This window comes from Nonomuraea sp. NPDC049784, from assembly GCF_040659615.1.
Lineage (GTDB): Bacteria > Actinomycetota > Actinomycetes > Streptosporangiales > Streptosporangiaceae > Nonomuraea.
The window spans coordinates 1-45,390 of record NZ_JBFAMX010000025.1; the positions used below are offsets into that span (position 1 = coordinate 1).

Sequence of the window (45,390 nt, forward strand, 5' to 3'; positions counted from 1 at the left end):
GCCAGCGGGTGACCCCTGCACCACGGCGCGGGCCCCGCCCGGGTCCGCGCCGGCCCGACCCGCCACACCACGGGAGACCGGATGAGCATCGACCAGCAGGTCACCGACCCGCACATCACCCCCGAGACCGCCGCGCACGTCCTGTTCCACCTCGGCCGCGGCGGATGGCCCGGCTCCACCTTCGTGCAGAAGCTCCTCCAGGCGTTCGACGCCGCCGACGCACTCAACCGAGCCCGGCTGGCCGCCGGGTTCCCCGAGTACGCGGCCGCGTTCGAGCTGGCCAAGTCCACCGACACCGGCATCGCCCTCCTGCGGGCGCGAGCCGACGACGACCACTGACCAACCCTGACCAATGGAAGGCTGACATGAGTCGCCACACCATCCCCACCCCTCCCGGCTCGCCCGAGGGCCGCACCATCACAGTCGGTTGGGACGCACCCCTCGCGACGTTCTGGGCCACGGCGATCGACCCGGCCACCTCCGACGATGAGGAGGAGGCCGAGATCTTCTCTCTCGGAGACACCCCATGCGAGCTCCCCACCGTCGAATCCCTCGACACCGTGCTCCGCGCGCACGGCGTCGAGCTGCCGTTCCCGACCGCGGCCGCGATCGCCATGGACAAGGCGAACGAGGGCGAGAGCTTCGTGGGCAGGCCGGGCTACCAGATCATCACCGAGATGATGCGGTCGCACGTCCCCGCCGACCAGCAGGCGCGCATCGACGCCGCCCTCGAGGGCGGTGCGCAATGAACCGCCACGACAACTTCAAACTGCTGGTGTTCGGGGTTGCCATCCTCGGACTCGTCATCGCTGTCATCGTCGGCGTGGCCAAGCTCAACACCAGCCGCGTGGAGACGATCACCGTCAAGGACAAGGAGCGGGTCTGCGACAACTCCGAGTCGTGCCGCTACCTCATCTGGGACAAGGACGGCGACGTGTACGAGAACACCGACGCCTTCCTGTCCCTCAAGTTCAACAGCTCCGACATCTACGGCGAGCTGGAGGAAGGCCACACGTACCGCGTCAAGGTCAACGGCTGGCGCGTCCAGGTCACCTCGTCCTACCCGAACATCCTGGCCATCGAAGACGAGGTCACGAAGTGAAGATCGAGACCAAGGTCGAGCCGTACCAGAAGTACCTCGTGTTCGGCGTGGCCATCACCTTCGTCGGCGGGCTGATCGTCTTCGGAGGTTGGTGGGCGTTCGTCATCGCCGTCGTCTGCCTAGCCGCCGGGACCATGTTCGGCCTGGTCGTCGGTGTCGTCATGGCGCACCGCGACATCGAGGCTGAGATGACCGCGCTGCGCGCCCAGTACGACGCCGCCTCCGAGCTGGCGTACAAGCTGGCCGGGGAGTGCAACGCCCAGGCCGAGCGCGCCGAGTCGGCCGAGCGTGACCTGATCGCGACGGTCGCCGAGAAGACCTCGCTGCGCGCCCAGCTCGACGGGCTCCAGCCGGACGCCACGGCGTGACCGTGAAGGACATCCTGGCGGCGATCGGCGCGCTCAGCGTGCTGGCCGCCGCCGCGGTGGTCATCCTCGCAGTGATCAGCCACCGGGCTGATCGGAGACGCTCCCGAGGCGACCGAGACCACCGGGCCACCCGGCCGGCTGAGCAGGTCGCCAAGTGCCCCGCACAGTGGTCCGACTTCTGGCGCGACCACGACCTACACAAGACCCTCAGAACCCCGAAGGAATGGAAACCGTGATCCCCTTCCACGTGGTCGGCCTCGACCTTTCCCTCACCGCCACCGGCATGGCCAACGGCCTTGGCTGGTGTGAGAAGGTCGGCCGCGACGGCATCACCAACATGCCCCTGCGCACCAAGTACCGGACGCTCAACGACCTGGCCAGCCGCATCATCGTGATATCCAGCGCCGAGAAGGCTGATCTCGTCCTGGTCGAAAAGCTCGTCTTCAATCGGCAGGACGGCGGCCGCGGCGGCGCAGGTGAGCGCTCCTACCTCTACTACCGGACGATGGGCATCATCGCGGACGCCGGAGTGCCCATCGTCGAGGTCCCGCAAGGCACGCTGAAGACGTACGCGCTTGGCAAGGGCAGCGGCACCAAGGCCCAGGTCGTCGATTCGATCGCCCGCCGCCTGCCGATGTTCATCACGGGCGGCGACGACAACATGGCCGACGCCGCGACGCTCGCCGCACTGGGCGCCGACCACCTCGGCTACCCACTGGCCGACATGCCGAAGGCGCACCGGGCCGCGCTGGACAAGCTGACGTGGCCGGAGGCGACCCGGTGACGGTGACCCGCGACGCGGTCGCTCAAGCCCAGCTCCGTTACCAGCGCAACCGGAGCATCAAGCTGCGCGCCGGAACATGGCGCGGACTGGTGAACGCTGATGACGCCCGCAGGCACGTGCGGAACATACACCGGATGTGGCGGGTCAGCTACCGAGCCCTCGCCGAAGCGGTTGGGCTGCCGAAGTCCACCGTCTCCCACCTCATGGACGGGACGCCCGGCCGCGGGCTCAACCCTCCCGCGAAGATCAGCGCCCGCGTGTCTGACGCGATCCTCGGGTTCGTCGTGGACGACCTGCCCGACCATGTACGGATCAACGCGATCGGCTGCGTACGACGTCTACGGGCACTCGCGGTGGAGGGCTGGTCGATACGGGAGATCGCCGCCCGGGCGGACGTGGACGAGAAACACCTGCTGGTGGTCCGCGCCGGTGATCAGGCCACCATCCATGTAGGCATCGCGCGACGTGTCCACCACGTTGCGGACGAGCTGCACACCCTCGACCCGGCGGAGTACCTCCCGAAGCGCTCAGTTGGTGTCACTCGCTCACACGCGGCCGCCCAAGGGTGGCTCCCAGCAGCAGCGTGGGCGGACGCCATCGACGAGCCCGACGCGAAGCCGTGGACGATGGTCCGCTGCTCCTACCCGACCTGCATTCACGGGTCGAAGGACGAGCGGCTGCTGTGCGCCCGGCACCTCAAGAAGCTCCAGCAGAAGGGCACCCTCGAGGGACTGCGTGTCATGCGGAACCGCGAGGCCCTGATCGAGGACGCCCAGTTCATCCTCGCCACGGACCCGCCGATCAACCCGAAGACCAACGAGATCGACGGGGACCGACTCGCCGAACGGCTCGGCACGACGTGGCAAGCGCTGGAAGTGGCTCTACGACGCTCCCAGATCAACGTGGGCGAGCTGCGAGCATCCGCGTGACCACCAGCCAGTCGAAAGCGGAACCGCTATCAGGTGAGCAATGAGGAGACCAGTCATGACTGACACGGCAACCGACGTCATCTCCGACGCGCTGACGGCGGGCACGCCCACCGCCGACGACATCCTCGACGCGCTCGGCAACGCCGGATACCACGTCATCAAGCCCGAGACCGGGCCGGCCTGGATGCCGGTCACGTCGCGGAGCCTCGCCAAGGTCCAGCAGTGCGCGCAGCTGCTCAACGACGGCAACACGCTGCAGCAGGTCGCGGACGGCATGCGCGTGTCGCCGCGCCAGGTCGAACGGTACAGCGCGGCCGCCCGACACCTCGGCCTGATCGAGCAGAGGCGCTGATGGCACCCGCGTGGCACAAGCAGGCCGCCTGCAAAGACGAGGACTCGGCCCTGTTCTACGGGCCGGGCGAGGACGAACCCCGCGAGACGCCCAAGCAGAAGGAAACCCGCATCGAGCGGGCCAAGGAGATCTGCCGCCGCTGCCCCGTCCGGGACGAATGCCTGGACTTCAACTTGCAGGTCAGCGCAGCGCAGCACGGCGTCGCCGGAGGCCTCGACGAGGACGAACGCAAGTCCTACCGGCGCCGCCAGCAGCGCATATCAGCACGAGAAAGGAACGCGTCATGACCACCAGCGACGCCAGCGAGAAAGCGATACAGGAACTCGCCGCCCGCGCCTACGAACGCGACCACACCGACCCCGATGACCGGGCCAGTACGACCGACTTCGCGTTCGCGTTCGTCACCTGGCTCCGCGCCAACGGATGGGAGCACACCCCGCCGGCCGCCCCCCTCCCGCACCCCGCACCAGGGACCGGGCTGCGTGGCGCCGACCTCGTCCGCCACGTCCTCGCGCAGACCGCCAGCAAGGGAGACCAGTGATGGCCGCTGACCTGAACGACGACGACAAGGCGTTGGTGCCGTTCGACGAGTTCGGTAACCTCCTGCGCGCCGCGTGGACCCCGGAAGGGGAGATCGTGTGGCGCGCTCCGGAGCCGTTCACCGCGCGCCTGCAGCTGTCCCAGTTCGCCCGCGGCCGCGCCGCCGGATACGTGATGTGGCTCGACGACGAGAGCCACATGTTCCCCATGTCCATGACGGAGTTCGTTGAGACCGTCCGGACGGTCGGGGTCGAGCCCGGCGGCTACGCCGAAGCGGAGTGGATCGCGCACCGCCGCGGCGGCGCGTACGGCATCCAGCTGTATATGTCGCGTCGGGAGCGGCGCAGCGTGCGTCGTGGCCATGGCTGAGCAGGTGGTCGCGCAGCCGAACGGGTGCCGCTGGTGCGGCCTCGCGCAGCGGGACCACTTCCAGCGGTGGACTCCCGCAGCCGGCTGGCACGGCTGGACCCCGCCGACGCAAGAGCAGATCAAGCAGCGCATGAAGGGCCGCCGCACCTGGCGGGGCCAGAGCGCATCCCTCGTGATCATCGACGAGGCCATGAATTGGCCGCCATCGGAAGGACCGACTACCTGATGCCCGTCACCGAAGCCCCCTACGACGAGCAGGGCAACCTCATCCACTACCCGAAGACCCGCTACACCTACGCCAACGGCGTTCGTACCGAGATCCCGTACGACTGGCGGCTGAACGAGCCGTTCACCGCCACGTTGAAGGTGACGGGCTTCGAGCGCGGCCGGTCGGCGGCGCGCTTCTTCTGGGCCGACCAGGACGGCCACGAGTTCCCGATGTTCTTGAAGGACCTCGATCAGATGCTCATGACCGCCGACTTTACGCGTGGCACGGTCACCGGCCGGTGGGACGTGGCAAAGCGGGGCGAGAACTACGGGCTGCGCTACCTCGGGCCGGCTGACGACGCCGACCAGGCGCTGCTCGTGACTCGGGCCGAGCTCGTCCACGCGCTTGCCCAGATCGACATCCCCGAGATGCCGCTCCCGGCGGACGGCGTGATCACGCTGTCGGCCGAGTCGCTGGCTGACGCGCTCGTCGAGGCGCTGACCAGCGGGAAGAAGGTGCAGGTCTGATGGCCATCGGAGTGGACTTCGACGGCGTGATCCACGCCTACACGGTCGGCTGGCACGACGGCACGATCTACGACCGTCCGATCCAGGGCGCCCTCGAGGGGCTGCGCGCCCTGATGGAGCACCACCCGGTGTTCATCCACACCAGCCGCAACGCCCGGCAGGTGGCCGAGTGGCTGGCCGGGCACGGCTTCACGTGCTGCGTGGAAGGCACCATCCACGCGCCCATGACGTTCTGGAACGAGCGCGGGCAGCTGCTCGTTACGAACAGGAAGCTCCCGGCGACGGCGTACCTGGACGACCGGGCTGTCCGCTTCACCACCTGGGCGGAAGCGCTGGACAAGCTGCTGAACGGCGCCCGCCGAGACGCAGACCTGCGCGAAGCGTTCAACCGGATCGACGCGCGCCACCAGCCCACCACGACCGAGACGTGGATTCGCTGCCGCGACCATGCCAAGCAGTGGGTGGAGCCTCACCTGAGTCTGTGCCCCATGTGCGCGCCCAGGCCCATCACCGTATGCGCGAACGACGCCTGCCCCACCTGGCCGTGCGCGGACCACCTCGCGCTGCACGGTGAGACCGCCGACACCTGCACCCACAAGGGAGAAAGCCGATGACCACATGGGAGGCGCGCCGCAGGCAACAGCGGAGGTCGGAAGCGATCACGATCGTGACGCTCACCGCCATAGCGACACTCATCGTGGGCGGCGCGGTCGCGATAGGCCTGGCCCAGGACGACGAGGAGACCGTCACAGCCGACTGCGTGGACACCACGTCGATCGCCGCTGACGGCAGCTATCGGGCGGTGGACGACCGGTTCTGCGACGGCGGCTCCCACGCCACCTACATCTACGTGTACGGCGGCTCCTACTCCAGCGGCCGCGTCCACGGAGCCACCATCGTCCGCCCCAGCAACGTCGGAATCACCAGCCGCGGCGGCAAGGTGATCGTGCGCGGAGGCTTGGGCTCGCGCGGTGGGGGCGGCGGCTGATGCTCGAGCACCTGACCACGGGGGAGCGGACACACCTGCGCCACCTGCTCGCCCACATCCTCGACGACGAACGCATCACCCCGGGAGCCGCCGACTACATCCGGCAAGCCTTCCGGGACAAGCTCGAAGAACTCGCCCGGCCACGCCCCCTCACCCTGGTCTACACAGGGTGGCGGGGCGCCGCCCGTCACCGCGTCCGCGACGACCTGGAGGACGTACGGGCCCGCGCCGGCGGCCGCCTCCACGTGATCGTCGGCTACAACCCCGACACCGACGACCCGCCCGGCAGCGACCGGTGGACGTACGAGTGGGCGAACAACACGCCCGGCGTGACCGTCGAAACGCACCCCGCGCCGTGGGACGTCCCCGAACTGTCCCGGGCGGCCGGGCCGTACCGCAACGGCTACATGCTCGGCCTCGCCGTAGGCAGGCCCGGCGACTTCGGGGTCCTCGCCCACCTGAACCCCAAGAGCCGAGGCGCAGCAGGCACCGCAGCGTTCGCCGACTACATGCGCCTTCCCCTCTGGAGGAGACCCGCCACATGACCAGCAAGTCCGACGTCAAGAAACTCGTCGAAGCCGAGACCGAACGCCTGGGCTTCGACATGAAGCTCGCCAACGGCCGGTGGGAGATCACCAACCCCAAGAACGGCCGCACCGGCTCCATCCCGCTGCAGGCCATGGGCCGCGGCCTGGACAACTACAAGACCGAGATCCGCTCCCTGCTGCGTGACCACCCCGCCAAGCCCTCACCCATGGTCGCCGCCACCGACCACGCCACCGAGAAAGACGACAGCATGCCCCGTGACACCTGGTGGAGCGTTGAAGCGCTACTCGCCGCGGCCTACGCGAATGGACTCCGACCGTACGTGTCAGGCGGCATCCTCCACACCCCCGGCCCCGTCGAGGCCAAGCCGTACGCGGACATGCTGCACGCCCGCGAAACCGAAGTGATCCCCTACCTCACCAAATTCGCCACCACCACCGCCACCACTTCCGAAGGAGACACCGACGTGCCGACGATCGGCGAGACCACCAACGTCACCAGGACCAAGCCCCGCGACATCGCCGCCGACGCCGAAGCCCTGTGGGAGCTGCTCCGCGAAGAGGCCCGCAAGCAGGGCGACAAGCAGTTGACCAACGGCAACGTCCCCGGCGTCCAGTGGGTGGGCGCTCTCGCCGACATCATCAAGGCCGCATGCCCCGACTGGGACTCCGTGCACGAGAAGGACGTCCGGCAGTACCTCAACCGGACCGAGCACACCCGCTGCCACCGGCCCCGCGCCACCCCGCCCGTGTGGTGGATCGCGCTGCAGTGGAACAACGGCGGATTGACCGTCACCAAGACCACGCCCAAGCCCAAGCCGGATCCCCGGACCGTCGCGGCCGCGGTCAAGGCCAAGACGACAACACCCGCACCCGAACCCGCCGCGCCGGCCGCCACCGGCGGCGCCGCCCTGCAGGCCCTCATCGCGTTCGAACAGACCGTCCGCCAGGTCGAAGCCAAGCTGGACGAGGCGATCCGCGAACGGGATGAGGCCCGCGCCGAGCTGCAGAAGGTCCGCGCCGACCATGATGACCTCCTCATGGAACTGGAAGACGTCCGGGCCGAGCGGGACCAGGTAAAGTCCGAGCTCAGCGCCATCAACGCCCTGTTCGAGCGGCTCACCGGCGGCAAGAAGTGACGACCACGCCGTCCGGGAAGAGGCAGCGTGTTCCCCAGATCTGACCGAGGGCCATGCCGGGGCACGAAGGACAAGCTGCCGTGCGGGAAGGACGTCTGGTGGACCCGCACCGCCGCCGGCGTGGAGGTCCCCATAAATCTGGCCCCGCACCCGGATGGCAACACCGCCGTGTGGAGGGACGTCCACGGGGTTCTGCGGTCCCAGCGCATCACCCCTGACCTGCTGGCGCTAGTGCCTCACGCGAAGCGGATGACGCGGCACGTAGAAACCTGCACCGGAAAACCGCGCGTCCAAGCGCTGCCGCCGCGGCCGCCCAAGACGTCGCCGCCGGCTGGGCGCCTGTACGAACTGCTCGGTGTCGCCCGCACTGCTACCCAGGACGACATCAAGAGGGCGTACCGGCGGCTGGCGCGCCACCTCCACCCCGACGTCAACCCCGACCCGAAGGTACGGATCAGGTTCCAGGAGATCGGGGAGGCGTACCACGTCCTATCCGACCCCGGCCTGCGACAGCAGTACGACCTGACCGGGCGGCCGCCGAGAGCAAGATGACCGCTGATAGCGGTACCGCTTACGGTTGTGGGACGCCTCTTCCCTCGGTGGCTCCAGCTCCAACTGAACAACCAGCTCGCGAAGGAGAGGCGGCCCGTGCCGTGGGTTCGTGTAGATGACCAGTTCCCGGTCAACCGGAAGGTTCGGCGGCTGTCGGACAAGGCGTTCCGTTTGTACGTGTCCGCGCTGTGCTGGTGCAACGCCAACCTCACGGACGGCCGCATCGCCGAGTCGGAGATCACGTACGTGTCGGACGTGCGGAGCCCGAAACGGTACGCAAACGAGCTGGTTTGCGCTGGACTTTGGGAGCAAAACGACGCAGAAAACGGCGGCGGATGGACCGTCCACGACTACCTCGAATACCAGTCGTCCGCCGAGAAGATCAGAGCGGACCGCGAAGCGAAACGTGCACGTCAAGAGCGGTGGCTGGACAAGAAGCGCGCTGAACGAGACACCGGGGGAGACGCGTCTCAAGACGCGACCGACGACGCGTCGAAAGACGATGCCCCACTCCCATCCCACCCCATCCCAAAGACAAATACATCTAGTCAGTCATCTATCCCGCCGTACCAGGTCGGCCGATCAATCGACGACGACGATGATGATCTTCGTCAAGTGGATGAGATGGTCATGCGCCTACTCGCTCCGCTCGCAGCGCAGCCCATCACCGCCGACTACGCCGCCTGGGTGAGGAAGACGATCCTCGACAAAGGCCGAGGCCGGATCCAGAACAAGACCGCGTACGTCAAGCGGGCCCTGGAGAAAGACCCCCGCCCCTACCTACCGCAGGGGCAGACTGAGACACCCGCACCAGCGGCCGGCCGGTGCCCCACACACCACCAAGACCTGCCCTGCCGAGGCTGCGCAGCCGACGCCAAAGCAAGAAAGGATGAAGCATGACCACAGAAACGCCCTGCCTCTGCGACGGCGACGAAGGGTGGATCGCGCCCTGCCAGACCCACAAGCCCGCCGAATACCAGGCATGGCTCACCCAGCGAGCACCACGACTCGCCGCCGCAGAAGCCGCAGGCGACCCCTTCGTCAAGCAGCTCGAAGACGACCGGCCGCCCGCAGCCGACATCCCCGAATTCCAGCCCCTCCGCGCCGCGCTCACCCCAGCCGCCCGCGAAAACTTCGACCGCGATTGGGACCTGTACACCGACAGCGAGCCTTGGCCCGACGCCTACGAATTCGCGCTCACCGTCCGCGATACCTGGCCCCAGATGGTCCAGCCCGCCGAACGCGACGCACTGCGAACGCAGCTGGCCGACGCCATCCCAGACGGCGACGGCTACCCGTTCGGCGGCGACACCAGCGGATACGAAACCGACGCCTACGACGGGCAGATCAGCGACCCCGCCGAACTCCTCGACGAAGCCGACCAGGTCGCCGAACTCATCCAACGCGCCCAAGCCCTTGAGGTGATGCTGCGACAGCACGCCACGTTGGCGGATAACCCGACCCACTGACCAGCACAAACACCAGGGACGCCCGCGAGGTGAAGGCCTGAAACCACGCGGAAAGTAGCCCCAGAACAGCCAAAACGCCCCGGAAACCCATCAGCACGAGCCGAGCACACCTCCTCGTCGCTGATGGGTTTTCTCGTGCCTCCAAACGCACCATGAAGCATCTGACGCACCATGCGTGATGCGACGCACCGTCTAGGAAGCGCTGAGCTTAACGGAGAGACGCGCACAGGTGCAGACTGGTATGTAGGAGTACCCCCAGGAGATCAACCGCTCTACGTCGATCTCAGAGCGTTCTAGCGATGAAAGCAAGATCATCGAGAATCGGGGGCTGGGCAACTGGTCGCTCGCCGGTGAACCTGGCGAATTGGTGCCAATGCAGATGATCAGCCTGACTGACGACTTATCGAACACATACTCGATTTTTGCCTCGGCCAGCCCCTGTTCGATCCGAACATAAGTACGAAAACTGGCATGCCCTGACTCGGAATTATGCCTTTACCAGGCACAACATACGTAATCAGTCCGTTACCAGACCGCCGGAAAACCGTTACCAAATCTGGTGCACTTCATGTCTTGTTCGGTCTAGGTTTATCATCATGCAGACACGAACGAGCGAGCGAGCAGCGTGGATGGCCGCCGGTGCGGCCGCTGCGCTACTTGCCGCGTACACACTGACGGGAGGCGGCATGACCAGCGCTCATCTGGTCGCCGCCGATCCCGTCGCGACCGTGACCGTTAGCGGTCCGCCCGGACCTCCCGGCCCGCAAGGTGCCCCCGGTCCCCAGGGCGAGCCCGGACCGCAGGGCATGCCTGGCCCGACCGGTCCCCCCGGCCCGCAGGGCGCGCCCGGACCAAAGGGCGACGTCGGACCGGAGGGCGACGTTGGACCTCAGGGCATCCAAGGCGAGCCCGGACCGGCAGGAGTGAGCCCCGGACCCCAGGGCGAGCCCGGTCCGAAGGGCGACAAGGGCGACGCCGGACCTCAGGGCCCACAGGGCGAGCCCGGACCATCCGGACCGCCCGGACCCCAAGGCGAGCCCGGCAAGGACGGCAAGGACGGCGACAAGGGCGACGCCGGACCGTCCGGCAAGCCCGGCACCGATGGGAGCCAGGGACCGACAGGCCCCGCCGGTACCGGCGAACCCGGACCGATCGGTGCCGCAGGCCCCGCCGGTAGGGACGGCAGCCCAGGACCGTCCGGCAAGCCCGGTCCGACCGGTACTCCCGGACCCAAGGGCGACCAGGGCGAGCCTGGCCAGACCGGCGAGCCTGGCCAGATCGACGCGGCCAACACGTCCACCGAAACGCCCGCGCTGGTGTGGTGGATCTGGTGGGCCGTGATGCTCTCAGCCGCCGCCGTCTGTGTCGCTCTGCTGATCAAGCACCGACGCAGACAGCGCCGCCACGCTGATAGCGGACCCCCTACCAGCACCGTCGATAGCGAACCCGCTATCGACGACACGCAGCAGCTCTAACCCAACCGCCCGCCCGGACCGTCTGGGCGGGCACCCAACCCCGGAAAGGGCAGATCAATGCAGCTCAACACCAACCCCGCCGCACTGTTCGACGCGATCGAGTCGCTGAACGTCGCCTACCCGAAGACCTTCACCCGGATGGGCATCAGCCGCCCCATCGGCTTCGTCGTGCTGGGGCTGGCCGCTACCGGCCGCCTTGACGAGCTGGCCAAGTCCGAGAACGAGGGCAGCACGGCAGACCGGATCATCACCGGCGACGAGCTGAAGGACCTTCCCGCCGAGTGCATCGCCACGCGCGGCACCGGCAAGAGCGCGGTCAAGTTCTCCACGTTCGCGCTGGTCGGCATGCACGTCGGTGCGCAGGTTGGTTTCGGTACGGCGACCTTGACCGAGCTTGGCAAGGTCCCCGGCACGTCCGCCAGCCAGGTTCAGAAGCTGTTGGCCGAGCTTCCGAGCATGGCCGAGTACCGCAAGGAGATCGAGGCCCGCCGCAAGGCCGCAGCCAAGCGCGCCGCCGACGTGGCCGCCGTGCGGCTCGTGTGGAAGTTCGCCGAGAAGTTCAAGGCCCCGCACACGGCCGACACCTACGACGAGGTCATGGCGGACCGCGACCTGACATGGGAGCAGGTCAGCGAGATCATCGCGGCCCTCACCAAGGAGGGCGACGCCAAGACGGACGCGGAGGCCGCCGACGAGGCCGCCGACGCCGACGAGGTCAAGGCCGACGCCTAGCAGCACCCGGGGCCCCGTGACGCCACCACGGGGCCCCGGTCCCCACCCCGACCCCCACACCGACACCACAGACGCCGTAGGAGGCCCTAGCCATGATCCGCCGAGAGCAAGCCGAAGTCGCCCGTGACCACGCGCTGAGCGCGCGTAGGTCGGTTGCCGACCACGCGGTCAGGTGCCGTAAGTGCACCGACGAGCCGATCCCGTGCGAGCTGGGCAGCATGCTGCAGCGCGGCGCGGGCAAGATCTGCCGGGAGTCTGCCGACGCCCTAGCGGCCTACCTCCCGCAGGGTACGGAGGTCACCTATCAGGGCGACCGGCAGGACTACCGGGGGCGCGTGTTCACTGTCGCCGGACTGTCCCCCCGCAACCCGTGGAACGGCTACATCCTGCGGGGGCGCGACGTCCGCCCGTTCTTCGCCACGCTGCCGAGCGTGCAGCCGAGCAGCCGGGAGGCCCGGCAGCGTGAGCAGTTCGACACCGTCAAGCGCGCGGTTGAGCAGTGCTGTGCCGTGCTCGCGCAGCAGCGCGTCATGGTCGATGTGAAGGCGGAGCGAAGCGACATCGGCACCGTGCTTGTGACCTGGAGTAGCGCCGCGTTCATCGCTGCGGAGGGTCGCGCCGAGCAGGAGAGCGCCACGCAGGCTGGACAGTACATCGCCGCAGCGCTTTACCTCTTGCAGGCCCTACGCGCGCACACGATGCGGAAGGAGTGGCACGAGGTAGCGCGCGACGTGCACAGCGCGGGCAGGCTTGCCGAACGCGCGAAGGTTCGCGTGTAGCGCGACGCGCCGACCAGCGCCGGACCGCACACGCGGACCGGCGCTTTCGGCACCCCCCGGGGGGTATCCCGGTTCGGGGCCGGCCAGGGCTGCATGCGCCTCCGTACCTGCGCAAACGAGTTGATCTTGTAGTGTTGTGGGGATTCTTCGACCGGTCGGGGGTGCCATGTCTGGTCTTGCTTCTGGTGTGTCGGTGGTGCGGGGCGCTTGTGTTGGTCCGTGTAATGGCAGGTCGCGGCGTGCGTGGGCTGCTTTTGAGGCGGCGCGGGCGGAGCATGCGGATCTGGTGGATGAGTGGGTGAAGCGCGGCGAGGAGGGGGAGCCGCCGGAGGAGCCGGAGGTTCCGGAGGTGAGGTGGCGGCCGGGGGAGCCGTTGGTGTGCGGGACGTGCCGGGCGACGGTGCGGGCTGCGCTGTTGGAGGTGGACACGTTCGCTGCGCAGCTCGCCAGGGAGGTGGATGGGTTTCGTCCGCCGTCGAAGTGGTCGCGGGTGTCGGGGTCGCGGCCGAAGCCTGCAGTGTCTCCGGTGGGGGAGCTGCTGGAGAAGCTGACGGGCAGGCTGCTGGAATTCGAGGACGAGGCGCGCGATCTCCTGGGCGGGGCGGGGCGTCTGGTTGGCGCTCGGTCGGCGGTTGCTCGGTCACGGGCGGCGGCGTGGCTGGTGGAGCGTCTCGATTCGGTGTTGGCGCACGAGGACCTGGTGGGCCTGGTGGATTTCGCTTTGTCGTGGCGGATGCTGCTCGAACGGATGGTGGGGGATGAGCCGCCTGCGTGGACGCCGGCGCGCTGCCGGTGTGGTGAGCGGTCGTTCCGCTGGGACGTGAAAGCGGGCTTCTACGTGTGTGCCGCGTGTGGGGCGCACGTTTCGGAGGGGGAGGCGTCGGCGCGGGTGGAGGGGGAGGTGGAGCTCCGCGCGGTCGCGCGCTAAGTCAACCAGCTCCTGAAGAGTGGCGGCTGGCGGAGCCTCGCTCGTGCTCCACTGGTGAGATGGGGAACGCTCTAGCAAGTCTGATTGCGATCGCTGGCACGTTGTTAGGCGCTTCGGCCACCTATGTTTTCCAGCTACGTACCGCCCGGCAGGCAAGGCGGCATGCGTGGGAGGAGCGCTTGTGGCAGGAACGGCTAGCTACCTACGCCGCGTTCGCCGATGCCCTAACGGCGTATCGCTATAGTCAAAACGATCGGTGGCATCGGCACAGGGAGGATCCTGACGGGCCGACCGATGTGGCGGCACGTGATGTCTCGTTCGCGCGGCGAGCGAGCGCCAAGTCTGCGCTGTTCAGACTCCAGCTTGTCACGGCAGACTCGGCGCTGAATCACCTAGCCACCCAGGCGCTAGATGCCGCGTGGAAGATCTATTCCTCGGCAGATCATGCGGAGCTAAACGCTCGCCGTGACCAAGCACTCAGCGCTCTGGAAGAGTTCATGAATGCAGCCTCGCAACAGGTGCTAGAGGCGGTCGCGCGAGGGCAAGCCCAGCGTGCAAGCCTTTACCTCTCCCCGTGATGCTGCGAAGGGGAGGCATCGACCAGGACACGAGGGCTCCCCTTCCGTCCGCCGCTAATAGCGGTTCCGCTGTCGAATTGCGTCTGGGTGCGGGGTGTGTAACACTTTCGGGCGACGGAGAGACGTGTGCCCTCGGACTGATCATGGTTCGGGGGCTTTTGCTTTTCAGGGGGTGTTGATGTCCCCTGCGACGGCGAAGACCGCTGCTGTCCGGCTGGGCCGGGAGGCGGTGACGATCCGGCAGTGGGCGCGCCGATACGGCGTGCGGGTGCTGGGGAAGTCGGGCCGCGAGGTCGTGTACGACTTCGCCGACTTGGCGACGGTCGAGGGCTGTATCTGGCGGGGCGACGAAGTGCCCGAGACGCCGGAGGGCCGGGATGCGTTGCGGGCTCGGCTGGCGGCGGCTGCGTGAGAGCAATCAGACAGGGGTGGCTGTGATGGTTCGGAAGTATCAGCGGGTGGCGGGCGAGGAGCGCGAGGCGCTAAAGGCGGAGCTGAAGCGCCGATACCTGGACGGGGAGTCGATCCGGGGGCTGTCGATCTCGACGGGCCGCTCGTACGGGTTCGTTCACCGGCTGCTGGAGGAGGCGGGGGCGCCGCTGCGGCCGCGGGGCGGCAACCAGCGGCCGGCCCCCGCCGCTGGTTAGGGGACGAGCAGGTTGATGGCGACGCCGATCGGAATTGACACCAGGATGCCGAGACCGAAGAACATCCACTGTTGACGCCGCTCGGCGCGGATGGTGGCTTGAGTCTCGCCGACGAGGATCGTGCGAATCTTCTCCGCCTGGTCCTCGTCGATTTCCAGGAGTCGCTGCTGTTCTTCGGCCTGAGCGATAAGTCTTTCACGGGCGGCTTGTTGAGAGGCAAGGTCGCGCTGCAGGTCGGCCATGAGGGTGGCGGCTTCGGCGAACGCCTTGTTGACGAGCTCGATGCGGCGCTGGAGGGCTTCGCTGGAGACTTCCCCTGCTTGCGCGAGCCGTCGCTCTGTGTCGCGTCTCTCAATCAACATGGCGAAGACGATCAAAGGCAGGGCGAGCAGGACTGGGAGGAGAACCAGGTCCCACGGTGGCTTGCCGTTGACTTTAACGAGCGCCATGATCAGCCCAGCTCCCGTGAGGAGGAGGGTGGCGGTAGCGACGAGTCCAAAAGCGATGCGGTTGGGCCTCCGGGAGTTCACTCGCCTATTTGATCGTGGCGTGGTGAGCCTGTGTCGGCTTGTGATCAGATCGCTATCTGTCTTCCTGGACTCTTGCAATTGTGTCTCTTGGGCTGACAGTCATGATCGTTAATAGCGGAACATAATCCAAGTTATGTTCCGCTCTGTGTGGTACCGTCGCGAGTGATCCACTTCCCTCGCGAAAGGTGCTCTCATGAGCGACCACAGCAGCGACCGGCTCCACCCGGCCGCCGCGCCCGCCCCCATCTGTGCTCGACTGCTGCCCGTGCGGCCCACGGCCGAGGAGTTACCGCGGCACCTGGAGGCCAGCCCCGACTGGGTCCGGTCCACCGAGGACGACGAGCCGGGCCACCCATACGACATCTGGCGGTACCTCCACGTCGCGGGCATCCTGGCCGTCCTCATCAAGGTCCCCCACATCGACGCTGACCTCGACCCCCAGACGGAGAAGGTCCTCCTGACGGAGGCTGCGCACGCAGTCAACGCCGCGGCACTCGGTCTGTACCCCGGGACCAACAGCCCGGACGCGGTCGCGCGCCTGACGCGGCTTGCGCTGCTCACCGGGAATGGCACCAACCCGCCGATGGACTACCTACACAGCATCGCCGTGGGCGAAGCGAGTGAGGAGAGGTGACGGCCGAGCTGGTTGAGGCGCCGCGCGGCGACCTCGCGCTCCCTCTCGACCTCCCGCCGATCATCCTCGACCTGACGCGGGCGTGGCTGTGGTCGTTCGACTCGAAGAACACGCGCGAGGCGTACGAGCGGAACATCCGGCGGTGGTTCGCGTTCTGCGCGGAGACTGGCCTGGATCCGATGGCGGCACGTAAGCCGCACGGCGACGTGTTCTCGCGGTGGTTCCAGGAAACGGCCCGGCGGCCGCCGAAGCCGAAGACGGTCGCTCAGGTGCTGGCGTCGGTGTCGTCCTGGTACGACTACCTGCACGAGGCCGAGGCGATCGAGGCGAACCGTTTCAAGAAGACGAAGCGGCCGAAGATCCCGCGCAAGCACTCCGAGACGATCGCTCTGACCAAGGCGGATGCTCGGGCGTTGCTGCGCGCGGCCGACGCCGACCACGGGCGGGAGCGTCTGCGTACTGCGGCGCTGATCCGTCTGCTGCTGCAGGTGGGTGTCCGCATCTCGGAGGCGGTGAACGCGCAGATCGACGACCTGGCGTTCGCGCGCGGGTATCGGACGCTGCGCGTCACTGCGAAGGGTGAGAAGCCGCTGATCCGACGGTTGCCGGTGGAGACGACACACGCGCTGGACGCTTACCTGTTGGAGCGGGCGCGCCTCGAGGGAGTGGAACTGCGGGACCTGCGGGGCCCGCTGTTCGCGACCTCGTCGGGCCGGCCCTGGGACAGGTCGAAGGCGTTTGAGCTGGTGCAGCGGATCGCCCGGCAGGCCGGGATCGAATCGAAGGTGACGCCGCACACGCTGCGGCACACCTACGCGTCACTGGCCGAGGAGGCCGGGGCTACGATGCGGGAGATTCAGCTGGACTTGGGGCACGCGGACGTCTCGACGACGGAGATCTACGTGCATAGCCGGGATCGGCTGGAGAAGGACACGTCGCAGCTCGTGGCGTCCGTAATCGAATGACCGAGCACGTCTACACGAGAGGCGGGGCACCAGGCTCAGCCGCTGGCGGTACAGCAGGCGCCTGAGCGGTGGCGTAAGCCTTCTGAACGGCCTTGACGTCGGCGGCGGCCGACTCGCGGAGCACGAAAATCTTCACGAGCACCAGCAAGCTGGGGCCCATGAACGCCGCCGCGAGCCACGGCTGATTGTTGACCCCGAGCACCACAGCGCCCGCGAGCATGCCGACAGCCAGCACGAGACCTGTGATCAGGCCCGTCATCTGAAGACGGTGATTGCGGCGATCGGCTTTCTCCTGGGTCTCAGCGGCGAGCTGCGCCATGCGGTAGGCGTGCTCACGGGCAAGCTGCGGGTTGAGCGCCTTTAGCGCAGCAGAGAGATGCTCGGACGGAAGCTCTGCCCACCGCATGGCGATCTCCAGCCCAGTGAGGGGCTGCTGCTCCTGGTTAGGAATCATTCGGCAGCTCCCCCGCCTCCGTGAAGTAGTGGTGCGCGCTCGGTACGGAGATGATCAGGCGGCGGACCGAGCCGTCGGAAGAGCGCATCGAGTCCTTCGACGAGGTTGCTTGCCGCGCCAGGTGTGTGTTCGTCGGCGCTCACGTCGATCAGGTCGATTTCTGGGAGCGGTTGTTCGTCGCTCGCCCCAGGGTCCTCCTGGAAGAAGGCGTCGCACATTCTGCCGAGAGAGCGGGCATAGGTGACGTCGCTGTGGGACATCAGGGTGAAGTGCCAGCCCTTGGCGCCTTTGATTAGACGAAGGCCAAGCGCTTCCAGGTCGGTACCAGCGATGATCTTGAATGCAACAGGTGATGGAATCGCGCTAGGTGGATCGCGCAGAGCCGCCAGCAGGGCCTTCGCTGCATCGGGTGGAGACTCGGCCCGCCTTGGCGGCGAGAAGAGGCTCCGGATCCGTTGGGCGAGCCTTGTCAGCTTGCCTCGCCGCTGTGGCGGCAGGTCGTGTTCTCGCCGGTAGGGCACCTGGTGTCCTCTGTATCGACGGGTTGGATCAAGATTGGCAGACTAGCGTCCGGCACCGACAAATTTTGGCCATCTGGCTAGCGCGGAACGAGGGTTGCATCGGGCCATGGTTTCTGCAGCTGGAAGGTAGCGTGCCCAGGTTGAGATCGAGCGCATTGGACAAGTCGGCGTGGGTGCACCACTGCGGCGCGATCAACCTGGGCACGTGGGCTGCTCGGGCGGTGTGCGGCGGCTGCCGGTACTCGGTGGATCACGCCGAGGATGTCGAGCAGTACCGGCTTGCCCGGGTCTGGTGAATCTGCGCATTCGTCGCGTTTCTCGCGTTGGTGCGCATTCGGAACGCTGATCGCTCGCGATTCGCGCGTCTCAGTTGCACGCTGACGCGTCATCACGACCGTCCGAAGGTCATTGGATAGGTCCAAGGTTGATCTTGTTAGCGTCGATCTGGGACGTTTCCCCTGGTCAACGACATAACGACAAAAGCCAGAGCCGGTGAATCGCCACGAAGCGGGTCACCGGCTCTCACCGCTTGAGCCGGGGCACCTGCTTGTACCGATCGCGCAGCGCCTCGGCCGGGACCTGGCGCAGCTCGTCGGCGGGCACCCACTCCACGAACTTCTGATGCAAGGCCCCCGCCTCCGAGTGCGTGGTGACCACCCACGTCACCAGCCCCTCCCAAGCTTTCGGGCCGGCCTGCCGCCACGCGAGCAGGTAAACGCCCCGTTCGTGGACCTCGCCGGGAAGCACGTACGCGACCAGCGGCGGTATCGCGACCGGATACGCCCCCTCGTCGTAGGGGTTCGGCCTGCTCACGCGGCCGCGCACCTGATCGAATCGTCCACTCCGTCACCATAGCGAGGAGGGTCCTCGTGGCGCTGCGCCCTCCGTTCCAGTACTACGGCGCCAAAGGCAAGCTCGCTCCGTTCCTCGCGTCGCTGCTGCCCAAGCACGAGGTGTACTGCGAGCCGTTCGCCGGGTCCGCCGCGGTGTTCTTCGCCAAGGACCCCGCGAAGATCGAGACGATCAACGACATCAACGGCGACCTTGTCGCGTTCATGCGGACACTGCGCGACCAGCCCCGCGACCTGCAGCGCGCCATCCAGCTCACCCCGTACGCCCGCGCCGAACACAAGGCGGCGAAGCTCGGCGACACCAGCGCGTCCGACCTGGAGCGTGCGCGGCGGTGGTGGGTGCAGTGCACGCAGTCCCGGTCGGGTGAGGCGGGCGCGTCGTGGCGACGCCCGACGTCGAGGACGCGGGTCAACAACCCGATGACGGCGAAGCGGATGGGCGCCGCGCTGCGCTGGCACGCGAACCGGCTACGGGAGGCGTTCATCGAGCAGTGCGACGCCCTGGAGCTCGTCCAGCGGATGGACTCACCGGACACGGCGTTCTACCTTGACCCGCCGTACCTCCGCTCGACGCGGAACAGCGCCGGGTCGGGCCGGTACGTCAAGGAGATGGACGCCGACGACCAGCACCGCCAGCTGCTGGAGCTGCTGAACTCCTGCCGGGGCGCGATCGTGCTGTCCGGCTACCGGTCGGAGCTGTACGACGACCTCCTCAAGGGGTGGCGCCGGATCGACTACCGGGTGCGTCAGGCGTCGTCGGACATGCGCGCGCTGGCGGTCGAGTCGATCTGGGTCAACCACTGAGAATGAGAGGTCCTGACGGCCACTCTTCTGACTCGGTAGGTGGAGAAGATGTTGTCGTTTCCGATGTTCTCAAGGAGTCAATCTTGGACGACAGCTCTATCGACCTCATGGATGTACTCCTGCATGTACACCGAGACGGTCCGCCGCCGGAGTTCGGTTTTCTGTAGGAGGTCATCGACGTCGAGTCCATAGAACGTGCCGAACCGTTCGATTACCTTCCCGCAGGCTGTGAGGGCGGTGTCTACCGCCCCTCCCACGCTCAGCGGGTTTGGTGAAGCACGGAGACCAGAGACCGCCGTGGCTGAAGGAATCAGAACCTCAGACAGGTGCCAAGGCACGCTGTGAATTGCGCCGGATCCGATCTGATAGACGTTTGGCAGGTCGGGGAACAAGCGGGCAACCTCACTCGACCATTCGATCTTCGTAGGAACCTTCCTGCCGTCGCGCCATATCAAGTGGGCGACCGTCTTCTGATCACGGCCTAACCCTTCGGTGATGCCCGCCTCAGAAATGAGCTTCAACGCATCGTCGAGGCGCTCGTTCGCTGCCTGTTGGGCCTGCGCGACGTATGGCAGATTGGCCGGCAGCGCATCGCAGCCCTTCTTGTCCTGCTCCGCGTCATAGCGGTGTCCCACCGCCGCACGGAGAAGACGGGTCACCGTGTCGGCGCTCGGGTCATACCACCGGCACGCGGTGGCAGCGGCCTCGGCGACGACCCGCACGACGGAGTTGTGCGAGAACAGCGGCAACCTGTCCTCCTCCATGTCAATGGTGCGCCGCAACGCGTTGACATGGTCGAGCATGTTGGCGATAGCCAACTCGGCGGCGTGAGCGCCGACCTGCCGCAGCCTCATGAGGGCTGGCTGGCATCTCTGCCGCTCCTGTCCGATCACCAGGAGATCATCGTGGCTGGGGGTGCCCTTCTTCGGGACTCGGAGCTGTGTGCCCAGGAAGAAGGGATGATTCGCCTCGTGCTGCTGACGGAGAACGCGGGCGACCTGACGCATCAGCCTCCGGCAGGCTTCCACATACGGCGGCTCCGTCTGGATTTGGATCTGGATCTCCAGGAATTCCTCAGCAGTCGTCAAGGTGCACCTTCCGTGCATGCAGCGACCCGTGTTTATCAGGGATAGTCTCCCGCGCGACGATACGTGATGCGAACGAATTATCACGATCCGCACCATGCCGCAAAACGTTACCTATAAGGTAATCACGGCAACTAGTGCACGTCAGACGCTCCTATGTCGCGCATTCACAGCAACCGCTCGGTCTGCGATCTTAATTCTCTTCCAATCCCGGAGGTGTCGTGCCTGCCATCGTCTCCCAGGCGTACCGGATGGTCCCGGTGGGCGATCTCGAACCGCACCCGGAGAACCCTCACCGGGGCGACGTGGACGTGATTGCCGAGTCGATCGCGAAGAACGGCTTCTACGGAACCGTCATGGTGCAGAAGTCGCGGATGCGGATCATCGCCGGTGAGCATCGCTGGCGCGGCGCGAAGAAGCGCGGCCTGGCCGAGGTGCCCGCCCTGGTGATCGACGTGGACGACGACACCGCCACGAGGATCATGCTGGCGGACAACCGTACCGCCGAGTTCGGCGCGTACGACGACCAGGTGCTTGCCGGGCTGCTGCGCGGCCTCGACGACCTCGACGGCACCGGCTGGTCCGACGACGACCTGAACGACCTGCTCGCCGACATCGATAGCGGTATCGAAATCGTCGAGGACGCCCCGGCCAGTCGCCGGCCCGCCGCGGCGGCCGACGAGGACGAGGGCGACGACCGGCAGGAGCGGGCGCGGCCGCGCATCGACCTCGACGACGACGAGGACGACCTGGGCGACGACGGCGACGAAGACGACGCGCCACCGCCCCGACCGAAGGCCGGCCTGACGGCTGACCTGCTCATCACGCTGACCGCCGCCGAGCACGACGAGGTGAACGCCCTGCTCGGCCGAATCCGAGCCCGCGACGGCAACGCCAGCACCGCACAGATCGTCCTGGCCGCGCTGCGCGCGTACGCCGACTAGCAGACCGGGAGTTCCCCTCATGGTTGTCAGCAAGGCGCGGCAGGTGGAGATCTCCCAGCGCCGCTACCAGGCGGTGCAGATGCGCATCGCCGGGGTGTCGCCCACGGTCATCGCTGAGCGGTTGGGCTACGCGGGCGCGGCGTCGGTGTCGAAGGACATCGACCGGGCGCTGCAGAAGGCCGCCAAGCAGGAGCAGATGGCCAGCGAGCAGCTGTTGAAGCTGGAGATCGACCGGCTCGACCGCATCATGGCGAGCCTGTGGCCGAAGGTCATCAAGGGTGAGGTTCAGGCGTGCGAGACGGCGCTGAAGTGCATCAACCGGCGCTCCAGCCTCCTTGGCCTGGACTTGATCAACCGCAATGGCCTGGCGGACGGCGACATGGCGTCGCTGCTGGGGAACATGCTGATCCAGCTCCAGCAGAGGCACGCCGTACCGGACCCCGACACCGACTCGATCCTCGAGGGCGAAGTCCTCGGCGAGATTGAATCGGGTGACGACGACCTGTGAGCACGCCAGCGGCGAGCCCGCTCACGCTGTCGCCCAAGCAGGAGCGCAGCATCGCGGAGAGCACGGCACGTCTGAACATCTGGAGCGGGGCGATCCGGTCGGGCAAGACGATCGCCAGCCTGCTGCGGTGGCTGATCTACATCGCGCAGGCGCCGCGCGGCGGGTCGCTGGTGATCGTTGGCAAGACGTCGGACACGATCGCAAGAAATGTGTTCGACCCGCTGACGGACCCGGCGATCACGGGGCCGGTCGCGCGGCGGATCATCTACACCCGTGGCGCTCCGACCGCGAACATCCTGGGCCGCCGGGTTGAGATCATCTCGTCGAACGACGCCCGGTCGGAGAACCGGTTGCGAGGCATGACCTGTGCCGGGGCGTACGTGGACGAGGCGACGCTGATCGAGCGCGAGTTCTGGGACCAGCTGCTCGCTCGTCTGTCGGTGAAGGACGCGAAGCTGTTCGCGACCACGAATCCCGACGCGCCTAACCATTGGCTGAAGCGGCAGTTTCTCGACCGTAAGCACGCGCTCGACCTGCGGCACTGGCACTTCACCTTGGACGACAACACGGCGTTGGACCCGGCGTACGTCAAGGCGCTCAAGGCCGAGTACACCGGCCTTTGGTACAAGCGGTTTATCCAGGGCCTGTGGGTCATGGCCGAGGGCGCCATTTACGACATGTACGACCCAGACCGGCACGTCGTGGACGAGCTGCCGCCGATGGAGCGGTGGCTGTCGGTGGGTGTGGACTACGGCACGGTCAACCCGTTCGACGCGATCCTCGTGGGCGTGTCCACCCCAGACGACAAGGGGCAGCGCCGCATCTACCTCGCGTCGGAGTTCCGGTGGGACTCCCGTAAGGAGCGGCGGCAACTCACCGACGCCGAGTACTCGCAGAAGCTGACCGACTGGCTGGACAACGTGCCTGGCACCTACGGCCCTGGCACTCACGGGGTGCGGCCGCAGTGGGTGGTGGTGGACCCGTCCGCCGCGTCGTTCATCACGCAGCTGCTGCGCGATGGGTTCACGCCGACGATGGGTGACAACTCCGTCAACGACGGCATCCGCACGGTGTCGAACCTGCTTGCGGCTGACCATCTGCGGGTGCACCGGTCGGTGTCCGGGTTCCTCGACGAGGTCGGGTCGTACGCCTGGGACGACAAGAAAGCGGAACGAGGCGAGGACGCGCCCGTGAAGGTGGACGACCACGCTTTGGACGCCGTCAGGTATGCCTTGCACACCACTCAGGCGGCTTGGCTGCCCATGCTGCAGCCGGCCTTCTGATAGCGCAACCGCTATTAAATCTATGAACGCGCACCCCCAATCTGTGGCGGGCTGAGGGGTGCGCCCGCTCCGCACGTCCACCCACGTGCGTCGAGCCGATGCGGTTCCCGGCCGCCGCCGTTGAGGGGCGGCGGCGGCCGGGAACCGTCGCCAACGCCACGTCTTGCAACACAAGCGAACGTCAGGGCCATCCGCAGCGGGTGGCCCTTCTGCTGTCCGGGAGGGCACACGATGCGGGAAAACGGGCGACTGATCGAGGGCCGTCACCTGGGCGCCGGCGCGGACCGCCACGACGCCGCGCGGTGGCGTTGCCACTGGAAGCTGGAGAAGTTCTACGGCGACGACACCGGTCCGGCCACGAAGCCGTTCGAGGTGATCGAGCACGAGGGCAACATGCTCATGTACGGCGGGGTGTCCTCGCTGTGGCACCGCCTCATCGGCGGCACCACCGTCACCGCATTCGACGCGGCCAACGCGCGGATCGGTGTGGGCGACGGAACCGCCGCGGCGGACGCCCTGCAGACCGATCTGCAGGGCACGAACAAGCTCCGCAAGGCGATGGACGCCACTTACCCGCAGCACGCGGACGGCGTCGTCGCCTCCGCCAGCACGGTGACGTTCCGGGCGACGTTCTCGACCGCTGAGGCGAACTTCACCTGGAACGAGTGGGGCATCTTCAACGCCGCCACGGGCGGCCGGATGCTGAACCGCAAGGTCGAGGCCCTTGGGGCGAAGACCAGCGCGGCGAGCTGGGTCTTCACGGTCCAGCTCTCCCTGGTCTGAGCCACAACGTGACTGCCTGAGGGGGAGGGGGCCGCGCCGTGGCGACCATCCTGGAGGACTTCGAGGACGCAACCCTCAACCTCGTGATTACGGGGACCTGGGCGCGGTCCAGCGACTTCGCGGCTTTCGGCACGTGGTCGCTGAAAAGCGCAGCGATCGGCAATAACGGCACAACGGACGCGATAGTCACCATCCCGGCCCAGGCGACCTCGCTGAGCTTCTACTACAAGGTCTCCTCAGAGACGACGTACGACAAGTTCACCGTCCTGATCGACGGCGTGGACCAGGCGATCACGCCTAACTCGGGCGAGGTCGCCTGGCTTCAGAAGACGCTCAACGTCACTGGCAAGTCGCAGGTGACCTTCCGGTACAGCAAGGACGTCTCCGACCTCGCCGGGCTGGACGCGGCCTGGGTGGACCAGATCACGTTCACTACCCCGGCGACGGACAAGAGCTCCACCGACAATGGCACGCTGGCCACCGAGACGGCCAACGTCGCCCAGGTGCCGGAGGTCTCCAAGTCCAGCAGCGACATCGGGCAGCTGGTCGAGGCCAGATGGGCGGGCGAAGCGCAGACCCCAGCAACGCCACCATCGGTCAGGTCTACGTCAACGATGTCGTCCGGCTCGTCGAGCTACACCATCAACACGCCTGCCGGTGTCGTCACCAATGACGTCCTGATCGGTATCCAGGCTGCGGACCGCGGGACCACCGCGACCATGACGACTCCGACCGGCGGAACGACCTGGGAGCTGCTTGACTCGCTGGACGCGGTCACCCAAGCGGGGGTCACGCAGGTTATCCGGGTGTGGTGGAAACGCGCCGGGGCGGCCGAGCCTGGCACGTACACGTTTAAGCAGCAAGGCGCCTCGGACGGCGTGTGCCTGATCGTCGCGGTCAAGGACGCCTCACTCACAGCGGTCCCGAAGATCGCGCGGTTGGTGGCGGACATCGGCGTCAACGTCACCACGCCGGGCATCACTCCGTCGTCGAATGGTGACCTGGAGATCAGGATCGCTGCAGGCTACCCGGCAGGTAGCGCCGTCACGTTCACCGCGCCGGCCGGGCTCACTCCGCTGACCCAGCTCCAGTCGCGGACCTACACTGCGGTGGCGGCTGCGGCGCGCGCCTTGCAGTCAGACGCGGACACCGGTCCGGCGGACTTCGTGCCCTCGTACAGCCCGCTGGAGTGGCGGGCTGGCTACACCGTGGCCATTGCTCCGGCGTTGACGGGTCCGCCGCAGGAGCCGAAGGCGGCGTCAGACTCGGCCACGCTGGTCGAGTCTGCCACGGCCGCCGTCCTGCCGGACGGGACGCCCGTGTCGGCCAGCGACACCGCGGCGCTGACCGAGACGGCAGCGGCCGCCGCCGACGTCATCGTGTCGGATGCGGCCGCTCTGGGCGAGGCTGCGGCGATCGACGCTGGGCCGGGCAGCGCGGACCAGGCGGCGCTGGCCGAAGCGACGACGCTGGAGATTGGCTGGAAGAGCTACGACCAGGCCACCTTCGCCGACACCGTCCAGGTGGACGCGCAGACGGCGGCCGCCGACACTGGCGCGCTGGTCGAATCGTCGGCCATCGACGAGACGGTCGGTCCTGTCTCCTCCGACGCCGCAGTGCTGGCGGAAGCTGCCGCGGTGGAGTCGCAGTCAGCGGCCGCCGACAGCGGAACGCTGGGCGAGCTGGTCGAGGTGGCGGTCCTCAAGGACGCCGGCGACTCCGGGCAGCTCGTCGAGTCGGTCCTGATCGATCTGGCGTCGTCCGACAGCGCGGCACTCGCAGAGGCCGTGCAGGTCGAGGCGTCCATCGCTGCCGACGACAGCTCGGCCATCGCCGACCAAGCCGTGGTGGAAGAGCCGCGGTTCGCGACCGACAGCGGCGCGCTGGTCGAAACGGCCACGGTGGCGAACCTCGGCCGGGAGGTCATTGGGCTGGGCCCGATGTACCGCCGCTGGTCGGCTGGTTCGCCGTACCGCAGACACTCCGCTGGTGAGCCGCGCCGCGCATGGGGTGCTGGGTCGCCGCGAACGTAGGGAGCACCGTCCCATGGAACCGATTTCCTCCCTTTCGAGGGAGTTTGTGTACATCCCCGTTGAGGGCCCGTCCGGTGGTGAGGCCGTCGAGGTCGCTTTCACCAATGAGGACGGCAAGCCTGCCGAGACGGACTGGCGTGCCGCGATGTGGGACACCGTCACTGCCACGGGGGCCGACGCGAAGATCCTCGTCGGTCCCGGTGAGGGCGCCGTGACGCTGCCCGAAGGAACCTACCGGGCGTGGGTCCGGGTGACCTCTTCCGTCGAGCAGCCAGTCCTTCCGGGCGGGCTTGTCCCTGTCATCTGAGGAGAGCTGATGCTTCGCATCCCTGCCACCGGCGACATCGTCCGCTACCGAGGCAAGCAGGGCCTGCACGCCGTGCGCGCGGCGATCGTCACGGCGGACGTGACGACGCTGGACCCGGAGGGCGTGAAGGTCGGCGCGGTGCCCGCGCTCGACGACTCGCTCCACGTGCACCTGTGGGTGTTCACGCCGGGCCAGCTCGGCGGCTTCCACGAGTACAACGTCGCGCCGGGCGACGCGCCGGGCACCTGGCACTGGCCGGTGACCAGCGGATGACGCAGCAGACGATCACCTGGCGACAAGCAGCAGCCCACGCCGCCGCAGTCATGGAGCGCGCCGACGTCGAGCCCAACCCGTCCATGGTCGAGGCCAAGGTCTCCATCGCCGCGGGCTGGACGCAGCTGGCCGCCACCTTGTCGGAGATCGAACAAACGTGAACAGGAGGGTGGCCGATGCCGCTTCCCGAGCTTAATCAGGAGTGGCCGCCGCCTGCGATCCGACAGGAGATGCGGCTCTACGACACGCACGGCGCCTGGTACGCGGGCGACCCGGATCGGTTGGCCGACGTGTACGGCGGCAGCAAGCCAGCCCCGATGGTGGGGACGGACCCGAAGGGATGGGACCGGCCGATCACCCGCGCGGGTGGCTACTTCGGCCGGTTGGTCCGCTACTTCTGGGGGACGCCGACGCCGGCCGCGCAGTCGCGGGCGACGAAGCTGCATGTCCCGATGGCCGCTGACATCGCCGCCACTTCGGCAGATCTGCTGTTCTCGGAGCCGCCCACGCTGAAGGTCAAGGGCAAGAAGTCTCAGGCACGGCTGGACTCGGTGATGCACGAGGCCGGGGTGTACGGCACCCTGCTGGAGGGTGCCGAGCTGGCCGCCGCCTACGGCGGCGTCTACTTGAGGGTCGGCTGGGACACCACGATGGCCGACTACCCGGTGGTGGACGCGCTGCCGCCGGACGCCGCAGTCCCGGAGTTCCACAATGGCCGGCTGGCGGCGGTCACGTTCTGGAAGGTCGTGCACGAGGACGACCGATCGGGCGAGGTGTGGCGGCACCTTGAGAGGCATGAGACGGGCCGCGTCTTCCATGGCTTGTACGTGGGCGATGAGGACCACCTGGGCAAGATGGTGCCGTTGGAGGAGCACCCGGCCACGGCCGAGTTCGCGGCGCTGGTGGACGAGGACGGCGGGTTCGACAGCGGCTTCGAGCGGGGCCTGCTCGTCGATTACGTCCCGAACATGCGGCCGCACCGGCTGATCCGGGGTACGGCGATCGGCCGAAGCGACTATCAGGGCGTCGAGCCGCTGATGGACGCCCTGGACGAGACGTGGACGTCGTGGATGCGGGACCTGCGGCTGGCGAAGGCGCGGATCATCGTCCCGGAGGTGTACCTGACGACGACCGGCCGCGGGCAGGCCGCGTCGTGGGATCCCGACCGGGAGATCTACAGTCCGCTGGGCGGCATGCTGCCGACGCCGAACAACCCCGGCAGCATGATCACCCTGTCGCAGTTCGCGATCCGGGTGCAGGAGCACGCGGAGACGGCGAAGCACCTGGTGGAGCAGATCGTGCGGGGCGCCGGGTACTCGGTGCAGTCGTTCGGTGAGGGCGGCGACGGGCAGGCTCGCACGGCGACCGAGATCCACATGCAGAAGCACCGGTCGTACTCGACGCGCGGCCGGAAGGTCGGCTACTGGACGCCGCGGCTTGCGTGGCTGTCGGAGGCCATGCTGGCCGTGGATCACGCGGTGTTCGGGACGAAGGTCGTGGCCGAGCGTGCGATGGTCGAGTGGCCGGACGGCGTCATGCCGGACCCGGAATCGACGGGCCGCACCTTGGACATGCTGAACCGGGCGCAGGCGGTGTCCCTGGACACGAAGATCCGGTGGGTTCACCCCGACTGGGATGAGAACCAGGTGCAGGCCGAGAAGACGCGGCTGCGTGACGAGCTCGGGCTGAACGTGCCCGACCCGGCCACCTTGGATGAGACGTTCGTCCCTGACCTCGGCGAGGACTGATGGCCATCACTCCAGCCGGGGCGATCGAGGCCGGGCTGGAGCAGGCGCGGCGGGTCGCGGCCATGTACGCCGACGCTGAAGCGGCGCTGCTGGAGCGGATCGCCGTGCGGGTCGGCAAGGACCTCGACAACGACGACGGCGACGACTGGGCGGCCAAGCGGCTCGGCGAGGTGACTCAGCTGCGCAAGGAAGCCGAGTCGATCGTCCGCCGTCTGGAGTCGGTCGCGAAGAAGGCTGCGCAGGCGGCGGTGCTGGACACGTGGGCCGAAGGCATGGACGCCGCGGTACGCGGCGCGGTGCTGCAGGTCGCTGACGCGAAGCTGCGTAAGCGGCTGGAGCGGGTGCTGCAGGACTCCAAGAACCTCGGCGCGAAGCGGGGCATCAACGCCGGTCAGGGTGTTGCCGAGCTGGCTGCCCAGGCGGTCAGCATGGTCACGTCGGTGCACGAGGGGGCGCTGCGCGCGATGGACGACATCTACCGCAACGTCGTCGCCGAGACGGCTGGTCGGGTGCTGGTCGGCGCGGAGACTCGGCGGGAGGCTGCGCAGCGGGCTCTCGACCGGCTCACCGCGCAGGGCATCACGGGGTTCACCGATTCGGCCAACCCGCCCCGGACGTGGAACATGGCCAGCTACGTCGAGATGGCCATGAGGACGGCGACTGCACGGGCCGCGGTGGATGGGCACCTGTCCACACTCCAAGAGGCAGGGATCGGCCTGGTCAGCGTGTCGCGGCTGCCGTACACATGCGACCGGTGCGCCCGCTGGGAAGGCAAGGTCCTGGCGCTGGCTGGCTCGGCCGGGACGCGTGTGGAGGAGAACCCGGCGACCGGTGTGCAGGTGTTCGTGGAGGTCGCGGGGACGGTCGCGGAGGCCCGCCTGGCGGGCCTGATGCACCCGAACTGTGGGCACAACCTGAACGCCTACCTTCCGGGGGTGTCCAGGCCGGCGCCGGTCGTGCAGACGAAGACGATGTACAAGGACGCGCAGCGGCAACGCTACCTGGAGCGGAAGGTCCGGGAGAACAAGCGGCGCGCTGCGGTGGCGCTCGACGACGGGGCACGCGCGAAGGCGGATGCGAAGGCGGCCGACTACCAGCGGCAGCTCAAGGACCTGACGAAGGCGACGGGGCTGCGGCGCAAGACCGGCCGGGAAAAGGCCGATGCCCCGCCGAAGGACCTGGAGGCGCTGACCGATCGTGAGCTCGCCGAGCAGGCCAGCAGGTTCGGCCACGACGAGCAGGCCATGAAGCGGCTCGAACAGGAGACCAAGCGCCGCGATGCGGAGGCGGAGGCGGCGCAGAAGGCCGCCGGTCCGGCCGCGCAGGATGACCCGATCGCCGCCCTGCACGAGTACAACGACATGGGCGACCTGACGGACGACCACCTGATGGCGCTGATGGACCGGTACCGCGACGACGACGAGGGCATGGCCCGGGTGCTCGACGAGCTGGACCGAATCGAGCGGCAGACCCGCCAGCGCGAGGACTGGTCGTGGAACTGGCGAGAAGAAGAGACCGAAGCCGACCGGCAGATCTCGGACCTCATCGCGTCGGGCCGCTACTCCTACATGGAGGCGTACGCCGAGGTTCACGGGCTGGACCCGGCGGACCTGGACCGTCAGGAGCGGCGGGCGCTGCTGGAGTCGGAACGCCGTCTTGGCGAGGACATCGACCAGACGGTGCACCGCCTGTACGCGCAGCAGCTCGACCAGTGGTACGAGCAGGCCGAGGTGGCGACGAACGGGTTCATGCTGAACGCCGAGGGACGGGCGGCCGGGATCAATGAGCGGTCACTGTTCTCCGGGCCGGCCTCGAGGGCGCGTAAGTACGCCAGCGAGGAGCTGCTGCGCTGGTGGGCGGACAACCAGCGGCTGACGCTGACAGAGTTCCGCGCGCAGTGGCTGAACCGGGACTCCGACAAGAAGGCGGCCGCGCAGATCCGCTCAGGCGGCGCCGGTAGGGAGTTCGGCGTATGACCATCTCGGAGACCGACCGCAGGGCGGCCGTGACCTTCGGCCGTCTGGCCGGCGAGCGCGGCATGCCGGTGACCACCTGTCCGTATCCGGTGCAGGGCGATGACCGGCAGCGTGCGCTGCGGCTGCTGTGGATGCGCACGTACGTGCGGCACAGCTCGGGCGCGTAGTCGCCCTTCTTCACGGGCCTGCCTGGCGCGGGCCTTTCCCATGTCCCGACGAACACGCTCCAGGAGGGCGATCTCGTCATGCTCGAAAACACCCTGCCGAACACGCCGGGCGCGCTGATCGGCTACCGCAAGAACGGAACCCCGATCCACCTGATCGCCGGTGGAGCGCCGGACGACGCGAGCGGCGAAGGTCAGCCGCAGGAGGAGGGGCAGAACCCTCCCGCGCAGGCCGAGACCACGCCGCCCGAGCCGCCCGCGGCCGACGACACGGCGGTCAACCCGGACGCCAAGCGCGTGGACCGGCTTCCTTCGTGGGCGCAGAAGCTCATCAAGGACACCCGCGCCGAGGCGGCCGACTGGCGGTCCAAGCTGAAGGATGCGCAGAAGGCCGCCGACGAGGCGACCGCCAAGCAGGGGCCGTCGCAGGAGGAGATCACCGAGCAGGTGAAGACGGACTTCGCCCAGCAGATCGCCAAGGCCTTGGGCCTGGCGGGCGAGGAGGAGAAGCCGATCGACCCGCAGCAGGTGATCGAGACGCTGACGGCCGAGCGGGACACCACGGCCAAGGAGCGCGACGCGGAGAAGGAGCGGCACCGCCGCGCCCTGATCGAGCTCGCGGTTCACCGCGCCAGTCAGAAGGTCGGCGCGGACCCGGACGCCCTGCTCGACAGCAGGTCGTTCCTGAAGGTGGTCCGGGACCTGGACCCGGACGCCGAGGAATTCTCCACGACGCTGACGGAGACGATTCAGACGGCGGTGGAGAACAACCCGAAGTTCAAGGCGGCCACGCAGGCCGGGCCGCCGGCGCGCTCGGGAGGTGAGTTCACCGGCGGGCCTGGTGGACGTGCGCCGAGTTCCGAGCCCTCCATCGACGAGTTCCGCGCCAGACGTAAGAAGCGCGCCTCGTCCTAGCAGTCGATAGCGGGACCGCTATTGGCCCTTTTCAAGGAGTGAAAGGCCCGAATGGCTAACACCTTTCTGACCCCGTCGATCATCGCCAAGCAGGCGCTCGCGACCCTGTACGAGACCTGCGTCATGGCGCAGCTGGTCCACCGCGACTATGAGCAGGAGTTCGTGTCCCGCGTCGGCGACACGATCAGCGTGCGCAAGCCCGCGGTGTTCACGGCGAACGAGTTCAACCGCGCGACCGGCATCCAGATCCAGAACGCGTCCGAGGGCAGCGTGCCGATCACGCTGAACCACTTCGCGGACGTGAGCTTCGCGGTCACCGCCGAGGAGCTGACGCTGGAGATCGAGGACTTCGGCACACAGCTGCTCAACCCCGCGATGGAGGCCATCTCGCAGAAGATCGACCGGGACATCCTGTCGCTGCGTAACGACATCGTGCAGCGCGTGGGCGTGCCCAACACGACGGTCCCGGGCGTCACCGGCAAGGTGATCCACCCGTACGACGACCCGAAGACGGCGATCGACGCGCGCAGGGTCTTGAACCAGAGGAACGTCCCGGCGGCGGACCGGTACCTGGTGGTCGGCCCGGAGATCGAGGCGCTGTGGCTGTCGGACCCGCTGTTCCACCAGGCCGACACTCGTGGCGACACGGACGGTCTCCGCGAGGCTTCGCTTGGTCGCAGGGTGTTCGGGCACGACGCCTTCCAGACCCAGAACATCGAGGGCCCGACCGGCACGCCGACCACGGGCCAGCCGAACACCGAGATCGGCGTGGCGTTCCACAAGACGGCGTTCGCCCTGGTGACGCGCCCCTTGGTCCTCCCGCAGGGTGCCGCCAACGCGGCCGTCGAGTCGTACAAGGGGTTCGGCGTCAGGGTGGTCATGGACTACGACATCAAGGCCAAGCAGGACGTGGTGTCAGTGGACTGCCTCTACGGCGTCAAGACGCTCGACCCCGACCGGGCCGTGCTGATCCACGGGGTTGCGGCGTGACCTGGGTCCGATTCGGAAACACGATCATCCCCCTGACCGCAGTCGTCAGGATCGAGATCAAGGGGACGGCGGGCGCGTTCTACGTGGAGGTCGTCTGCAACGACGCCAACATCAGGACGTCGTACCCGGGGGTCACCTACCAGACGCCGACCGTTCCGACCAAAGCGGAAGCCGAGCTCACTGCGCTTCAGATCGCACACGGCCTCTACTGGGAGGGCGCGTGACGTTCGTCTACCGCAACTCCAACACCGGCCAGGTGGTCCCGCTCGAACAGCGTGACCCCTGGCTGGACATGTTGGACAACTGGCAGATCATCAGCGGGCCATCTGAGCCCACCGACGACGCATCCGGTCCGGCTTCGGCAGGGCCGGACCGCCCGTCCGAGCACGACACCAAGGCCGCGTGGATCACCTACGCGGTCTCCCGCGGCATGTCCGAGAGCGACGCCAAGTCGCTGTCAAAGGCCGCCCTTATCGAGGAGTTCGGGGAGGACCTAGATGGCGAGGACTGACCTGGACGTCCAGCCCATGCCGCGCAACGGGAAGGCGCTCGGCGCCGGCCTGGTCGCGGCCAGCGTGGACGGGAACGCCTTCGACCACACCGAGCGGCGGATGCTGCTGATCAAGAACAGCAACGGCGCGCCGGCGACGGCGACGGTGCAGATCCCCGCGACCGTCGAGGGCCAGGACGTGGTGGACCGACCGGTCACCGTCCCGGCCAACGAGTCGCTGCTGCTGCCGCCGTTCTCGGCGGTGTACCGGCAGGCCAACGGCAAGGTGTACATCGACTACACGGACCCGGCCGGGCTGACGGTCGGCGTGCTCGAACTGCCGGTGTAGCCATGGCGTACGCGACCGGTGCCGACTACACGGCATATACAGGCCAGACCGCGCCGGACGACATCGAGCGGCGGCTGGAGCGCGCGTCGGAGCGGGTAGACGAGCTGCTGTTCGCCTCGATCTACCCGACCGACGATGCGGGCATGCCGACGCGCCCCGAGGACGCCGACGCGATGAAGCGGGCGACCTGCGCGCAGGCCGCTTGGACGATCGCCGTGGGCGATGAGTTCGGCGTCGCGGCCGCGTTCAAGTCCGTCAGCATCGGCTCGGTCCGCCTCGACCGCGGCGGCTCCGGGGACGGGCCGCCCGCGCGGTACGCCCCCGACGCTTCGTCGATCCTGCAGCGTGCCGGGCTGCTGCCCGGCTACATCCTCGACGGGAGCGTGTGGTGATGCTGCCGGAATGGCTGCTGCGCCACAAGGCGACCATCGAACCGTTTAAGGGCGACGGCGCGTACGGGCCCGTGTTCGGGCCGGCGTTCGAGTCCCGGTGCCTGGTGGACGACGAGCGGCGCCTGGTGCGTGACGCGCAGGGCGCCGAGGTCGTCTCCGACACGACCGTGTTCTTCCCTCCGGGCACGATCTGCCCGGAGGGGAGCAGGGTCACCGTCAACGGGCGGCAGACAACCGTCATCACGTCTTTCTCCCGCGACGCCGGGGGACTGCCGACGCCGGACCATGTTGAGGTGGTGTGCCGCTGATGGCCAACGCCAAGTTCAACGCGAAGGTCAACGCTGAGGAGTTCACCGCCGAGTACAGGCGCGCTGCTGGGTGGGGTCTGCGCCTCGCGACGGAGCACGTGCTGGCGGTGTCGAACCAGCGGGTGCCGCACGACGAGGGCGTATTGGAGCGGTCGGGCGCGGCCGTCGTGGACGAGGCCGACCTGCGCGGCATCGTCTCCTATGACACGCCCTACTCGGTCGTGCAGCACGAGAACCTCGACTACAACCACAAGCCGGGCCGGACGGCGAAGTTCTTGGAGCTCGCGGTCCGCGAGGAGGCCGAGGTGGTCAAACTTATGATCGCCAAGCAGCTCCGGCAGGTGCTCAAGTGAGCTGGACTCGTGACCTGCTGACCGGGTTCGCGGTCCTGCTCGGCGAGGCCGGCGTGGCTACGTGGAACCCGAACGGCATCTACGCCGACACCCAGATCGCGCTGACGATCGGCGGTTTGCCGACGTCGCCCGACACGGCTATCGCGCTGCAGGTGTACGGCGTGGGCCAGGGCGGCGACGACGTCGAACAGCCAGACTCCAGCGTCCAGATGCAGGCCCGGTTCCGGGCCAAGACGGACCCGCGGGTCGTGGATGACCTGGCGGACGGCGTGTTCGATGTGATCCATGGCCTGGCGAATGTGACGCTCTCGACGGGCGTGCTCGTGCTGCTCGCGCGGCGCACGCTGGTCGCTCCGCTCGGCCGCGACAGCTCGGGCCGATGGGAGCGGGCGGACTCGTTCGACCTGATGGCTCACCGGCCGTCGCCGCACCGCGACGTGTGACCTGACCCTTCCCTTGCCGATAGCGGTTCCGCTGTCGGCTTCTCGGCATGCCCACCAAAGGAGTGATCATGGGGCTGCGTTCCCTTCTCGCTAAGGACTGGAAGCTCGACGTCGGCACTGGGCCCGACCTGGAGAACCCGACGTGGATCCCGGTGAAGGGCCTGACGTCCTTCCAGGAGACCACCGACGACAACACGGAGGACGACGGCGACTTCGACGACGAGGAGGGCTGGGGCTCCTCCGTCGTGACCGGCCGTACCTGGCAGATCGAGGCTGAGGGCCGCCGCAAGCGGACCGACGCCGCGGTATTCACCGCAGACCCGGGCCAGGAGGCCATCCGACAGGCGGCGCGGAAGGTCGGTTTCGGCGCGAACATCCCCGTGCGGTGGTACCGACGCGATGGGGCGCCGGACGCCTACAAGGGCGTCTGCACCGTCAGCGAGTTCACCAAGGGCGGCTCGGTCACCGACCTGGAGCCGTTCAACTTCACCCTGCTCGGCCAGGGCGCGCCCGTCGAGATCGAGAACCCGGTGACCGCCCCGTGACCCAGTTCCAGGACCTCGACGACTTCTTCGACGACTCGCTGTCGCTGCCGGTCGGCGGCAAGACGTACCGCATCCCCGCGCCCGACGCGGAGGTCGGACTGCTGTGCCAGCGGCTCATGCACGCCAGCATCGCGGCCGAGCAGGGCCAGTCGGTGGACGACCCGAAGCTCAACGAGCTGGCCGCCGTCGTGCTCAACGACGACGAGGAGGCCGACCTGTATCAGCGGGTCCTCGGGCCGGTGTTCGACGAGCTGCGCGCGGACGGCGTGTCGTGGCCGAAGATCCAGCACGTCGGCGGGACCGCAGTGGTGTGGGTCGCGGCCGGTAAGGAGGCCGCGGCCAAGGTCTGGGCTGCGGGCGGCGTGGGGGAAGCCCCGGCCCCGAATCGGGCGACTCGTCGGGCGACAGCAGCGGCGGCGAAATCGACCCGGTCTCGGGGATCCGCGACTACTACGACACGGACGACGGCCTCTCGGTCTCGAAAGGCCGCACCGTCTCGTGGCAAGACATCCTGAGCCGTTGGGCGCTGGTCGAGGCCGACCTGCATGAGGTGTTCGGCATCGACCTCGGCGAGCCCGGCGTGCTGCGCGGCAAGTCGTGGCGGTGGCTGCGGACGCGGTTGCATGGGCTCCTGACGTGTGACTCGCGCATCGCCCGCGCGCTGGACCCGGGCGAGGGCAAGCAGTGACGCCGCGAGTCCTCGCCCAGCTTCCCGCCGCTGGCTTCACCCCATCCGATACTCCAGGAGGTGAATCCCGGTGGCGCTGAACGTCGGCGAACTGTTCGCCACCATCGACGTGAAGGACCGGGGGACGACTGCGGTCCGCCGGTTCATGACCTTTATGCGGGATGCCGCGAAGAAGCTCGACATCGACGTTGGCGGGCTCGCCATGTCGGCCGGGTCGATGGGTGTCCAGTTCACCGGCGCGGCGCTCAAGGCGGCCACCCTGGCGGCCTCGATGGCGGCGGCCGCGCAGACCGCGGTCGGTTTCGCTGCGGCACTGGCCCCGGCTGGAGGCATTGTCGCGGCTCTGCCGGGCGCGGTAGCGCTCGGCGCCGGAGCGATGGCAACGCTCAAGGTTGCCCTGCTCGGGGTCGGCGACGCCTTCAAGTCGGCTCTCGGTGACGATCCGAAGAAGTACGAGGAGTCGCTTGCCGGGCTGTCCCCGGCCGCGCAGGCCGCCGCGCATGAGCTGCGCTCGGTCAAGCCCGCGATCGACGGGCTCAAGAGCGCCGTACAAGACGCCTTCTTCGCTGCACTCGCTGGCCAGATCCGGGCGGTCGCGGCCGCCGTGGTCGGCCTGCTCCGGTCTGGCATGCAGGGCGTCGCGAGGGAGTTCGGTCTTGCTGGCGTGGAAGTGGCGCGGTTCGCCTCCTCGTCGGCGACGGTGTCCGCGCTGTCGTCGATTTTCGCTTCCCTGCGATCGGCGGTCGCCGCGATGCAGCCAGCGATCCAGCCGGTGCTGGCCGGGTTCCGCGACATCGCCGTGGTCGGTGCGCAGTTCTCGTCCGGGCTCGCGCCAGGGATCGCATCCGTGGCGCAGCGGTTCGGCGAATTCCTTTCCAAGGCCGCTAATAGCGGTACCGCTCTCAGCTGGATGCAGGGCGCGCTCGACGTTTTCAAGCAGCTCGGGCAGGTCGGCGGCGACGTGGTCGGCATCGTCAAGTCGGTCTTCTCGGCGATGTCCACCGGCGGGTCGAACGCGCTGGGCGTGCTCGGCCAGCTCCTGAGCCAGCTCAACGCGTTCCTCGCGAGTGCCGAGGGTCAGAAGGCGCTCGTCGCGATTTTCACGTCGTTGTCGCAGGTCAGCGGCGCTTTGATGCCGATATTCCAGGCGCTGGGCGGTGCCGTGGCGCAGATCGCGCCACATATCGCGTCCATCGCGGTCGCCCTGGGTCCTGGGCTGGCCGCTGCGGTGCAGGCGCTTGGGCCTGCCCTGGCGGCGCTTGGGCCTGGGCTGACTGTGGTCGCGGAGATGCTGGCCCGCGCGTTCGCGTCGCCGGAGTTGCATGCCGGGCTGCTCATGCTGGGTCAAGGGCTGTCGGCTGCGCTGACCGCCGTAGCGCCTCTGCTGCCGATCGTGGCGCAGCTCGCCGGGATCCTGGGCCAGGTCTTGGGCGTTGCGTTGAGTAATCTCTCGGCTGCGCTCGGTCCTGTGATCGGCGCGCTGGCGGATGCCCTGCAACCTGCCCTTATGGCCGTTTCGGGCGCTTTGTCCCAACTTGGACCACTGATGCAGCCCGTGTACGCCGCCTTCGGCCAGATCGCGGCTGCGGTCGTGCAGGAGGTCCTGCCGCCGTTCCTGCAGCTGGTCCCGAGTCTGCTGCAAGGTCTGGTTCCTGCCTTTGTCGAACTAGCTAGGGCGATGCTGCCCGTTCTTCCGATTTTGACCGATTTGGCGGTCATGATCATCCAGCAGGTTCTCCCTTCTCTGATCCCGATCCTGCCCATGCTGGTGCAGCTGGGTGCCGGGTTTGCCCAGTTCGGCGTCAAGGTGGCCGAGGTCGTCGCCAAGATCAAGCCGATCATCGAGGCCGGTGTCGCGGTCTTCCAGTGGATGTACAACGTGTTGATTGGGCACAGCATCATCCCCGACATGGTCAACGGGATCGGCCGGTGGATCGGGACGACCTTGGTCGGCTTCTTCCGCGACCTGCCAGGCCGGATCAAGTCCGCCATGTCCAACATAGGTCCGATCATGGCGGGCATCGCGACGGACGTCGTGGCTGGCTTCTGGAATCGGCTCCAGTCGCTGGCAGGCACCCTGTACAACAACGTCCACAACTTCTTCGCCAACATCGTCAAGAGCGCCAAGGACGCCCTCGGCATCAAGTCGCCATCGAAGGTGTTCGCCCAGATCGGCCAGTTCATGATGCAGGGCATGTCGATCGGCCTCGATAAGAGCGCCGGGCTCGTCGTCTCCTCGCTGAAGCGCGTGGCCACGCTCGCGTCGAAGACGGCGATGCCGGACCTATCGGTGCCCGGTGTGACCGTACCGGACGGGCTCGGCGGCGGCCGCGCTCTCTCGCGGACGTTGGTGAACGTGACCAACCACTACCCGCAGGCCGAACCCACCAGCGTGACCGTGAACCGGTCGCTCCAGTACGTCGGCGCGATGGGGGTGATCTGAGGTGCCGAGCTACTCACTCGACGGAGTGCCGCTCGACCACCCGGCCGGCTGCTGGCGGACCAAGAAAGGCACGCAGCGCAGGCCGCTGCCCGGCGCGCGGGCCGTCAAGGTCAGCGTGCCAGGCAGGCACGGTGACATCCCGGTCGTCGGGCTCGACCTGGAGACCACCACGTTCGGCCTGACCTTCAAGGTCACCTCGGCCACCCCATCCGGGGCGGACGGCGGCTACGAGCAGATGGAACGCAACCTCGAAGCCCTGTCGGCGCTTCTGGGTGTGCGGCATCGGCTGATGAAGCTGCGCTACCAGGCGGGGACGATCGTCCGCGTTGCGGACGTCACGATCACCGCGACATCCGAACCAGAGGTCAACACCGGCGCCGCGACGGCCCGCATCACAGCGGTCGTCGAGGTGCCGGGCGTGCTGTGGCGAGACGAGACCGAATCGACCTGGGCGGGCGCACCGAACCAGCTCGCCCAGGCAGTGACCACGCTCGCGGGCTCGACCGGGCCCATCACGGACGCACTGCTGCGCTTCACCGGCCCGGCGGTGCAGCCGTCCATCGGGGACGTGGCCACAGGCGGGTGGGTGCTGCGCGCGGGCGGTCTGCTGGCGGGGGAGCGGCTGCTGATCGACTGCGGCCGCATGCAGGCCGCGAAGGTCACCACGGACACGTGGGACCTGGCCGCCGGGACGGACGTGACGGGGGAGATCGACGCGATCGGTCCCGGCTCGCAGTTCCGGTGGCTGCACCTGACGCCCGCCGTCGCAGTGGGTGATCCGTTCAGCCGCGCGGTGCTGGTGTCGACGGCTGCGACGGGCACGGATGCCGCGTCGAAGGTGGAGATCCGAGCTCGACGCGCCTACCTCTAGATCTCTTCAGGACACCGCCGTCCTGTCCAGCTAATCGGATTGCCTACATGTATGGCTTGTCGGGGGCGATGATGAGGCGCTTATTGCCGCCGCCGGTGCTGGAGCCAGGTACGGGCGGGGCGAAGTCGTAGACGCCGGTACTGGTGTACTTGACCTGGTCGTTCGGCTGCCAGTAATCCTGAAAAATGTAGTAGAGATGGAATTTATGTGGGCGGCAAGGTTCACTAGGTGGGCAGGTAAGGCCCTCCTTATAAACTCTGATGCTCTTCCCTATCTCGTCTGAGTTGCCGACCCAGGGAACCCGTATGTCGCTTGTTTTTGTGCTATGGGCGTCGATTGGGCCGAACCAGGAGTTATTTTCTGCGATATAAAGCGATACTGGATAGTCCATTGCGTTCTGCACTTCCGTGATGACGGTGACATTCGCCCTGGCCATGGTCGCGGATTTGGTGCCGTGCAGGAATCCGGGCGTTGCGGCGTCGGCGGACGGGAGGGCGGTGAACGCGCCGCCAACCGTAAGGGCTCCTGCTATGGCGGCTGAGAGGGCACGGGAGACTCGCATCGCGATCCTTACTTCCGATTCATGCAATCTCTACGGAGAGTAAAGCAATGGATACGTAGAGTCAATACGTGTTGGTCCCGGGAACCCCTGCGACGCCCGAAGGCGGCTTGAGGCTCCACGGGATGCGCCTTAATCGGCTCTCGCCCTGCTCTGTGCGGCGGCGGCTGTCAACCACTCCGCGAGGCGGTCGGCGCCGTCGGCGTCGAGCTCCGGAGGCCACACGGCCGGAAGCATGATGATGCGGCCGCGCGGAGTCACATGGACGTCGATCGGGGGCCGTGAGGTGGGAGCGATCACGATGGCTCCCATTGTCGTGGATGGGGAGGTCGTCCCGTGACCTTCGATCTACGGCTCGGTGGCATATGCGTCGTGCTGATGGTGGGACTGGTGTCAGTCGTGCTGGTCCGGCTCGTTGAAGCCCGCGACGACTTGGCTCTGCTGGGCCGACTCGTTGGTGCCCATGGTGGCCCATACCGCGGTCGTCGCCGCCACCAGGCTTGTAATCGACAGGGTCAGCGCGGCGGCTACACCACACATTGTCCTACGCATATGCAACCCTTCGCCGATCTTCTGACAGTGACTGGATCTTTACACCGCCTAAAGTCTCGGGCAAGGGGGGTCGGTGTTCGATCTTCGGCTCGTGGCCCACGCGCCGTTCGGCGGCCGGCTCAGCGTGCTCCCGCACCCACTGTCGGTGGAGGTCGGCTGGCCGCTCAACGACGTACCGAGCTTGAAGCTCGCCTACACCACCACGGCGACCGGCGCGGCGCTGCTCGACCAGCCGTGTGAGATCGCCGTCGAGTGGAGCACGGACGGCACCACCTGGACCGAGGCGCCGGACTCGCGGTTCCTCCGCATCAAGCGCCGCGGTGACGGCTCCGACCCGACCGGGCTGGCCCAGTTCGAGCTGCCGGGCTTCGTGTGGATGCTCCGCAAGATCGTGCTCTACCCGGGGCCCGCGCCGCTGGTGGACGGCAAGCGCGCGTTCCTGTCCGCGACGGCCGGGGCGATCCTGCAGACGTTCATCGCCGAGGCCAAGGGACGCGGCGCGGTGCCCGGCCTGAACTGGGACTTCACGCCCACCGCTGACAGCGCGGGCCAGACGTGGAACAAGGTCCTCACCATCTACTACCAGCCCGGCATGGACGCGCTGACGGCGCTGATCAACCTGGCCGAGCAGGGCGTGTGCGACTTCCGCATGTCCAGCCGCACAGTGCAGGTGTTCAACGCCGACACGGCGATGAACCGCGACCTGGCGTCCGGGCCGGGCCCGGTGGACCTGCGGTACGGCCGCGACATCGCCGAAGCGCCCGACGACGGCACGTTGGAGGACGTCGCCTCGTCGGTGCTGGTCGTCGGCGACAACGGGCTCGTCAAGACGTTCACCAACGCCGCCGCGGTGCAGCCGTGGGGGCCGTGGGAGCAGTACGTCGGCGCTGGCGGCGTGTCGGACGAGGGAACCGCGACGCTTCTCGCGGACTCGGCGCTGGAGCGGGCCGGGGCCGAGCGGGTGCAGCGGACGCGCGGCGTCGTGGTGTACGGCGCGCGCTGGTTGCCGCTGAAGGATTACCGGCCCGGAGATCGGGTGCGCGCACCGGGCGACGGTGGCGCGCTGGAGTCGCTGCGGGTCCGCCAGGTGACGTTGGCCCGCAACTCCACGGGCGTGCTCGGCGGGGCGCTGGTGCTGCATGACCGGTTCCTTGAGCGGGACATCCGCCTGGCCCGCCGCACGGCGGGGATCGTGGGCGGCAGCACGGCGGACGCGGGGTCCGGGGCGCGACCGGCCCCGGAAGCTCCGGAGCCGCGCACCCCAGCGGCCCCGGCTGGGCTCATTGTGGACCCGCAGGCGTACATCGACGAGCATGGCCTGCCGCACGGGCAGGTGACGGTCACGTGGGGCGCCGTCACGCAGGACGTGAGCGGGGTCGCGCTGAACGTCGGCGGCTACGAGCTGTTCATGCGGGTGAACGAGGCGGGCGCGCCATGGTTCCTCGTCGCCTCCACCGAAGCCGACGACACTACGGCGACGTACTCGCCGCTCGTCATCGGCGAGTCGTACGCCTTCAAGGTGCGGGCGGTCAACCTCGGCAAGGCGGGCCCGTTCTCCAGTCAGGTAGCGGTGACGATCCCTGACGACACCGACGCGCCGCCCGTGCCGACCGCGCCCCAGCTCTCGACGCGGCTCGGCGTGGTCCGGGTCACCTGGGACGGACACGGCGTCGGCTCGGTGCCGATGCCGTCCGACTTCCTGCACGTCCGGGTGTGGATGCAGGACCCGCTCGCGCCCGGCTGGTCGGAGATCGGTGTCCTGGGCGAGGCCGGGTCGCTGCTCGTGCCGGGCCTCCCGTACGACGCGGACCGGCAGTTCCGGTTCACCGCCCGCGACCGGTCGGGCAACGAGTCGTCCCCGTCCACGTTGGCGACGATCGCCGCGGTGCAGCTGGTGACCGGCGACGCCGCGAACGAGTCGATCACGACGGGCGCGCTCGTGGCCAACGCCGTCACCGCCGACAAGCTGGCCGCCGGGGCGATTGAGGCCGAGCACATCACGGCCGGCGCGGTGGTAGCCGACAAGCTCGCCGCGGTGCTGACGCTGTCCACGCGGGTCGTCGCGGGCAGCGCGTCCGGGGCGCGGGTCGAGCTCAACTCGACCGGCCTGGTGGCGTTCAACGGGAGCGGACAGCAGACGGTCAGCATCGCCGCGGCGTCCGGCGCGGTGTCCATCGTGGGGCAGTTCGCGTCGGGTGTGACTGGGGCGCGGGTCGTGGTCAACCCGGCGGGCGCGACCAACCCGGAGATCCGGTTCATCCCGGGTAGTGGGATCAACCAGTCGCGGATCTACAGCGACGGTTCCCGCTTCACGGGTGAGGCGACGCTGGTCATGGAGTCGGGCACCAACCAGGGCAACACCGCGATGTGCCGACTGACGCACGCGGCCGGCTTCTGGCAGGCGGCGATCCTGAACCCGTCGAATGGTGAGCAGCGCGGCGGCGCGGTGTCGGCGGTGGAGAATCAGGCGTCGATCGGGTGGATACATCCGACGCAGCAGGACCAGGCCCTCGTGTTCGCCCCGTCCGGGACGTTTCATCAGGGCACGTGGCAGTACGGGAGCGACTCGGGTTTGATCATGATTTCGGTCACGGTGTCGAAGGGCGCCAGCTACTACCAGGTGGTGCTTGGCTACTCCTTCCCTACGGTGCCGAAGATCGTGTTCACGGCCGAGCAGGTCAACACGATGATGCTGTGGTCCCGAACCAACAGCGACGCCTTTTTTCACGACCCGGCGGCGGGTTCGAGCCCGCCAGCTCGGACGTTCCACGTATGGGCCTGGAGGTGACCCCATGCCAGACGACTGGCAGGTCACGGAAGTGACCGACACCGCCGACGACTCCGGGCAGGTCGAGGCGTGGGAGATCACGCTGACCCGACCGGGTGATGGGGTCACCGTGGCGGTGTTCCTGCCGAAGATGGCGATCGAGTCCACCGCCGTGGCGTGCGGACTGACCTCGACGGATGAGGCGATCGACGTGCTGATGCACCGCGCCGTCCACCCGATCTACGAGCCAAACCTTGCCGAGACCAACCCGTGGCAGCTCAGCGGCGAGCAGGCCCGCGCCGCGGTGCTGGAGCGGGTCGAGCAGTGCAAACGCGACCATGCGACGGTCGCGACAGCCGTACCGAAGGGACGTATAGCGGCCGCCCGCGCGGCCGCCGACGTGCTCGCCCCGCTGCGCTCGCACACGCGAATCGACCCGGTGAAGTCCGCGGCCGCCCGGCTTGAGCATCAGCGTGCGCTCCTGAAGGCGGGGACGTGATGCAGCACCTGGTCGTCGAGCCCGGCCGCATCATCGCCGCGCTGCTACGCCGCATCGATGAGCTGGCCTACGACAACGCCGTGCTGTCGGCGGCGGTGGACCAGCTGCACGACGAGATCAACGAACTGAGGGGGACCAACGGTGCAGGTGATCGTCCCGGGTAAGCCCGCCAAGTTCGCGCTCCGGCTGGTGACGTACGCCCCGAACGGGCCGCGTCTGGGTGTGCTGCCTCAGCACCTCGGTTTCGAGGTCGGCCTGCCGCTGAACGACGTGCCGGGCCTCACGGTGATCTACCCGGACGGCGGGCTGAACGCGAACCTGATCGCAGGGCACTGCGAGGTCGCGGTGGAGTACGCGGCCGCCGGTGGCGGCTGGGTCGAGCCGCCGAACGCGAGGTTCCTCCGGATCAAGCGGAGCGGGGACAGCACGCTCCGCACCTCACGGTCGTACGACCTGCCTGGCTGGGCTTGGATGCTGCGGAAGGTCGTGCTGTACCCCAACGGCGAGATGGTGGACGGCAAGCGCCAGTTCGGCGCGGTCAGCGCGGGCGCGATCCTTGCGACGTTCATCCAGGAGGGGAAGGCGCGCGGCGCGTTGCCCGGCCTGGGCTTCGACTTCTCGACCAGCCACGACAGCGCGGGCGACCCGTGGTCCAAGACGCTGACGCTGTCGATCGAGCCCGGTAAGGATCTGCTCGCCGTCCTGATCAATCTGGGTGAGCAGGGCGTCATCGACTGGCGGATGCAGGGCCGCACGCTGCAGGCGTTCAACCCGGACACGGTACTCGGCGCTGACCGGGCCTCCGGTGCGTCGCCGGTGGATCTGCGGCTCGGCCGCGACATCACCGAAGCTCCGGACACGGGCACGCTTGAGGACGCCGTGTCGGCCATTCTGATCGGCGGCGAGGCCGGCCTGTCGGTGGAGGTGACCAACCCCAGCGCCGTCGCGCCGTGGGGGCGGTGGGAGACCTACCAGTCGCAGAGCGGTGTTACGGACCAGGGTACGGCGAGGCTGCTGGGGCAGAACGCGTTGGAGCGGGTCGCCCGGGAGCGGGTGCAGGTGACCCGCGGGCTGATGTTCGACGCGGCGCGGTGGCTGCCGTTGCAGCACTACCAGCCGGGGGACTATCTGCTCGCGCCGGGCGATGGCGGGGTCATGGAGTCGCTTCGGCTGCGGCAGATCACCTTGTCGGTGGACAAGGACGGCCAGACGGGCGGCAACGTCGTCCTCAATGACCGGTTCCTGGAGCGGGAGATCCGGCTGGCCCGGCAGGCCGCGGGGATCCTCGACGGCGGCGTGTCGTCGGGCGGATCCGGGGGCGAGCCCGCCCCGGAGAGCAACGACCGGGTCCC

Annotated in this window: 65 protein-coding genes and 1 pseudogene; 59 read left to right on the top strand and 7 right to left on the bottom strand. The window is 68.0% G+C overall.

Features of this window, described 5'->3' with window-relative positions; genetic code table 11:
• Positions 1-81: 81 nt before the first annotated feature.
• From AB0J09_RS09045 to AB0J09_RS09170, 26 genes are all read left to right on the top strand, one after another.
• Positions 82-339 carry a hypothetical protein gene (locus AB0J09_RS09045; protein WP_360687512.1) on the top strand — a complete coding sequence of 86 codons (258 nt, stop codon included), beginning with the start codon at positions 82-84 and terminating at the stop codon, positions 337-339.
• A gap of 26 nt (positions 340-365) precedes the next feature.
• Positions 366-749, top strand: coding sequence for a hypothetical protein (locus AB0J09_RS09050; RefSeq protein WP_360687515.1), 384 nt, complete (start codon positions 366-368; stop codon positions 747-749).
• Positions 746-1,102: a hypothetical protein gene (locus AB0J09_RS09055; protein WP_360687518.1), complete on the top strand. Its 357-nt coding sequence runs from the start codon at positions 746-748 to the stop codon at positions 1,100-1,102. Before AB0J09_RS09050 ends, AB0J09_RS09055 begins: the two co-directional genes overlap by 4 nt.
• Entirely contained in the window at positions 1,099-1,470 is a 372-nt protein-coding gene (locus tag AB0J09_RS09060) for a hypothetical protein (RefSeq protein ID WP_360687521.1), read from the top strand. The genes AB0J09_RS09055 and AB0J09_RS09060 overlap by 4 nt, the downstream gene beginning before the upstream one ends.
• Entirely contained in the window at positions 1,467-1,706 is a 240-nt protein-coding gene (locus tag AB0J09_RS09065) for a hypothetical protein (protein WP_360687524.1), read from the top strand. The genes AB0J09_RS09060 and AB0J09_RS09065 overlap by 4 nt, the downstream gene beginning before the upstream one ends.
• Positions 1,703-2,254: a hypothetical protein gene (locus AB0J09_RS09070; RefSeq protein ID WP_360687527.1), complete on the top strand. Its 552-nt coding sequence runs from the start codon at positions 1,703-1,705 to the stop codon at positions 2,252-2,254. The genes AB0J09_RS09065 and AB0J09_RS09070 overlap by 4 nt, the downstream gene beginning before the upstream one ends.
• Entirely contained in the window at positions 2,251-3,183 is a 933-nt protein-coding gene (locus AB0J09_RS09075) for a hypothetical protein (protein WP_360687530.1), read from the top strand. The genes AB0J09_RS09070 and AB0J09_RS09075 overlap by 4 nt, the downstream gene beginning before the upstream one ends.
• Before the next feature lie 55 nt (positions 3,184-3,238).
• Positions 3,239-3,535, top strand: a complete 297-nt coding sequence (locus AB0J09_RS09080; RefSeq protein WP_360687533.1) for a hypothetical protein — start codon at positions 3,239-3,241, stop codon at positions 3,533-3,535.
• Positions 3,535-3,822, top strand: a complete 288-nt coding sequence (locus AB0J09_RS09085) for a WhiB family transcriptional regulator (protein ID WP_360687536.1) — start codon at positions 3,535-3,537, stop codon at positions 3,820-3,822. Before AB0J09_RS09080 ends, AB0J09_RS09085 begins: the two co-directional genes overlap by 1 nt.
• Entirely contained in the window at positions 3,819-4,076 is a 258-nt protein-coding gene (locus AB0J09_RS09090) for a hypothetical protein (RefSeq protein WP_360687539.1), read from the top strand. Before AB0J09_RS09085 ends, AB0J09_RS09090 begins: the two co-directional genes overlap by 4 nt.
• Positions 4,076-4,444 carry a hypothetical protein gene (locus tag AB0J09_RS09095; RefSeq protein ID WP_360687542.1) on the top strand — a complete coding sequence of 123 codons (369 nt, stop codon included), beginning with the start codon at positions 4,076-4,078 and terminating at the stop codon, positions 4,442-4,444. The genes AB0J09_RS09090 and AB0J09_RS09095 overlap by 1 nt, the downstream gene beginning before the upstream one ends.
• Complete coding sequence (locus AB0J09_RS09100; RefSeq protein ID WP_360687545.1) at positions 4,437-4,670, top strand: hypothetical protein; 234 nt, start codon at positions 4,437-4,439, stop codon at positions 4,668-4,670. The genes AB0J09_RS09095 and AB0J09_RS09100 overlap by 8 nt, the downstream gene beginning before the upstream one ends.
• Positions 4,670-5,179 (top strand): hypothetical protein, encoded by a 510-nt coding sequence (locus AB0J09_RS09105; RefSeq protein WP_360687548.1) that lies wholly within the window; start codon positions 4,670-4,672, stop codon positions 5,177-5,179. Before AB0J09_RS09100 ends, AB0J09_RS09105 begins: the two co-directional genes overlap by 1 nt.
• Positions 5,179-5,793, top strand: a complete 615-nt coding sequence (locus AB0J09_RS09110) for a hypothetical protein (protein WP_360687551.1) — start codon at positions 5,179-5,181, stop codon at positions 5,791-5,793. The genes AB0J09_RS09105 and AB0J09_RS09110 overlap by 1 nt, the downstream gene beginning before the upstream one ends.
• Complete coding sequence (locus tag AB0J09_RS09115; RefSeq protein WP_360687554.1) at positions 5,790-6,167, top strand: hypothetical protein; 378 nt, start codon at positions 5,790-5,792, stop codon at positions 6,165-6,167. Before AB0J09_RS09110 ends, AB0J09_RS09115 begins: the two co-directional genes overlap by 4 nt.
• Positions 6,167-6,712 (top strand): hypothetical protein, encoded by a 546-nt coding sequence (locus AB0J09_RS09120; protein ID WP_360687557.1) that lies wholly within the window; start codon positions 6,167-6,169, stop codon positions 6,710-6,712. The genes AB0J09_RS09115 and AB0J09_RS09120 overlap by 1 nt, the downstream gene beginning before the upstream one ends.
• Positions 6,709-7,851, top strand: coding sequence for a hypothetical protein (locus AB0J09_RS09125; protein ID WP_360687560.1), 1,143 nt, complete (start codon positions 6,709-6,711; stop codon positions 7,849-7,851). The genes AB0J09_RS09120 and AB0J09_RS09125 overlap by 4 nt, the downstream gene beginning before the upstream one ends.
• 27 nt (positions 7,852-7,878) lie before the next feature.
• Positions 7,879-8,403 carry a J domain-containing protein gene (locus AB0J09_RS09130; RefSeq protein ID WP_360687564.1) on the top strand — a complete coding sequence of 175 codons (525 nt, stop codon included), beginning with the start codon at positions 7,879-7,881 and terminating at the stop codon, positions 8,401-8,403.
• Between the two features lie 96 nt (positions 8,404-8,499).
• Positions 8,500-9,303, top strand: coding sequence for a hypothetical protein (locus AB0J09_RS09135; RefSeq protein ID WP_360687567.1), 804 nt, complete (start codon positions 8,500-8,502; stop codon positions 9,301-9,303).
• A complete protein-coding gene (locus AB0J09_RS09140) occupies positions 9,300-9,872 on the top strand; it encodes a hypothetical protein (RefSeq protein ID WP_360687570.1) in 573 nt (190 codons plus the stop codon). The genes AB0J09_RS09135 and AB0J09_RS09140 overlap by 4 nt, the downstream gene beginning before the upstream one ends.
• Before the next feature lie 596 nt (positions 9,873-10,468).
• Positions 10,469-11,347, top strand: coding sequence for a hypothetical protein (locus tag AB0J09_RS09145; protein ID WP_360687573.1), 879 nt, complete (start codon positions 10,469-10,471; stop codon positions 11,345-11,347).
• A 57-nt stretch (positions 11,348-11,404) separates the two neighbouring features.
• The gene (locus AB0J09_RS09150) at positions 11,405-12,079 is read left to right on the top strand and encodes a hypothetical protein (RefSeq protein ID WP_360687576.1); all 675 of its coding nucleotides are present in this window, start codon (positions 11,405-11,407) and stop codon (positions 12,077-12,079) included.
• 92 nt (positions 12,080-12,171) lie between these two features.
• Positions 12,172-12,858: a hypothetical protein gene (locus AB0J09_RS09155; protein WP_360687579.1), complete on the top strand. Its 687-nt coding sequence runs from the start codon at positions 12,172-12,174 to the stop codon at positions 12,856-12,858.
• A gap of 526 nt (positions 12,859-13,384) precedes the next feature.
• Positions 13,385-13,786: a hypothetical protein gene (locus tag AB0J09_RS09160; protein WP_360687582.1), complete on the top strand. Its 402-nt coding sequence runs from the start codon at positions 13,385-13,387 to the stop codon at positions 13,784-13,786.
• Positions 13,787-14,542: 756 nt separating this feature from the next.
• Complete coding sequence (locus AB0J09_RS09165; RefSeq protein ID WP_360687585.1) at positions 14,543-14,776, top strand: hypothetical protein; 234 nt, start codon at positions 14,543-14,545, stop codon at positions 14,774-14,776.
• A gap of 16 nt (positions 14,777-14,792) precedes the next feature.
• Complete coding sequence (locus AB0J09_RS09170; RefSeq protein ID WP_360687588.1) at positions 14,793-15,011, top strand: helix-turn-helix domain-containing protein; 219 nt, start codon at positions 14,793-14,795, stop codon at positions 15,009-15,011.
• On the opposite strand, the gene AB0J09_RS09175 is transcribed toward AB0J09_RS09170, so the two are convergent.
• Positions 15,008-15,460, bottom strand: a complete 453-nt coding sequence (locus AB0J09_RS09175) for a hypothetical protein (protein WP_360687591.1) — start codon at positions 15,458-15,460, stop codon at positions 15,008-15,010. The genes AB0J09_RS09170 and AB0J09_RS09175 overlap by 4 nt on opposite strands.
• A 274-nt stretch (positions 15,461-15,734) precedes the next feature.
• Between AB0J09_RS09175 and AB0J09_RS09180 the strand changes: the two genes are divergently transcribed.
• Both AB0J09_RS09180 and AB0J09_RS09185 read left to right on the top strand, forming a co-directional pair.
• A complete protein-coding gene (locus AB0J09_RS09180) occupies positions 15,735-16,175 on the top strand; it encodes a hypothetical protein (protein ID WP_360687594.1) in 441 nt (146 codons plus the stop codon).
• Positions 16,172-17,140, top strand: coding sequence for a tyrosine-type recombinase/integrase (locus AB0J09_RS09185; protein ID WP_360687597.1), 969 nt, complete (start codon positions 16,172-16,174; stop codon positions 17,138-17,140). Before AB0J09_RS09180 ends, AB0J09_RS09185 begins: the two co-directional genes overlap by 4 nt.
• A gap of 10 nt (positions 17,141-17,150) precedes the next feature.
• On the opposite strand, the gene AB0J09_RS09190 is transcribed toward AB0J09_RS09185, so the two are convergent.
• Both AB0J09_RS09190 and AB0J09_RS09195 read right to left on the bottom strand, forming a co-directional pair.
• Positions 17,151-17,594 carry a hypothetical protein gene (locus tag AB0J09_RS09190; RefSeq protein ID WP_360687600.1) on the bottom strand — a complete coding sequence of 148 codons (444 nt, stop codon included), beginning with the start codon at positions 17,592-17,594 and terminating at the stop codon, positions 17,151-17,153.
• Positions 17,591-18,115: a hypothetical protein gene (locus AB0J09_RS09195; protein WP_360687603.1), complete on the bottom strand. Its 525-nt coding sequence runs from the start codon at positions 18,113-18,115 to the stop codon at positions 17,591-17,593. The genes AB0J09_RS09190 and AB0J09_RS09195 overlap by 4 nt, the downstream gene beginning before the upstream one ends.
• 140 nt (positions 18,116-18,255) lie before the next feature.
• Between AB0J09_RS09195 and AB0J09_RS09200 the strand changes: the two genes are divergently transcribed.
• Positions 18,256-18,411, top strand: a complete 156-nt coding sequence (locus AB0J09_RS09200; protein ID WP_360687606.1) for a hypothetical protein — start codon at positions 18,256-18,258, stop codon at positions 18,409-18,411.
• Positions 18,412-18,637: 226 nt separating this feature from the next.
• Here the strand turns inward: AB0J09_RS09200 and AB0J09_RS09205 are convergent, their stop codons facing one another.
• Positions 18,638-18,928: a hypothetical protein gene (locus AB0J09_RS09205; protein ID WP_360687609.1), complete on the bottom strand. Its 291-nt coding sequence runs from the start codon at positions 18,926-18,928 to the stop codon at positions 18,638-18,640.
• A gap of 56 nt (positions 18,929-18,984) precedes the next feature.
• Between AB0J09_RS09205 and AB0J09_RS09210 the strand changes: the two genes are divergently transcribed.
• Positions 18,985-19,770, top strand: a complete 786-nt coding sequence (locus AB0J09_RS09210) for a DNA adenine methylase (protein ID WP_360687612.1) — start codon at positions 18,985-18,987, stop codon at positions 19,768-19,770.
• Positions 19,771-19,847: 77 nt separating this feature from the next.
• Here the strand turns inward: AB0J09_RS09210 and AB0J09_RS09215 are convergent, their stop codons facing one another.
• Positions 19,848-20,858, bottom strand: coding sequence for a hypothetical protein (locus AB0J09_RS09215; RefSeq protein ID WP_360687615.1), 1,011 nt, complete (start codon positions 20,856-20,858; stop codon positions 19,848-19,850).
• 218 nt (positions 20,859-21,076) lie between these two features.
• Between AB0J09_RS09215 and AB0J09_RS09220 the strand changes: the two genes are divergently transcribed.
• The 25 genes from AB0J09_RS09220 (at position 21,077) to AB0J09_RS09340 (ending at position 39,661) form a co-directional block, all read left to right on the top strand.
• Entirely contained in the window at positions 21,077-21,799 is a 723-nt protein-coding gene (locus AB0J09_RS09220) for a ParB/RepB/Spo0J family partition protein (RefSeq protein WP_360687618.1), read from the top strand.
• A 19-nt stretch (positions 21,800-21,818) separates the two neighbouring features.
• Positions 21,819-22,307: a hypothetical protein gene (locus tag AB0J09_RS09225; protein ID WP_360687621.1), complete on the top strand. Its 489-nt coding sequence runs from the start codon at positions 21,819-21,821 to the stop codon at positions 22,305-22,307.
• Entirely contained in the window at positions 22,304-23,590 is a 1,287-nt protein-coding gene (locus AB0J09_RS09230; protein WP_360687624.1) for a PBSX family phage terminase large subunit, read from the top strand. Before AB0J09_RS09225 ends, AB0J09_RS09230 begins: the two co-directional genes overlap by 4 nt.
• A gap of 231 nt (positions 23,591-23,821) precedes the next feature.
• Positions 23,822-24,373 carry a hypothetical protein gene (locus AB0J09_RS09235; protein WP_360687627.1) on the top strand — a complete coding sequence of 184 codons (552 nt, stop codon included), beginning with the start codon at positions 23,822-23,824 and terminating at the stop codon, positions 24,371-24,373.
• Between the two features lie 38 nt (positions 24,374-24,411).
• Positions 24,412-26,406 (top strand): hypothetical protein, encoded by a 1,995-nt coding sequence (locus AB0J09_RS09240; RefSeq protein WP_360687630.1) that lies wholly within the window; start codon positions 24,412-24,414, stop codon positions 26,404-26,406.
• A 13-nt stretch (positions 26,407-26,419) separates the two neighbouring features.
• Positions 26,420-26,713: a hypothetical protein gene (locus tag AB0J09_RS09245; protein ID WP_360687633.1), complete on the top strand. Its 294-nt coding sequence runs from the start codon at positions 26,420-26,422 to the stop codon at positions 26,711-26,713.
• Between the two features lie 9 nt (positions 26,714-26,722).
• Complete coding sequence (locus AB0J09_RS09250; protein ID WP_360687636.1) at positions 26,723-26,986, top strand: hypothetical protein; 264 nt, start codon at positions 26,723-26,725, stop codon at positions 26,984-26,986.
• Positions 26,983-27,147: a hypothetical protein gene (locus AB0J09_RS09255; protein ID WP_360687639.1), complete on the top strand. Its 165-nt coding sequence runs from the start codon at positions 26,983-26,985 to the stop codon at positions 27,145-27,147. Before AB0J09_RS09250 ends, AB0J09_RS09255 begins: the two co-directional genes overlap by 4 nt.
• Positions 27,148-27,162: 15 nt before the next feature.
• Positions 27,163-28,734 (top strand): phage portal protein, encoded by a 1,572-nt coding sequence (locus tag AB0J09_RS09260; RefSeq protein ID WP_360687642.1) that lies wholly within the window; start codon positions 27,163-27,165, stop codon positions 28,732-28,734.
• On the top strand, positions 28,734-30,710 hold the full coding sequence (locus AB0J09_RS09265) for a phage minor capsid protein (protein WP_360687645.1): 1,977 nt from the start codon (positions 28,734-28,736) through the stop codon (positions 30,708-30,710). The genes AB0J09_RS09260 and AB0J09_RS09265 overlap by 1 nt, the downstream gene beginning before the upstream one ends.
• Positions 30,707-30,877: an Rmf/CrpP fold protein gene (locus tag AB0J09_RS09270; protein ID WP_360687648.1), complete on the top strand. Its 171-nt coding sequence runs from the start codon at positions 30,707-30,709 to the stop codon at positions 30,875-30,877. The genes AB0J09_RS09265 and AB0J09_RS09270 overlap by 4 nt, the downstream gene beginning before the upstream one ends.
• Before the next feature lie 78 nt (positions 30,878-30,955).
• The gene (locus AB0J09_RS09275; protein WP_360687651.1) at positions 30,956-31,789 is read left to right on the top strand and encodes a hypothetical protein; all 834 of its coding nucleotides are present in this window, start codon (positions 30,956-30,958) and stop codon (positions 31,787-31,789) included.
• A 51-nt stretch (positions 31,790-31,840) separates the two neighbouring features.
• Positions 31,841-32,779, top strand: coding sequence for a P22 phage major capsid protein family protein (locus AB0J09_RS09280; RefSeq protein ID WP_360687653.1), 939 nt, complete (start codon positions 31,841-31,843; stop codon positions 32,777-32,779).
• Positions 32,776-33,003 carry a hypothetical protein gene (locus tag AB0J09_RS09285; RefSeq protein ID WP_360687656.1) on the top strand — a complete coding sequence of 76 codons (228 nt, stop codon included), beginning with the start codon at positions 32,776-32,778 and terminating at the stop codon, positions 33,001-33,003. Before AB0J09_RS09280 ends, AB0J09_RS09285 begins: the two co-directional genes overlap by 4 nt.
• Complete coding sequence (locus tag AB0J09_RS09290; RefSeq protein WP_360687659.1) at positions 33,000-33,290, top strand: hypothetical protein; 291 nt, start codon at positions 33,000-33,002, stop codon at positions 33,288-33,290. Before AB0J09_RS09285 ends, AB0J09_RS09290 begins: the two co-directional genes overlap by 4 nt.
• On the top strand, positions 33,277-33,618 hold the full coding sequence (locus tag AB0J09_RS09295) for a hypothetical protein (protein WP_360687662.1): 342 nt from the start codon (positions 33,277-33,279) through the stop codon (positions 33,616-33,618). The genes AB0J09_RS09290 and AB0J09_RS09295 overlap by 14 nt, the downstream gene beginning before the upstream one ends.
• Before the next feature lie 2 nt (positions 33,619-33,620).
• The gene (locus AB0J09_RS09300; protein ID WP_360687665.1) at positions 33,621-34,010 is read left to right on the top strand and encodes a hypothetical protein; all 390 of its coding nucleotides are present in this window, start codon (positions 33,621-33,623) and stop codon (positions 34,008-34,010) included.
• Positions 34,007-34,318, top strand: coding sequence for a hypothetical protein (locus AB0J09_RS09305; RefSeq protein WP_360687668.1), 312 nt, complete (start codon positions 34,007-34,009; stop codon positions 34,316-34,318). The genes AB0J09_RS09300 and AB0J09_RS09305 overlap by 4 nt, the downstream gene beginning before the upstream one ends.
• Positions 34,318-34,671, top strand: coding sequence for a hypothetical protein (locus tag AB0J09_RS09310; RefSeq protein WP_360687672.1), 354 nt, complete (start codon positions 34,318-34,320; stop codon positions 34,669-34,671). The genes AB0J09_RS09305 and AB0J09_RS09310 overlap by 1 nt, the downstream gene beginning before the upstream one ends.
• Positions 34,668-35,114 carry a minor capsid protein gene (locus tag AB0J09_RS09315; protein ID WP_360687674.1) on the top strand — a complete coding sequence of 149 codons (447 nt, stop codon included), beginning with the start codon at positions 34,668-34,670 and terminating at the stop codon, positions 35,112-35,114. The genes AB0J09_RS09310 and AB0J09_RS09315 overlap by 4 nt, the downstream gene beginning before the upstream one ends.
• A 68-nt stretch (positions 35,115-35,182) precedes the next feature.
• The gene (locus tag AB0J09_RS09320) at positions 35,183-35,659 is read left to right on the top strand and encodes a hypothetical protein (protein ID WP_360687677.1); all 477 of its coding nucleotides are present in this window, start codon (positions 35,183-35,185) and stop codon (positions 35,657-35,659) included.
• Positions 35,656-36,174, top strand: a complete 519-nt coding sequence (locus tag AB0J09_RS09325; protein WP_360687680.1) for a hypothetical protein — start codon at positions 35,656-35,658, stop codon at positions 36,172-36,174. Before AB0J09_RS09320 ends, AB0J09_RS09325 begins: the two co-directional genes overlap by 4 nt.
• Positions 36,175-36,209: 35 nt before the next feature.
• Positions 36,210-36,347, top strand: a complete 138-nt coding sequence (locus AB0J09_RS09330) for a hypothetical protein (protein WP_360687683.1) — start codon at positions 36,210-36,212, stop codon at positions 36,345-36,347.
• Positions 36,348-36,417: 70 nt separating this feature from the next.
• Positions 36,418-38,790, top strand: coding sequence for a hypothetical protein (locus AB0J09_RS09335; protein WP_360687686.1), 2,373 nt, complete (start codon positions 36,418-36,420; stop codon positions 38,788-38,790).
• A gap of 1 nt (position 38,791) precedes the next feature.
• Positions 38,792-39,661 carry a hypothetical protein gene (locus tag AB0J09_RS09340; RefSeq protein WP_360687689.1) on the top strand — a complete coding sequence of 290 codons (870 nt, stop codon included), beginning with the start codon at positions 38,792-38,794 and terminating at the stop codon, positions 39,659-39,661.
• 43 nt (positions 39,662-39,704) lie between these two features.
• On the opposite strand, the gene AB0J09_RS09345 is transcribed toward AB0J09_RS09340, so the two are convergent.
• Together AB0J09_RS09345 and AB0J09_RS09350 are read right to left on the bottom strand one after the other, a co-directional pair.
• Positions 39,705-40,223: a hypothetical protein gene (locus AB0J09_RS09345; RefSeq protein WP_360687692.1), complete on the bottom strand. Its 519-nt coding sequence runs from the start codon at positions 40,221-40,223 to the stop codon at positions 39,705-39,707.
• Positions 40,224-40,613: 390 nt separating this feature from the next.
• Entirely contained in the window at positions 40,614-40,772 is a 159-nt protein-coding gene (locus AB0J09_RS09350) for a hypothetical protein (RefSeq protein ID WP_360687695.1), read from the bottom strand.
• Positions 40,773-40,845: 73 nt separating this feature from the next.
• Between AB0J09_RS09350 and AB0J09_RS09355 the strand changes: the two genes are divergently transcribed.
• The 4 genes and pseudogenes from AB0J09_RS09355 to AB0J09_RS09370 all read left to right on the top strand — a co-directional run.
• Complete coding sequence (locus tag AB0J09_RS09355; protein WP_360687698.1) at positions 40,846-43,560, top strand: hypothetical protein; 2,715 nt, start codon at positions 40,846-40,848, stop codon at positions 43,558-43,560.
• A gap of 4 nt (positions 43,561-43,564) precedes the next feature.
• Positions 43,565-44,038, top strand: a complete 474-nt coding sequence (locus AB0J09_RS09360; protein WP_360687701.1) for a hypothetical protein — start codon at positions 43,565-43,567, stop codon at positions 44,036-44,038.
• Positions 44,035-44,202 carry a hypothetical protein gene (locus AB0J09_RS09365; protein ID WP_360687704.1) on the top strand — a complete coding sequence of 56 codons (168 nt, stop codon included), beginning with the start codon at positions 44,035-44,037 and terminating at the stop codon, positions 44,200-44,202. Before AB0J09_RS09360 ends, AB0J09_RS09365 begins: the two co-directional genes overlap by 4 nt.
• Positions 44,180-45,390, top strand: a pseudogene (locus tag AB0J09_RS09370) (hypothetical protein); the annotation flags it as partial. The gene AB0J09_RS09365 and the pseudogene AB0J09_RS09370, both read left to right, overlap by 23 nt.

Excerpts from the sequence above, each read along its gene's own strand:
- AB0J09_RS09045 (WP_360687512.1), top strand. The coding sequence starts at position 82 with ATGAGCATCGACCAGCAGGTCACCGACCCGCACATCACCCCCGAGACC.
- AB0J09_RS09050 (WP_360687515.1), top strand. The coding sequence starts at position 366 with ATGAGTCGCCACACCATCCCCACCCCTCCCGGCTCGCCCGAGGGCCGC.
- AB0J09_RS09055 (WP_360687518.1), top strand. The coding sequence starts at position 746 with ATGAACCGCCACGACAACTTCAAACTGCTGGTGTTCGGGGTTGCCATC.
- AB0J09_RS09080 (WP_360687533.1), top strand. The coding sequence starts at position 3,239 with ATGACTGACACGGCAACCGACGTCATCTCCGACGCGCTGACGGCGGGC.
- AB0J09_RS09085 (WP_360687536.1), top strand. The coding sequence starts at position 3,535 with ATGGCACCCGCGTGGCACAAGCAGGCCGCCTGCAAAGACGAGGACTCG.
- AB0J09_RS09090 (WP_360687539.1), top strand. The coding sequence starts at position 3,819 with ATGACCACCAGCGACGCCAGCGAGAAAGCGATACAGGAACTCGCCGCC.
- AB0J09_RS09095 (WP_360687542.1), top strand. The coding sequence starts at position 4,076 with ATGGCCGCTGACCTGAACGACGACGACAAGGCGTTGGTGCCGTTCGAC.
- AB0J09_RS09100 (WP_360687545.1), top strand. The coding sequence starts at position 4,437 with ATGGCTGAGCAGGTGGTCGCGCAGCCGAACGGGTGCCGCTGGTGCGGC.
- AB0J09_RS09105 (WP_360687548.1), top strand. The coding sequence starts at position 4,670 with ATGCCCGTCACCGAAGCCCCCTACGACGAGCAGGGCAACCTCATCCAC.
- AB0J09_RS09110 (WP_360687551.1), top strand. The coding sequence starts at position 5,179 with ATGGCCATCGGAGTGGACTTCGACGGCGTGATCCACGCCTACACGGTC.
- AB0J09_RS09115 (WP_360687554.1), top strand. The coding sequence starts at position 5,790 with ATGACCACATGGGAGGCGCGCCGCAGGCAACAGCGGAGGTCGGAAGCG.
- AB0J09_RS09120 (WP_360687557.1), top strand. The coding sequence starts at position 6,167 with ATGCTCGAGCACCTGACCACGGGGGAGCGGACACACCTGCGCCACCTG.
- AB0J09_RS09125 (WP_360687560.1), top strand. The coding sequence starts at position 6,709 with ATGACCAGCAAGTCCGACGTCAAGAAACTCGTCGAAGCCGAGACCGAA.
- AB0J09_RS09140 (WP_360687570.1), top strand. The coding sequence starts at position 9,300 with ATGACCACAGAAACGCCCTGCCTCTGCGACGGCGACGAAGGGTGGATC.
- AB0J09_RS09145 (WP_360687573.1), top strand. The coding sequence starts at position 10,469 with ATGCAGACACGAACGAGCGAGCGAGCAGCGTGGATGGCCGCCGGTGCG.
- AB0J09_RS09150 (WP_360687576.1), top strand. The coding sequence starts at position 11,405 with ATGCAGCTCAACACCAACCCCGCCGCACTGTTCGACGCGATCGAGTCG.
- AB0J09_RS09155 (WP_360687579.1), top strand. The coding sequence starts at position 12,172 with ATGATCCGCCGAGAGCAAGCCGAAGTCGCCCGTGACCACGCGCTGAGC.
- AB0J09_RS09165 (WP_360687585.1), top strand. The coding sequence starts at position 14,543 with ATGTCCCCTGCGACGGCGAAGACCGCTGCTGTCCGGCTGGGCCGGGAG.
- AB0J09_RS09175 (WP_360687591.1), bottom strand. The coding sequence starts at position 15,460 with ATGGCGCTCGTTAAAGTCAACGGCAAGCCACCGTGGGACCTGGTTCTC.
- AB0J09_RS09180 (WP_360687594.1), top strand. The coding sequence starts at position 15,735 with ATGAGCGACCACAGCAGCGACCGGCTCCACCCGGCCGCCGCGCCCGCC.
- AB0J09_RS09190 (WP_360687600.1), bottom strand. The coding sequence starts at position 17,594 with ATGATTCCTAACCAGGAGCAGCAGCCCCTCACTGGGCTGGAGATCGCC.
- AB0J09_RS09225 (WP_360687621.1), top strand. The coding sequence starts at position 21,819 with ATGGTTGTCAGCAAGGCGCGGCAGGTGGAGATCTCCCAGCGCCGCTAC.
- AB0J09_RS09235 (WP_360687627.1), top strand. The coding sequence starts at position 23,822 with ATGCGGGAAAACGGGCGACTGATCGAGGGCCGTCACCTGGGCGCCGGC.
- AB0J09_RS09245 (WP_360687633.1), top strand. The coding sequence starts at position 26,420 with ATGGAACCGATTTCCTCCCTTTCGAGGGAGTTTGTGTACATCCCCGTT.
- AB0J09_RS09250 (WP_360687636.1), top strand. The coding sequence starts at position 26,723 with ATGCTTCGCATCCCTGCCACCGGCGACATCGTCCGCTACCGAGGCAAG.
- AB0J09_RS09255 (WP_360687639.1), top strand. The coding sequence starts at position 26,983 with ATGACGCAGCAGACGATCACCTGGCGACAAGCAGCAGCCCACGCCGCC.
- AB0J09_RS09260 (WP_360687642.1), top strand. The coding sequence starts at position 27,163 with ATGCCGCTTCCCGAGCTTAATCAGGAGTGGCCGCCGCCTGCGATCCGA.
- AB0J09_RS09265 (WP_360687645.1), top strand. The coding sequence starts at position 28,734 with ATGGCCATCACTCCAGCCGGGGCGATCGAGGCCGGGCTGGAGCAGGCG.
- AB0J09_RS09270 (WP_360687648.1), top strand. The coding sequence starts at position 30,707 with ATGACCATCTCGGAGACCGACCGCAGGGCGGCCGTGACCTTCGGCCGT.
- AB0J09_RS09275 (WP_360687651.1), top strand. The coding sequence starts at position 30,956 with ATGCTCGAAAACACCCTGCCGAACACGCCGGGCGCGCTGATCGGCTAC.
- AB0J09_RS09280 (WP_360687653.1), top strand. The coding sequence starts at position 31,841 with ATGGCTAACACCTTTCTGACCCCGTCGATCATCGCCAAGCAGGCGCTC.
- AB0J09_RS09295 (WP_360687662.1), top strand. The coding sequence starts at position 33,277 with ATGGCGAGGACTGACCTGGACGTCCAGCCCATGCCGCGCAACGGGAAG.
- AB0J09_RS09300 (WP_360687665.1), top strand. The coding sequence starts at position 33,621 with ATGGCGTACGCGACCGGTGCCGACTACACGGCATATACAGGCCAGACC.
- AB0J09_RS09310 (WP_360687672.1), top strand. The coding sequence starts at position 34,318 with ATGGCCAACGCCAAGTTCAACGCGAAGGTCAACGCTGAGGAGTTCACC.
- AB0J09_RS09320 (WP_360687677.1), top strand. The coding sequence starts at position 35,183 with ATGGGGCTGCGTTCCCTTCTCGCTAAGGACTGGAAGCTCGACGTCGGC.
- AB0J09_RS09345 (WP_360687692.1), bottom strand. The coding sequence starts at position 40,223 with ATGCGAGTCTCCCGTGCCCTCTCAGCCGCCATAGCAGGAGCCCTTACG.
- AB0J09_RS09350 (WP_360687695.1), bottom strand. The coding sequence starts at position 40,772 with ATGCGTAGGACAATGTGTGGTGTAGCCGCCGCGCTGACCCTGTCGATT.
- AB0J09_RS09360 (WP_360687701.1), top strand. The coding sequence starts at position 43,565 with ATGCCAGACGACTGGCAGGTCACGGAAGTGACCGACACCGCCGACGAC.